Origin of the sequence: Nocardia sp. CWNU-33, assembly GCF_046764895.1 — a bacterium.
In the GTDB taxonomy this organism is placed as follows: Bacteria; Actinomycetota; Actinomycetes; order Mycobacteriales; family Mycobacteriaceae; genus Nocardia.
Window position 1 is genome coordinate 1 of record NZ_JBKOQN010000042.1, and the last position, 53,706, is coordinate 53,706.

Consider the following 53,706-nt stretch of genomic DNA (forward strand, 5'->3'; position numbering starts at 1 on the left):
CCGGTTCGACAAGCTCGCGGTTCGTTACCAGGCCACGATCCATGTCGCGGTGATCAATCAATGGTTGCGGCAGTCGTGAGGGCGAGCCGCAGGCCCGCCCTCACGACTTCGAGACAGAACCTAGGTCCGGTCGCCAGTCCGGGGCGTAGACGATGCCGGGCTCGACCAGTTCGAAGCCGTCGAAGAGCGCAGCGAACTGCGCGCGACTGCGCAGCGTGACCGGATCCGAGGTTTCGTCGTACAGCTCGGCGGCCGAGGCCATCTGCCGCTGTATCTCGGTGCCCGCGTCCTCCAGCGACACATGGGTCATGGCCGCGTAGCTGCCGGACGGCAGCCGGTCGCGCAATCGAGCCATCAACTCCAGCGGCCGTTCGGACTCCGCCACGAAGGGCCACACGCTCACGATCAGCAAGCCGACCGGCTGGTCGAAGTCGATGAGACGGCGCGTGTCCGCGTGATCGAGGATCACATCGGGGTGGCGCAGGTCGGCTTCGACGATGGCCGTCGTGTCGAGCGCGTGCTGCTGCAGCAGCAGGTCATGGGCGCGGTTCACCGCTTCCAGGTCGTTGTCGACATAGACGACACGCGCGTCGGGAGCGGACTCGCGGGCGATATCGTGGGTGTTGCCGCCGGTCGGCAGGCCGGAGCCGATGTCGAGAAACTGCCGAATACCCTGCCCGACCATGAATCGCGTAGCGCGCCCGAGAAACTCGCGATTGTGGTGCGCCCAGGTGTCGAGGTGGGAGAAGCGCGCGAAAACCCGTTCGGCGAACAGCTTGTCGGCATCGAAGACCGGTTCGCCGGTCAGGTAGTAGTGGTAGAGGCGGGCGGCCGACGGCACACGCGGGTCGATCTCGCGGGACTCGAAGTCGGTGGCCATGGGGGCTCCTGTTCGTGCGGCTACGAGCGGTTGGCTGTTCTGCGACGAAAAGAGCGGGCGACGTGTTCCATGAACTGCCGTGAATCCTCGGCGCTGAGTGCGGCGGCGCTCAGCCGCGACCACACGGTCTCGCGGCGCGCGACGGCGGGTTTTTCATCGATGTAGCGGATGTCGCCTTGCAGTTCATCGATGGCCATCTCGAGGTCTCCCGCGGCACCGGGCGAAGGCACTCGGATCAACGTGTATCGGTCCTCCATGCCCGCACCGTTGGTCGGGATCGCGAACGGCAGCACCTGGATAAGGATGTTCGGTCGTCGAGACAGCTCGTGCAGGTGCTCGAGCTGATCGAGCATGACGTTGCGGTCACCGTATTCGCGACGCAGGCAGGACTCGGACAGAATCGCGCGGAACTCGGGCGGATTGCGCTTGACCAGGACTTCCTGCCGGGCCAGTCGCGCCTGTACCGAGTCTTCGACAGTGCTGCCATCGGCCTCGCCCGCGCCGGGGATCTCGGGCTTGTGCAGAGCACGAATGTAGGACTCGCATTGCACGAGGCCGGGCATGATCTCCGACTCGGCCGTGCGTAGCAGATCGGCGTGCGCCTCCAGATCGACAAGTAGTCGTAGCTCTTCGCTGTACGCGCGTCGATGGCTGGTGCTCCAGTAGCCGCGGCGATGATTGTCACGCCTGAGCTCGAGCAGGGTGTCGACGTAGCGCGCGTCACCGAAACCCAGCCCGCCCGCCAACTTTTCGAGATCGCCGACCGAGATCGTGCCAATGCCATTGATGAGCCCATTGATTCGGCTCTGGCCTACCTCGATGATCTTCCCCGCGTCGGCCTGACTGATGCCAGCGGTCTTGATCATGTGCTCGATCTCGCGTCCCAACAACAGTTTTCGTGCGGTCCGCAGTCGCGTAGCCATGGCCCCCAACATATTCAACGGCACCGATATCGCCACTCCGCTTCCTGAAGCGTGATAATCACGGTACATTTAACACATTCACGATATCACGGAATGCCGAGGCAGCGGGTGTCATCGCTCGCAGTCCCCGCAACCCGGAGAGGGGCATCGGCTGATGACGACCAGACCGATCGCCGAAGACGAGATGCGCAGGAAAGCCCCAGCACCGCAACCCATTTCAGCCCGCAAGCCCGTCTCCGGAACCGTGCCGGCAGCCGGGAAGCGGATCGCCGCCGGTCATCACTGCTGCCGGCCGGACGGCACCGAACCGGACCTGAACGACCTCACCGCACGAGCGATCCTGGCCGCCGAACACACGCTGCCGTGTGATCGCTGGCTGGCGGCCGCCGCATTCATGTCGGCCGACCTGGACGACGATTAAGGGCATGGATCGGATCCATACACGGCGACGCCTGTTCGGAGCGGCGTCTGCGAGCGGAGCACAGATGACTATCCATGACGCACAACAGTTTCGGCAGCCACAGATGGCAACGGCGGCAGGCAGGCCTGGACTACTACCGAGCGCCGATGAACTTCTGGACGCAATCCAGGACGACCGGTCGAACAACCACCCACTCGCAGTGTCGGCGAGTCACGCGGGCAGCCTGCACCGCCGACGCATCGACGAGCCCACGCGCACAGCCGAAATCGACACCCACCGATCCATCCTGATGCGCGCGATCGACCTGTGGGTAAGCCGAAACGTGCCCACCGCGCACACCGGTCCGACCATGCACACCGAAGGACTCGGGCCCGTCGTCGACCGACTCGCGGAGCGGCTGGTACAGGCCGAACACGCCACCCGCGCGCTATCGGAGCACGATACGCGGGCGTGCCGAGCGCGCAATCGCCTCGAAGAAATCCGCCTTGGTTATGACGCACTGATCGCCGAGGTGCTCGGGGGTAAGCGTCAACTCCCCCGCACTGCGGCCCAGCGATGATCTGCAGATCGCTACGACCAGGACACCGATAGCCCCCGCGAACCCGACCAACTCGGTCGGAGGTCTTGCGGGGCCGATGGTGCGAGCCCCGGGTGCAGGTCTGCACTGGTCGAATGCCAACGGTGTCGCACCGACATGTCGCGACAGCGCTCGCGGCTGCCTCGACCGTGAGGTCCGAGTCGCGGTAGCACAACCCCTGGAACTACAACGGCCTTTTCCTGAGTCGGTGCTGGTAGATCGGGTAAGTTGACGCCAGGCGAACACGTGAACGGCGACGCGCCCGACAGGGCGAATAGCGGCACGATCGAACTCGCGGGCGAGTGGCAGCACGGCACCTTCTTCGAGGGAGCAGCGCTATGGATCTCAACACGATCACCGACATCGTTCGGCGCCCTCCGGACCGACCGGGTGCGGGTTGGCGCGAGGGTGACGCGTGGCTCGCCGGCGGAACATGGTTGTTCTCCACCGAGCAGCCGCAGCTGCGGCGTCTCGTCGATCTCACCGCACTTGGTTGGGACGGTTTGGTGCCCAGCGATGCCGGGCTCGAGATCGGCGCGACGTGCACCATCGGCGAGCTGGCGGCCTTCGTGCCGCCGAGCGACTGGCGCGCGGGCTCGCTGTTCGCCACCAGCTGCGAGGCGTTCCTGTCGTCGTTCAAGATCTGGAATGCGGCGACTGTGGGTGGCAACATCTGTATGTCGCTGCCCGCAGGCCCGATGATCACCATGACGGTCGCGCTCGAAGCCACGTACACAGTGTGGGCTGCGGACGGGTCCGAACGCACCGTCGACGCGGCCGCCTTTGTCACGGGCGACCACCGCAACGTCCTCGCCCCCGGCGAGATTTTGCGGCACATCGACATCCCGGTCAGCGCGCTTCGCAAGCGGCACACGCACCGGCGTTTCACCCTCACGCACCTGGGTCGCTCGACGCTGTTCATGATCGCCACCCAGGCGCCCGGCACCGCCGACCTGCTGCTGACCATCACGGCGGGCACCACCCGTCCGGTGCGCCTGACCTTCGACACCATGCCCGACGCCGAGGAACTGCGGCAGTGCATCGATGCGATACCCGAAGATCTGTGGTTCAGCGACCCGAACGGCACGCCCGACCATCGTCACCACCTGGCCCGGCACTTCGCGGAGGAGATCCGCGTCGAACTCGCCGAAGGATGCCGGGCATGACATACACCGTGAACGGAACCACCTTCGACGACGAGCCGAACCCTGGTCAATGCCTGCGCACATTCGTGCGCTCGCTCGGCTACCGCGGCGTCAAGAAAGGTTGTGACGCAGGCGATTGCGGTGCGTGCACGGTGTGGCTCGACAACATTCCGGTGCACAGCTGCATCACGCCCGCGTTTCGTGCGGACGGGTGTGCGGTCACGACGATCGAAGGCCTCGGTTCGCCGGATGACCTGCACCCGATGCAACGGCAGTTCCGCGACGCCCCAGGCTTCCAGTGCGGCTTTTGCACCGCGGGCATGATCATGACCGCGGTGGCGCTCACCGACGCCCAGAAGGCAGACCTGCCCCGCGCACTGAAAGGGAACCTCTGCCGTTGCACCGGCTACCGGGCGATCGAAGATGCGATGAACGGTGTCGCCGAGATCGAGGTCGCCCGGCCGGGCCGAGCAGTCGGTGTGAGCGTCGGCGCGCCGGCGGCCACCGAGGTGGTGACGGGCCGCGCCGAGTTCACGATGGACACGGCCATCGACGGCATGCTGCATCTCAAGGTGATGCGCTCACCCCACGCCCATGCCCGCATCGTATCCATCGATAAGACCGCGGCGCTCGCGGTGCCCGGTGTGAATCGGGTGTACACCTGGGCGGATGTGCCGCGCAAGAGGTTCACGACAGCGATACATACCGATCACCTCGTCGATCCAAGCGACACCTACATCCTCGACAACACGGTACGTTTCGTCGGTCAACGGGTGGTCGCGGTGCTGGCCGACACCGTCGCAGCCGCGGAAGCGGGCTGCCGCGCAGTGATTGTCCAGTACGAGGTGCTGCCTGCGGTCTTCGACCCGGAAGAGGCGATGGCCGACGACGCGCCGCCACTGCACGGCTCGAGCGATCCGTTCATGCAAGATCCCGAGCACAACATCCTGCTGGAGATCCACGGGCACATCGGTGACGTCGAGGCGGGGTTCGCCGAGGCCGATGTGATCCACGAGGGCACATACTTTTCACCGCGCGTGCAGCATGCGCATCTCGAGACGCACGGATCGATCGCATGGATGGACGACAGTCGCCTGCACGTGCGCACCAGTTCGCAGTCCCCGTCGATCGCCAAAGGCAAGCTCGCCTATCTCTTCGACCTCCGTCCCGATCAGCTGCGCGTGTTCAGCAAGCGGGTCGGCGGTGGGTTCGGCGGCAAGCAAGAGGTTATATCCGAGGATCTTGTCGCCCTCGCCGCCTTGGACACCGGGCGGCCGGTTTGTCTCGAGTTCACCCGGGAGGAGGAATTCACCACAGCGTCACCGCGACACCCGATGGCGCTCACGATCAAACTCGGCGCACGGGCCGACGGCACGCTCACCGCGTTCCAGGTCCGCAATGTGTCGAACACGGGCGCCTATGGCAACCACGGTGGCGAGACCCTGTTCGCAGGTGGGGCCGCCATGGCGATCTATCGCTGCCCCAGCAAGAAGTTCGACGCCTACTCGGTTTACACCAACACTGTGCCCAGCGGCGCACTGCGTGGCTACGGGATGACCCAGCCCGCATTCGCGGTGGAGTCGGCCATGAACGAGCTGGCGATCGCGCTCGCCATAGATCCTTTCGAGTTACGGCGGCGCAATATCGTGCGTCCCGGTGACGCCCTGATCGCGCTCGACGACGGTCCCGACGACGTCATGTTCAGCGAGGACGGCCTCTCGCAATGCATCGATCTCGTCGATACGGCCCTCCGGCGCAACGCGGACCCGCCGCCACCGGGAGACGGGTGGCTCATCGGCACGGGTGCCGCCAGCTCACTGCACGAGACCGCGCCCCCGACCGACCATCTCTCCGAGGCATGGCTGACCCTCGGCGATGACGGCGTCTACGAGCTTGCCATCGGCACCGTCGAGTTCGGTGAGGGCACCTCGACCGCCCACGTGCAAATCGCCGCCGACCAACTCGGCACCACGCCGTCGCGGATACGCATCGTGCAGTCCGACACGGACCGAACGGGTTTCGATACAGGGGCATTCGCCAGCGCCGGCCTCTTCGTCGCCGGGAACGCGGTACTGCGGGCAGCCGAAGCCCTGCGCGCTCGGATCCTGGCCTTTGCCGCGGCGCATGAGCGGGTCGATGTCGCGTCGTGCTCGATGGACGACGACGGCGTCGTCTGCGACGGCCGCCGCGTGTCCCTGTCCGAGCTGGTCGAGCTGGCGCGTCGGCGCGGCATACGATTGACGGAGGCGCGCAAGGCTTTCGGGTCGCCGCGCAGCGTGGTCTTCAACAGTCACGGCTTCCGCATCGCCGTCCACCGGGTGACAGGTGAGGTCCGCATCCTCTATAGCGTGCACGCCGCCGACGCAGGAATCGTCATCAACCCGGCGCAGGTGCGCGGCCAGATCGAGGGCGGCGTTGCCCAGGGCATCGGCTTCGCGCTGACCGAGAACTTCCACGTCGACGAAAACGGCGTCATGGTCAATCCGAACCTACGCAATTACCGCATCCCGACCTATGCCGATATTCCCCGCACCGAGGTGCTCACTGTCGACTCGACCGATTCTGTCGGGCCGATGCATTCGAAGGGCATCGCGGAATGCTGCATCAACCCGGTGGCGCCTGCACTGGCCAACGCACTCGAGGATGCGACGGGGGTCCGATATCGAGCGCTGCCGTTCACGCCGGAGCGCATCTACCGCCGGCTCGACGAAGACACCGGTTTCAGTGCGGGCTGAGCCGTGAGGAGATCGTGATGGAAGCCGGAGAAGTCACCGATAGTGCCGCGACTGTCATCATCGGCCACAAGGTACGCGCCGGTTTCGGGCAGGCCTTCAAAACCTGGCAGCAGGAGGTGAACGACGCGGCCTCCGGTTACGCCGGATTCCTCGGCGCCGAGATCGCCGCCCCGACCGCCGCGCAAACCGAATGGGTCGTGGTCTACCGCTTCGATACCGTCGCCCACCTGCAGGCCTGGATAAACAGCGCCACCCGTCAGGACTTTCTCGACAAGGGCAGGCAATACTTCGACGGCCCCGCCACCCAGCAAGTCATCAGTGGCGGCACGCGACCTACGGATCCGCTCGTCACAGTTGTCGTCACCCACCGCGTAAATCGCGACAGCGTCGCCGATTTCGTTGCGTGGCAGCAGCACCTGGCCCAGGAGGAGGCCAAATTCGAAGGCTTCCGCGGCAGCGAGCTCTTCCGTCCCATCGAAGGCATTCAGGACGAATGGACCGCGCTCTACCGTTTCGACACCTCTGCGAACCTGGCCAGGTGGCTCACCTCGAACCGGCGCCGGGAACTCCTCGCCGAGGGCGAGAAGTTCAGCGACTTCGAGTTGCGCACCATCGACAATTCGTTCGGCAGCTGGTTCGCCTTCGACGAGAACGACAACACCGCTCCGTCGGACACCAAGACGGCCATCGCGGTCTGGGTCGGTCTCTACCCGACCGTCGTGCTGCTCACCCTCGCGCTGTCGCCGTTGAAAATGCCGCTGTGGCTGGGGCTGCTCATCGGCAACCTGCTGTCCAGTTTCATCATGAGTTTCTTCACCATGCCGTACTACGTGAACCGGCTGCTCGAGCGGTGGCTGCGGCCACCTTCGGACGCGCCGGCCGTGAAGACGAACCTCCAGGGCCTCGCAGTTGTCGCCGCACTCACCCTGACCTGGGTTGCCATCTTCTATGTAGTGACCAGGCAGCTCTGGTCCCTCCCCTGACCGGGCGGGTACCCGCTATCGACCGGCGAGTGGTGCAGGCCCGGTCGGTGCAGGAATCGGGGCAAGCGTGTTCAACAGGCGCGGTGACACGTAGCACCCTCAGCAGCTCGACTCAGCCAGTACCGTCGGATCTCGCTTCATTCCCGGCGAGCCCATTGACGAGCAGATCCGCGCCGGCGGTCGTCCTAGTGGTCGCCACCTGTACCCCGGTGCCGCCGACAAAGGGGGCGAATGACGTTGTCTCTCTGAAGGAAACCGCGCCCAGGTGGTGGTTCGGGCTCTCGGTGTACATCGCAGGCTCGCCGTCGAGCCGCGATCCGCTCGACCAGACCCGCACCGTGCCGTCGCCGCCGATCATGCCCGTGATGATGCTTTTCGCCCCGCCCTCGGCGCCGGCCACCCACCCTGTCGAGAGCGTGACACCGCCACGGTAGTTCTCGTCGAAGGCCAGGAAATCCGAGGTCACCTTCGGCTCACCCGGACGACCGGAATGCGGCTCTGTCGTGCCTTTCGCCGCCGAGCACGCTGGGCTCCGTGCTGCGGCTGGCGTCGGGTGCGGGTGGCATCTCGAGCACCAGATCACCGGATTTCCCCATCGTGACCGCGATCGCGTACCGCGATGCCGGCGGGATGACCAGACGCGTGCCGTCGCCGTCGACCGGCAGGTCGACCTCGGAGAAGGGGACGCCGCCTTGGCCGACGATGGCGAACTTCGGATGGTTGCCGGTCGCCGTTTCGGTCAGCATGACGGGGATATAGGCCATGTCGCTGATGTTCGCCAGAACTCATATCTCGGTCTGACCCGGTTTCAGCTTCAGTGCGGGCTGGAACTGCCCGTTGATCGTGAACTGCACGTCGCGCTGGTTCTCCGGTAGCGCGAGATCCGCGGGGACCGAGATGGGCGGCCGCGACGTAGGACCGCTGATGAAGCTCTGCAGGTTGCTCGGCACGAACTGGTTCTGACCACGGTGGTTTGCCGGCGACAGTGGCCCGCTGTACCAGTTGGTGACATACCGGGAGCCGTTCGTCGTCTCCGCGAAGTTCACCGGGGCCAGACTCGGCCGGTATGTGCCGTCGGCAAGCTGCGATCCCTCCGGAGGCTTCAGCGTGCTCACGTACTGCGGCCGATTCGGGTCGTTCAACTGGTGGCGTAGATGTCGATCCGCAGCCGATGGCCCGGTTGCAGTACACCGTCGGTGGCGGCGAGACCGATTTCGAGGATGGTCGGCTCACCGGGCGGTGAGGCCCTTGGCCTATAGCGGGTAACTGCAGCGTCTGACATAGGTGGACGACACTGGCTTGTGCCACATCACGAGAATCCGAGCAGCTCCACCAGCCGGTCGAGCTGCAGCTCGAACAACTCGGACCGATCGGCGAACGTGTCGCGGCCGTACATGTCGAACACATCGAAGCTCACCGCACCGAACATCGCACTCCATACCGTGATCCCGCGCGAGAACAGCCAGTCCGGCGCATCCAGCTCGAACTCCACTCGAATCTGCGCGAAACTCGCTGCCAGCGCGGGAGATACGGTGACAGGCTCGGAAGGCTCGGTGAGCAGTCCGCCGCGATAGGCCTGACCGTAGATCTGCAACAGCGCGGCGATCACCCGAACTCCCGGAGAGACGGTCTGTTCGGCGGGCGCGTCGTAGCCCGGAACCGGCGTGCCGAAAAGTAGCCCATACCATGCAGGTTCGGCGAGCGCCCAGGCGCGCACGGTCCGGCCGACCACCCGCAGCCGCTGCGCCGGGTCTTCGGGGGCTGCCGCAAGCGCCGCGTCCACAGCATCGCCCAGCGCGTTGTAGCCCTCGACGACGAGCAGGGTGAGCAGCTCATCTCGGCTGCGCACATACCGGTATACCGCCGAGGACACGACACCGAGGTCGCGCGCCACCGCACGCAACGACAGCGCGGCGGCGCCGTCGGTCGCCAGATGTTCGCGGCCGATCCGGACAATATCGGCCATAGTTTGGGCGTGGGCGCGGGCGCGGGGAGTAGTCGGCACGACTCCACCGTGCATTTTCTAGAGAGCATTGTCAACAACCGTGAGCAATGCTCTTGACAATGCAGTGCGACTGCCGCATTCTTTCAGGAAATAGAGAGCATCGCTCTCTAAAGAGAGTGAGGGAGCCAATGACCGAACTGCACGTCGTCACCGGAGCTGGACCTACCGGCGCCACCATCGCCGAGCACCTGGCCGCCGCGGGTAAGCACGTGCGGTTGCTCACCCGCTCCGGCAGCGGGCCCGAGCATAACCTTATCGAACGGCGCGCAGTGAACGTGACACTGCCCGAACAGCTTTCGGGCCAATTCGACGGAGCTACCGCCATCTATCACTGCGTGGGCGCCTCGCGCTACGCCGCGAAGACATGGCAAGCCGAGCTGCCCCCCACCGAACAGGCGGTCATGGACGAGGCCGGAAAGGCCGACACCGTGGTCGTTTTCGCCGAGAATCTCTATTCCTACGGCAAGGTCGAGGGCCCCATTACCGAAACCGGGCCCCGCGATGCCGATTTCGGCAAGCCCGCGGTCCGGACCCAGCTGGTGCGGGCGCGGGCGGCCCACGCCACCCCGACGGTGAGCGTCGCGGCCTCGGACTTCCTCGGCCCTTACGTGCGCGCCTCGGTGGCGGGCGAACAACTCTTCACCCCCATCCTCGCCGGCAAGAAGGTGCAGGCGCTCGGCAAACTCGACGTCCCGCACTCCTTTACCTACGTTCCCGATCTCGCCGCCGCCATGATTCGGGCGGCCGCCGACGAATCGGTCTGGAACACCTTCCTGCATGCGCCGACCGCGCCGCCGATCACCCAGCGCCAACTCATCGACGCCATCGCCACCGCCGCCGGTGTCACCGTACCCAAGGTGTCCGCCGCGCCGATCACCGCGATCCGACTGTTGGGCCTGTTCAGCGCGCAATTGCGCGAGCTCGCGGAAGTGAGCTACCAGGTCGCGCACCCGTTCGTACTCGACTCCAGCGACAGCCAGCAGCGGCTGGGCCTGCACCCCACTCCCCTCGACAAGGCCGTCGCCGCCACCGTCGCCTGGTGGAAAACTCAGCTGTGAAATGTCACTGCCCGCTCATATCCACCCCCTGACAGCCCACAATCGGCCGTAACCTACCCAGTAGTAGTGTTAGCGGTGTCACTGGCGACACCGATCGAGGAGCACCATATGGACCAGCGAGAGACGGATTTCGACGTACTCATCGTCGGTTCAGGATTCGGCGGCAGCGTGACCGCGCTGCGGCTGATCGAGAAGGGCTACACGGTCGGCGTGCTCGAAGCCGGTCAGCGCTACGCCGATAGCGAACTGCCCGAGACCAGTTGGGACCTGCGGAAGTTCCTGTGGGCGCCCAAGCTCGGCTGCTACGGCATCCAGCGCATCCACCCGCTGCGCAATGTCCTCATCCTCGGTGGTGCGGGCGTCGGTGGCGGGTCGCTCAACTACGCCAACACGCTGTATGTGCCGCCGGAGCCCTTCTTCCAGGATGCGCAGTGGCGCGACATCACCGACTGGCGTGCCGAGCTCACGCCGTATTACGAACGCGCGCAGAAGATGCTCGGCGTAGTGCGCAATCCGCACATGACTCCGGCCGACGAGATCTTCAAGGAGGTGGCCGAGGATCTCGGCGTAGGCGACACCTTCGTGCAAACTCCGGTCGGCGTGTTCTTCGGTGAGCCGGGCAAGGCCGTGTCGGACCCGTATTTCGGCGGTGTCGGTCCTGAGCGCACCGGCTGCCTCGAATGCGGTGAATGCATGACCGGCTGCCGGCACGGAGCGAAGAACACGCTCGTCAAGAACTACCTGTATCTCGCGGAAAACGCAGGTGCGCAAGTGATTCCGATGACGACGGTCACCGAACTGCGCCCGCTGCCGGACGGCACCTGGGACGTCGCGACCGAACGCACCGGCGCGTGGGTGCGCAAGCGTCCCGCGACCTACACCGCGCGTCAGGTCGTCCTGGCCGCAGGCACCCTCGGCACCCAGAAGCTATTGCACTCGATGCGCGACAAGGGTGTGCTGCCCGACCTTTCCGATCGACTCGGCGAACTCACCAGGACGAACTCCGAATCCATCGTCGGAGCGGCGACCAAGAAGGTCACCCCTGGTGTGGATTTCACCAAGGGCGTCGCGATCACCTCATCCATCCACCCCACCCACGACACGCACATCGAGCCGGTCCGCTATGGCAAGGGCTCCAATGTGATGGGCCTGATGCAGACGCTGATGGTCGACGGTGGCGGCCGGATGCCGCGCTGGCTGCGGTTCCTCGGCGTCGTGTTGCGCAACCCGCTCACCCTGCTCACCTTCCTCAGTGTGAAGAACTGGAGTGAGCGCACCATCATCACGCTGGTGATGCAGCACCTGGACAACTCCATCACCACCTACACCAAGCGCGGCCTGTTCGGCCGCAAGCTGACCAGCAAGCAGGGCCACGGCGAACCGAACCCGACCTGGATTCCGGCGGGCAACGATGTCACCCGTCGGGTCGCCGAGAAGATCGGCGGCATCGCGGGCGGCAGCTGGGGCGAGATCTTCAATATCCCGTTGACCGCGCACTTCTTGGGCGGTGCACCGATCGGCGCCGACCGCGAAACCGGTGTCATCGACGCCTACCACCGGGTGTACGGCTATCCGACCCTGAGCGTCGTGGACGGTGCCGCGGTGTCGGCGAATCTCGGTGTCAATCCCTCGCTGACGATCACCGCGCAGGCCGAACGCGCCGCGGCCTATTGGCCGAATAACGGCGAACAGGACACCCGCCCGGCGCAAGGCCTTGCCTATCAGCAGATTTCGCCGGTGGCGCCCACGAATCCTGTCGTGCCCGCAGGCACGCCGACCGCGCTGGTGCTGCCGATCGTCGAGATCCGCGGTGGCCGCAGCGCAGCCGACGAGAGTGCGACCGCCTGAATCCGCGCTCAACCAGGGGGCGCGATCTTGGTGATGACGATCGAGCCTTCGCGGTCCGCCACGGTCACGATCTGTCGATAGGTCCGCACGGTCGAATTGGGGCGACTCTCGGTGATCACCACATCGAATCGGCCATCACTCATCGGCACGATCAGGACACAGTGCTGACTGCCGGGCGGAATCGACGCGATACCCGCGTCGATCACCTCGATCTTCGGCACCGCCGCGTCCGGTGTGGTGAGTGCCCGCGCCGCCTGCCCCGAACGCTCCACGTAGTAGGCGTGCTGGAACGCCAGAATCACTTCCGGCCCGGTCGCGCTCGAACCGATACCGTTGCCGCGCACCAGCTGTTCGGTCCGGGTCGCCTCACACCCGGGCCGACCGCCGAGTACCGGATCGATAACCGTCGCGGACTGACGCGGGTCGGTCACCGCGGCGCTGTAGACCAGCACAATCGCCGCTGTCGCCAATGACCCACCAATCGCGAAAGCGCCGAGCCACCAGAATCGCAGCGGTCCGTGGTGCGCGCGATCAGCGCGCCGCCGCGAGCGGCGTTGACGGCTGAGGCTCTGCCGTGGGTCCACACGCTGTGGCGGCTGGAGCCGCTGTGGCGGCTCCAGCCGCTGTGATATGTCGAGGCGTTGCGGCAGCTCCGAGGAGATCATGCCCGGCCACAACGGCACGGCCGATGCCCTACCCCGGCCGTGCCGCGCCGCGATATGGCCGCCGGACCCGGATGTGTTCGACGACGACATACTTTCGCCGCACCCCCTTCGCCGACGCCCGTGGGCAAGCTCGGGTTTCCTATGAATGCCGTTGTGCAATAACAAGATTGCACACCTTTGCCATTTATGCGACCGAATGACCGATAGATAGCCGAAACGTGCACCAGTTATCTTCTGGCACACAATGTTTCGGTTACTCCATGCCAACCGCACACGGCCGGAAGGGGATGCCGGGTCGCCCTCAGAGCAGGCCGCGTTGCCGCAGGTCGGAAACGTACTTGTGGATCAGCGACTGCGACAAGTGCGGAATATCGTTGTCGGGGCCGATGTTCGCGGCCTGCACCGCGGCGGCGAAGCCCTTGGCCGGAATCACCGATCCATCGATGGGCAGGCTGGGCCGGCGATAGGCGTGCAGCAACGGCAACAACGAGGCCTGCCGCTGCCACTCGGGTAGACCCCGAAGCGCAGTGTCGAAGCGGGCGAACCACTCTCGATAGTCCTCGATCCGCTGGATCGGGTGACCCGCCTCGATCAACCAGTCGACGAATACGTCGAGCGAAACACCGTCGTCGTGCGGGTTCAGGACATCGAAGGTCTGGAAGCCCGCAGTGACCTGCGCGCCGAGAGTGGCGATCGCCTCGGCGGTGAAGTCGGCAGGCAGGCCGTCGTAGTGCGCCCGCTGCCGAACGCCGTCGGCAGCTGTCTCGTAGAAAGAATACGGCGCGATGCCGGTGACAAGCAGGCTGATCAGCAAGCGCGTGAACATGTCGGGCACGTTCAGCTGACCTGCGTAGCGACTGTGGGCCAGGATCATGTCCGACCGGAAAACGGCGACCGGTAGGCCGCAGCGGTCGTGCGCTTCCCGCAGCAGCACTTCGCCCGCCCATTTGCTGTTGCCGTAGCCGTTCGCGTAGCTATCGTCGACGACGCGCACTGGACTGATCTCGCGGATGTCGCCGTCTTCCTCGAAGATCGCGGGTGGGATCTGAGCGGCCACCGCGACGGTCGAGAGATAGTTGACGGGCTTGAGCTGTGTGGTGATCGCCAGGCGAACGAGTTCCGCGGTGCCGACGACATTGGGCCCGAACAACTGGCTGTAGGGCAAGACATGATTCACCAGCGCGGCTGGATGCACGATCAGGTCGACGCTGTCCGCGAGACGATGCCACGTCGCATCGTCCAAGCCCAGATTCGGTTCTCCGATGTCGCCTGCGAGAACCTCCAGGTTCCGGCTCGCCAAATCCCGAAAATGCCCGAGCAGTCCGGCGTCGCCGCTGTCGAACGCCTCTTCGAGCCGTGCACTCGCCGCCGCCGCGTCCCGCCCCCGGACGAGACAGATCAGCGTGCCGCCGTTTCGATCCAGACGTTCCAACCATTCGAGGCAAAGAAACCGACCCAGATACCCGTTCGCCCCGGTCAGCAGAACCGTGCGGGCGGCGGCGGCGCGCGGGAGATCCCGTGCCGCAGTGAGGGTTCGGACGTCGATGAACTTGTTCAGTGTGAGGTCACGGGCTCGGGCTCGGTCGGCCCCGGAACCGTGCACAGCAGCGAACGTCGGACGTTCGGCCGCGGAGTTCTTCGCTGCCTCGATGTACACCGCCAGCTCATGGAGATCGTTGGCCGGGCTGAGGATGACGCCGACCGGCACCTCCACGCCGAGGATCTCCTGCAGCAGATTCGAAAAGGACAGTGCAGCAAGGGAATCGCCACCGAGATCGGTGAAGTGCACGTCGGGCCGCAGATCCGTGGTTGCGCAGCCGAGCAACGCTCGCGCCGCACGACCGATGGTATCGAGCACCGGCTGGTTCGCCGCCTCGCGCCGCAGCGCGAGCAATTCGTGCGCCTGTCCTTCGGCAAGGTCGGCGTACAGTTGCTGGAGCCGCCCCCCGTAGCGCTCGGTGAGCGCGAGCCGCAACAACTTACCGATGCCGGAGAGCAAGCCGTTGTCGGTGGTGAACGGCGCGGTCTCGATGAGGAAATCGCGTGGAATCTCGTAGGAGTTCAGATTGCCGTCCTTGGCGATCCGTTGCAGCGACTCGGCCAGTGGCACTTTCAGTGCATCCGGGTCGGCGGCGGCGAGTGCGTCCTCGGTAGGAACGATCACCGCAAGCAGGTAGGCGCGTTCGCTGCTGCCGTAGACGAAAATCTGGCGGATCAGCGGACTATTGGCGAAGACGGCCTCGAGACGCGAAACGGCCACGAACTCACCCTGCGACAGCTTCAGCACGCTGTTGCGACGATCGACATAGACCAGCTCATCCGGTCCGAGCTCGGCCACAATGTCACCGGTCCGGTAGAAGCCGTCGGCGTCGAAGACCTCCGCGGTGACCTCGGGCCGCTTGTAATACCCGGGAATCATGGTCGAGGTCTTCAGCAGCAATTCGCCTCGCGGATGCGGCTGATCGGTATGGAAGTAGCCGAGTTCGGGCACGTCGACGAGCTTGTAGTCGAGCACCGGTGGCCGCCGCACCTGGTTGTCGATCACGAGACCGCCGCCCGCCTCCGTCGAGCCGTAACCGTCGTGCAGATCCATGTCGAGCAGCGACTCGATGAAGACCTTCATCTCCGCGGCCAGCGGTGCGCTGCCGCACACCACCGTCATGAGGCGGCCGCCGAAGAAGTCTTGCCGCAGTTGCGCTTTGACCTCGTCGTCGAGCGCCGCGGGGTCGACGCCCGGTGCGGAGCGGCGGTCCATCTCGCTCTGGTAGCGCTGAAACACCATCTCGCACAACCGCGGAACGAGAAACAGCTCCGTCGGTCGCGCCAGCGCGATGTCGTCGAACAGCGTCGAAATATCGCTCTTGGCGGCGAAGTAGGCGGTGCCGCCGCGGGCGAGCACCCCGAATAGGGACATGCGCCCCGCGACGTGGCTCATCGGCATGTAGTTGAGATTGATCGCGGACACCGGCGGCGCGCCGCGCCACATCGCCGAGACCAGCCGGTCGGTATACACCGCGCCTTTCGGCGTGCCGGTGCTTCCGGAGGTGTAAATGAGCAAGGCCAGCGGATCGTCCTCGGCCTCGGGGACGACGAGCGGGGCCTGCGGGAGGGCGCGCCCCTGTTCGAGGACGGTCTGCAGTGTTTGGACGTGCACCGTGCTGCCCGCACTCGCGAGCCGTCGGCGTGCGGATTCGAATGCGTCTTGCTGGTCGTCGTCTTCGGGGTGGTAGTCGAAAACGATCAGTCGCTGTGGCGATGTGCTTGCCAGAATGCAGTCGACGGCGGTCTCGAGATGTTCCGGAGTCGCCGCCAGAATGCGCGGGGCCGTCTCCGCGATAATGGCAGTCAGTGGGGAGACGGCCGCGCTCGCCTGCAACGGGACGACAACCGCGCCCAGATGCACACAGGCCAGATCGATCGTGGTGTAGTCGCGGCTGGTGAACCCCAGTATCGCCACGAAATCACCGGTGCACAAAGGCTGTTCGGAATCGTGGTGCCATGCGCTCGCCACGGCGGCCGCCCGCTCCCACAGTTCGCCATAGCTGACGGTCTCGAAAACGGGCAGCAATCGCAGCGAACGACGGCCCGACGTGGCATCCACGGTGGGCTCGACGGCGCGCTGTCCGAGTGCCGGACGGTCGGCATAGGCCTTCATGATCGCTGCTATGAGCTGCGCAAGGCACATGTCGGGTTGCCGAATCGCTTCGGTGACGGTGTCGATCGGCTGCGCGTCGCGAATCTGCTGCTCGGCCGCATACAAGTCGGCGATACGTCGCATCAGCCGCTCGCGCGTGTCGGGTGCCATGGCCCGCCTCCTAGGGTCGTTGCTCAACCTTCGGTCGCTTCGTGCACTCACAACAGACACCTTTGTCCAGAAATACGTTAGCGTAGCTAAGTATTCCAGGATGGGCGCGGATCCGGCAATGGGCGAAATCGGCGCCGGTCGCGGCACCCGCGCTCAACGACGCTCTCGGTGTCGCTCCTGTGTCGATCATCGCCGGCGTCATGTTGCTCTGGTACATCGTGCTTCAGCGTCGGCAGCGCCTGTCCGAACGACACCCTGACATGCCGGTGCGTTCGGAGGCCGCGGGTGTCATCGAGTGGACGATCCTGTTCATCCTGATCGGCATCAGCATATTCTGGATCGCCACCGACTACGCGACGGCGGTCGGGCGATCACGAGCCCAGCAGGCGGCGTCCGAGATCCCCACCAGCGCAGGGATTGTCGTCTACAGCGAAAAGGACCTCCATCTCTCGGGACCCGACGTGCGGAAAATGGAATGCGGTCCCGAAAGCTCGGCCTACCGCTTCCGCTACGACGGGCTGGTGTTGCTCGCCCACATCGGTGACCAGTACGTCCTCCTGCCACGAACCTGGCCGGACCGACTGGGCGCCGCTGTCGTTCTCCCCGCATCCCCTCCGGGCGCGGTGCGATTCGAATTCCGGCCGGCAGTCGACCCGGCGTCGGACAGCTGCAGGTAATCTGCGCTCAGCCGCCGACCACTGTGTCACAGCGGCGGAAGTTCGAGATTCTCACGGAAAGTAGCGCCGAGATAGTCGCTCCCGACGATGCCTCGGCGGCGCAGTTCGGGGAGCAGTCCGTTGGTGAGGAAGTCACGGGTCCGTGGGTCCGCGAGACCGCCCAACGAGATGACGTCGAGCACTCCTGCCAGGTACCGCTCCTCGATCGCGTCGGCGAGCTGCTCCGGAGTGCCTGCAGCGGCCCAGTGTCCGGTGTCTTTCGAAGCGATGATCAACTCGCGCAGAGTCCGGCCCGAAGCCGCGAGCTTGGTGAAGATCTCAACGCGCCCACGCCGGCGGTTCACCGAGGTCACCGCGGGCAGCAGGTGCGGTGGGATGGGTTTGTCCAAGGGGAGTTCCGAGAGGTCGATGCCGCCGCCGAACATGTCGGCCAAGCGGATTCGACCCGCGTCGAGATCGGTGGCTTCGGCGTCCTCGCGGACCAATCGGCGCACCTCATCTTCGGTCGCGCCGTAGGTGGCATGGAAAGAACTCATGATCAACGGCAATGCCTCGGCGCGGCCGAGTTCGGTCGCGCGGCCGCGCACCGTTTTCGTATAGGTGATGGCATCTTCGAGCGTGGGCAGTGAGGTGAACACGACTTCGGCGAACCGAGCGCCGAGCTCGATACCGCCTGCCGACTGACCCGCCTGGAATTGCACAGGCCGCCGCTGCGGCAGCGGCGGGATGTTGAGCGGCCCTTTCACCGTGAAGTATTGTCCCGTATGGTCGATTGGCCGCACGCGCGTCGCGTCGAGGACCACGCCGCCGTGCCCGTCGGGCGTCAACGCGCCGGCGTGCCAGCTGTCGAACAGCGCGTTGACCACCTCGAGGGATTCGGTTGCCCGCGCGTACCGCTCCTCCGGTGTCGGCAGGTCCTGGTCACCGTAGTTCTCCTCGCCGACCGACGACGTGACGACATTCCACGCCGCACGACCGTTGCTCACGTGATCGAGCGTTCCGAACAGTCGCGCCAGGTTATATGGGTGATGGAAGGTGCTGGTCACGGTGGCGATCAGACCGACGTCCGTGGTCACCGAACTCAATGCGGACAGATAGATCAGCGGCTCCTGCGCGCCGATCGCGCCTTGGGCACCGAAGCTGAGCAGATCGGCGGCGAAAAGGGCATCGAACTTGTTGGCCTCCGCGATCTTCGCGATCTCGATCGAAGACACGGCAGTCGACTGCCCTGGATCTATGGCGGCCGCATACACACTCACGGCACCACTGACTCCGGTGACCGTCTTCAGCGTCCGGCGTCGGACAGCACTCATTGTCTCTCATCCCGTCACGAAATCGACAGCGACTCCCGTGCTCTGTCCGTTCACGCGAACACGGGAGCCCGGTCGCCGGCACAACCCGGCGCCCGTCCGAGTCCAGCACTCGTCGTGCTCTGCGGCGACGGTTCGGATCAGCGGAATTAATTTCGCCGTACGTAGAACACGGGTGACCGGATCTCCGAATGGGTACAAACCCATTACGACCCAACGCAAGTCGGCACCGCGACGGTCCACGACCGGCACCGGGCCGACCGGCCCCGATCCACCTGTCCAGGGTGTCCGCACCCCAACGGCGCGAGGCGGACACCCGCTCGGTGGCCATGTTGCGATCCGACTGTGAGCGGACCAGTGGCATAGCCCACACCTGGCTCTCGTAAACCCGGGCCCCCAGTCTTCGCGCAAGATTTGCCATCACTACCGGAATTGCCTGGTAGACACGCCATTCCAGCCCTGACCGTGTTGAGTCACGGATACCCCTGCGGTGGAAGGCATTTCGCATCGACTTACGCGATCACACCACCATCGGAACTTTCTCGTTGCTGCGGCCGACCCATACAACGCACTTCGAACCCTGACCGAAAGTGCACTGGTCGAACCAAACCCAGTACCGATCGACGGCACCGCATGCCGTTGCAGATCTCTCGGTCGAACCGGACCGAGAAAGCCCGAGAACAAGAAACGAGAAACTGTGAACACTGTCTCCCGAGCAGCGGCGATTGCCGTATTGGCAATCGCCGCGACGGGCGTCACTGCCGGTATGGCAGCGGCCGCACCCGCCGAGTCTCCCGCACCGGTGGCAGCGCCCTCCTTCGGCAACGAGAACACCGATGTCCTTGCCGCCGTCCACGGTACGGAGCAGGTGACACCGAATACCGGCGGTGTGGATCGGAATGCGGAAATCGACAAGGCGGTCGAGACGGTCACCGAGGCGTTCAACCACGCCAGCGCGGACGGCCGCATGGTCGGCACGGTCGCGGGCGTCGTCGTCGGCTGCCCGCTCGGCGCGGTAACCGGCGGCACGCTGACCGTGCTCACCACGGCCGGCGTGCTGACTCCGATCGGTGTGGTCGGCGGTTGCATCCTCGGCGGTCTCACCCTGGGCGGCCTCGGCGGCACCATCGGAGCCGCAATCACCGGTCTGCCCGCGCTCGCCACCACCGCGAACGAGCAGTACAACGCGCTGCATGCCAAAGGGTTCGTCGCCGCGCCGATCGACACACCGGCTCCTTAGTCCTCGGCCGGCCGCCGACGGCGGCACGGCTTCCGCACCACAGCTGGAAACGAGCATTGTCATGAAATACCCCACTCGGGCAGCCACCGTCACCGCACTGACCGCCGTCGCCGTTGCGATCGCTGCGGGCACCGCAGGCGCCGATCCGGCGCAGGCACCCGACGCCGACACGGTCTCCGTCGAGGTCATGCCCGGTGTCGAATTCACCGGAGCGGCGTCGGACAATTCTTCCGTCCTCAACACGCCGATCGGGTCGGTCACGATGCGCGACGGTCAAGTCGCGGTGCAGGATGCAGCCCAACGGCCGATCCTCGGCGCACCGTTGGACACCGCGGCAGGCAGTCCTGCCGAATCGGTGACGGTTCCGGCCGCGCCCATCGCGACCGGTCAGGGCGACCTCCTCACCGACATGAATCAGGCGTGGCACCAGGCAGGCCCGTACACCGGGCTCGCAGCCGGTATCGGCGGCACCGCAGGCGCTTTCGCGGGCATGGTCGTCGGCTGCCCGATCGGCGCGGTCACCCTCGGCAGCATGGCCACCGTCATGTCGGCGGCTGTACTGACCGTGCCGGCCATGATCGGCGGCTGCCTGGCAGGCGCCGGCACCACAGCCGCTTTCGGCGGCATGGTCGGTAGCGTCGCCATCGGTGTGCCGGTGGGCATCGCCGTGGCCGTCGACAAGTACAACCAGATCCAGGCCAAGCGCGCCAACGGAACCGACGCGGCGCCGCAGCTCTGACCACACTGACGGCGCTGGTGCGGTCATCACCGGATGACCGCACCAGCGTGCCTATCCGGATCGCTGTCTCAGCAGTGATCCTCCAGTCCTCGTCCGCATCGGTCGCGCACCACTGGGTGTGACACATCGACGCGGCACTCGACCTGCCCCACCAACACCGGTCAGCACCGGAGACCGGGACTCGCGTTGACTACGCTGTTGCGAATGCCCGAATCTGTGCCACTGACGAGGCTCCTCGACGACGCGGGTCTGCTGTCGCTCGAGCACCGGCTCCACCTCGAAGATGTGCTCGGCGCACACGTGTGGCAAGCCGATCTCGATGGACGCCGACTCGAATTCATCGGCGAGCAGCGGTCATTCGAATGCACCGACGTCCACCTGCTCGGCACCGCCGACGCCGAGACGTGGTTGTGGGGATGGGCTAATCCCTGGGGCTATCCGCCGTCACTGATCGAGGCGGCGACGACGGTGCGCGAGTTCGGCTTCCAGTACGGGGTCGCCGAATTGTGTGCGGCGGAAATGCCGATCGCCCTCGCGGGCGCGACACCGGAACCGCACCAGGTGGCCACACTCCTGGCGGACGCCGCGAAGATCGTCTGTGGGCGCTGGAGCTCCTACTGCGGCGTCACCGACGGCACATACGTCGCGTTTCTCGTCGAACATCCGGCGTTCCTGCTGCCGCCACCCACCGCGTCCGGCCTCGCGCGCGTCATGGCACACGGCGTCCGCGCACTGCCGCTGTCAGATCATCGACGCGCCGCACACAGCTACCTGACCCGACGCGGCCTGCGCACCGCATTCCTCGATGACTACGGGTTGCTCGAATTCAGCGGCCACGGTGTCGAGGGTGACATCGAATTCGATGCTTCCGGCCACATCGCAAACCTCGATGTCCGAATGGTCACCGATCGCATCGCACTGCCATCCGGGTCGAACGCACAGTCGGCCCACACGCACTAGGTCCGCGTGCTCCGAGGCGGCGAACCGACCGCAACCTCGACCCACCGGCCGTGCAATTCCGGCAGTCCGTTCTAGGCTGTGACCGTGTCGCTTCAGCCAGGTGCCCAGTTCGCGGGCTATATCGTTCGCGCGCCGCTCGGTCGGGGCGGCAGCAGCGATGTGTATCTCGTCGACGATCCGGCGCGCTCGGGTCGGGCGGTGCTGAAGATTCTCGACCACCCGACGACCGACTTATCCAGTGCGCGACGGCAATTCCGCCATGAGTTCGAGATCGCCGACACGCTGCATCACCCCAATGTCGTGGAGATGCTCGAGTTCGGGGAGTTCCGGGATCAGCCGTGGATGACCTACACCTATCGCGAGGGCGAGCCCGGTTCCGGCCTGCTCCCGCGGCGGCACGAAGAGATCGATCTGGCACGAATGCTTCCAGCACTGGCCGGCATCGCCGCAGGATTGGACTATATCCATCAGCACAACGTGGTGCACCTCGACGTCAAACCCCACAACATACTCATCGGCCCGCAGGGCACGGAGGCGGTGCTGACCGATTTCGGAATCGCGCACCGCCTCAGTGACGATTCGCCGCTCGCCGGACCCGATGGGCTGGTGCCCGTGTCACTCCCGTACGCGGCACCGGAAGTGCTACGCGGCAAGCCGGTCTCCCCCGCGACCGATCAATATTCGCTGGCATGTGCGGTGGTCGAGTTCTTCACCGGACGCCCGCCCTTCCCACTACCGACTCAGTTCGCGATCGCCGATGCGCATCTGTGGGCCATTCCCCCGGACGTGTCGTGGCGACGCCGCTGGATCCCGCACGCGGTCGACTCGATACTGAACAAAGCACTGGCGAAAGATCCGGACGCTCGGTACGACTCGTGCGCGGAGCCTATCCGCCTGATCACTCGGGTATTGCGTGGCATGGAACCGCCGAAACACCGCTGACGAACGCAGTTCCCCCTAATTCCTGCCGATGTCTCGGCGGTGACTGTCGCTGAGGCAGGGCCGGACAAACTGGAAGCCGCAGCAGCCCGACCCCTGCCTACCTCATCCGAAGCGCAGGTAATTTCCACCGCGCCGTGCCCGGACCGTCAACTCCGAGCCGAATCGTGGCCTCACCCGAATCCAACGGCCGGCGCTGTCGCCACCTCATGCCCACGGCGGCCGATGGAAACCTGGCGATGCCGCGGTGATACAGAGTGCGCCGACGCCCTGATCGGACACGGTGAACTCGTACCAATCAGGAGTACGCGCATGGCCGACGATTCCGGATTCGCCGTCGGTGGTGTGGACATTCCAGCCGCGCTTACGCCAGTCCGCTATCACCATGTCGAGGTAAGCGGCAGTCGCGTCCGCGGGCAAACCCGCGAGCCAGTAGCGCACATCGAGGCGGTCGACCTGGTAGACGTTTCCGGCATCGTCGTCGAAGGGCAGGATCAGTTCGCCGTCCATGCCGTGCTGCGGATGTAGGCTGGGCGCGCCCGGCAGAGCGTCGAGCAGGTCGGCGAGGTAGTCACGAATCTGCTCGCGCGCGGTCGACTCGTCCAGCGAGCGATTCCACACAACGGCCCGGGCCACGGGTTCCAATATCGGGAGTAGGCCATCATGAGCAGTGGTCTCGGCCGATTGCGGGAGCTTGTCCCGACTGAGCACGAACCCCTTGCTCATGAAGGTGTCGAAGGTCGAATCGAAGGGCTGCGGGCTATCGATATTCCCGCCGAGCTCGAACCCGATCGTGCCCGCAGGCAGGTCCGGCGACACGCAATAGCGGATGCCGCTGATGGCATCGGCGATGAGCATCACCCGGTTCGGCGAGATCTCGACGTCCGCATCCCAGTTGTGGACCACCGCGTGGCCGACGCCGAGCTCGGCGTAGGTAATCATGTCGCGTGGACGCAGCGGGCCGAACGATTCACCCTCCGGGGCCGTGAATCCAGCGTGGACGGTGCGCAGAAATGCGCGCAGCGGCTCCGGCAGACAGTCGAAGAACGGCGGCTCGTCTGCGCCGAATGTGCTCGGATCCCAACCGATCCGGATAACCGGTGGCTGGTATTCCCCGCGCAGAATGTAGAGCAGTACCCAATCACCGCGCAGCAGGGCTACCCGAACGTCGACGAGGAACTCGTCCAGCACGGCGACAAACCGCGGCAACACGTTGAGAAAGTCCAGATTCCATAGCGCGAGTGCGAGTTCCCGGCGATCCTGCGGCCACGTGGCCCGCGCGATCGCCTGCCACCGAGCAGGCACATGCGCGGCGGCAGGCGATCCGGGCTCGACGAGATCGGCGACCGCTGGTCGTAGTGCATCGATGATCTCGGCGAGGCCGATCTCCTCCATACGAACTCCATCCTTGGGTGCGTGAGGCAGAACCCGGCAGCATACTTCGACGTTCGCCCACGTCCGCCTCCACAGCTGGGAACTCCGCTCGTGCACTCGGCGCAGCGTGTCGGCCTGTTCGGGCAGCAGCTATCGGTTCCGAATCGAGCGCGGCAGGGTCCCGTCCGGTGTCACCAGATCGCAGGCCAGGGCGATCGCTCGTGCATATCCGCCGAAGTGGCCGAAATGAGGTGTCAGGATGGCGATTGCCCCTGCCTTGCAAGCTGTTTGGACCACCAGCGTCGTCGGCATGTAGGTGTCCGATCGGATCGTGAGGATTCCGACGAACACATAGCCCCGCTGATGAGCCAATGTGCCGATCACCTGCTCGTCCCGATGCCGGTTCGGGCCGGTGATATCGAGCTGCAACAGGCCGATTGCCCTGGGTTGCATAAGATCTCCCCTGATCGCTGTTGGTTGACACAGGCTCATCCGCCTACGGTCAGTCGTCGTTCAATACACGTTCCAGGCGTCGGTCCGGCACAACCTCACCCGCACGGACCATCACTCGGAACGCCGACCGCTTCCGGCCACACTCGTCGATCCGACACTCGCTGTGCTCGTGCGCCTCCGGCACCGTGAATGGGACCGTCGGCGATTCATGCTGGAGCCGAAACTGGATGCCGGACACCGTGATCGAGTCATGCTCGTTCGGGTGCTGCTCATCGCCGAGCGGAAGCAGCCACACCATCGCCACGATTCCGCCGCTACAAGCAAGCGCCACCAAGAGTCCACTGACCACTGCCGCATCCATAGGTCACCGCCCGGCGACGCGGTCACGACCTGCTCGGAAATTCGTTGTCACATAGGCGTTCACCGCGCCACCAGATCGCGGGTGGTTCCAACGTGATGACGTAGGCAACCGCAGATATCGTCGCGACTCCGCTGCCCAGATGATCAGCTCCAGGTGTCACAACCGCGTGCGCGCCCGCGTTGTCCCGCGCGGTCAGCAGCCGCATCAGTGGTGCCGCGTTGCGGTGCAGGTCGGCTGCCACCCATTCCACAATCCGGTATCCGCGCTCAACGCAGAACTTTTCGATGGCTGCCCGATGTCGAGCCTGGCTCGCACCGGAAATGTCGGTGCGCAGATAGGCGACCACAACCGTGATGCCATCCCCGGCCGGAAGGCTCCGCACCACTTCCATCGTGCTACTCATAGTCGGATTCGTCGCGGGCACTGACGTATGCCGTAGCTGCCACGCTCGGCAGACACGGCGCCGCGTGCCCGGTGTGATCTCCAAGAATCTCGTACGCCGTATCCTCATTGGCGATCTCAGGTGCGTCTTGATCGCACCTGTACCGCACGGCCACATGACTGGTCGTCATGGTCATCAACATGCCTTCCCCTGTCGTTGGAGGCACTCGGGCCAGGTGGGTGGCCGGCTATCGTTCAGCTGACGAAGAACGACATCGGACAGCGGCGTCCGCCGTTGCACAGATCCGCCGGTTGTGTGGGTTCCCCCTGCGATCGGCTTGGCTCCGAGTGCATGAACAGACTGGCGGGGAGCCGGTGCAAAACTGTCCCGCATCGGGACACTTGTCGCGTTGGCTAGCATTAGGTTGCAAGTTCCGGCGAGAAAGTACACACATGTACGAGGACCAGAACCACGACGACCGAGCGGTTGGCCTTCGGATGCGCGCCATTCGCCGCCAACGCGGATGGTCCCAGCAATTCGTCGGTGATCGAGCCGGCCTCAGCCGAGGTGCTATCGCAAAATATGAGGCTCTCGACCGACCCGTTGATTCGCGAACGACCTTGTACGCGCTGGCCGAAGCTCTCGGCGTGAGGGTCGGCGACTTAACCGGGGAGCATCAGGATCAACTGGACCCGTCGGTCGCGAAATTTCACGCATCGGTGGCAGACATCGAGATTGCGCTGTGGACAACCGGTAATACGACCCCAACCGGGACGGTGCGCACCTTGACCGAACTCGCCACGGTGGCACAGCACGCCGCACAGTTGCGCCGTGCCTGCGATTACGCAGCACTCGGACCCCTGCTGGCCCCATTGCTCACCGACTGCTATCGACACACTCGTGACGCAACCGGCGCCGACCGCGATATCGCATGGGACGTTCTGTCCGCGTCTGCCTACACCGCTTCTGCCGCACTGAAGGCTCGCGGTTACTCGGCTTTGGCGTGGACAGCCGCGCAAGAGATTGAGCGAGCCGCCGAAAACATCGGCGGCACAGCAGGTCCAGCAACAGCAATGTTCACGCGGAGTCAGATTCTCCTCTCCCGGCCAGGCTCCCTGCCCACCGCGCTGGACTACGCAGCGAGCGCCGCGGACCGCCTGGCCCGCGACGTTCGGACACTCGGAGAGATCGAAACCTATGGTCAGCTGCATCTGCAGGCAGGCCTCGTAAGCGCCGCACTCGGCACCGATCCCACCCCGCACCTCGACGAAGCCGACGAGCAGGTCGCCCGGCTCCAGCACGCCAAAAAAGGCTCGTCGATCCTGCGTAACCCCACATTCGGCGCATCAAACGTCACGCTCTGGCGAATGTCGGCAGCCATGGAACTGCGCGAACCCGAGCAAGTGCTGAAATTGGCACCTTGCTTGGCCCCAGAAACAATCAAGGCACCGGGTCGACGTGCCCAATACTTCGTCGAGATCGGCCGAGCTCATGCACAGCGTCGGCACTACCGGGAATCCCTGAATTCCATCCTGCGCGCAGAATATATTGCGCCACAACAAGTTCGGGGGATGAATCATGTGCGCGAGCTGGTGGGGCACATGATGCGATCTGCGCGCCGCGACCTGGCTACTGGCGATCTGGGCCGTCTGGCTCAGCGAGTGGGCGTGGTTCCGATCTAGCTGCACGGGCTGACACGATGGAGCTATGAACGATCAGGGAAACCCCATCCTGTATGTAATCGTCACCGGATCTCCAGCCGCCGCCGACGTAGGAAACCTGGTCGATCTGGCCCAAGCCGACGGTTGGGATGTGTGCGTGATCGCATCACCGGACGGCTATCGGTTCATCGACGCGGATGCCCTGGCTACAAAGACCGGGCATACCGTACGCAGCCACTACAAGGAGCCGGGCGCGCCCGACGTGCTACCGCCTGCCGATGCGATGATTGCGGCACCGATCACCGGCAATTCGCTGGCGAAATGGGCGGCAGGAATCTCCGATACCCTCGCGCTCGGTCTGCTCGTCGAAGCGGTCGGGAAGGGGCTGCCGGTGGTGGCCGTGCCGTTCTCAAATCAGGCCCACCTCGGGTTCCCTGCAATCCAGGAAGCCATCACGAAGCTGTCCGGATGGGGCGTCACGATTGTGGCCAAGGAACCCCACGAACCGGGCGCTGGCGGACGTCAAATCCCGCTGTTCCCATGGAAAGACACCTGGCAAGCCCTCGTGGAGCATCCGAACCGCTCCGGTACGAGCTGACCAGAGATAGGTACGGTCGTCCTCCGGACCCGATATTCGCCACACCATCGAGCAGGCATTGCAAACCCGAACCCCACATGCTTTCGGGTTCGGACACGTCGAATGCCTCGGTGCCGAAACGGGCGATCATCGACAGTTCTCTGGATGCGATTGGCCTCGATGGCCATACCCACCCGACTCGGGACACGACCGCCACAACTCGCGCCATCGAGGGAATTCGCGCAACCCAGCGCTAGCATGGGCGAGCTGGTAACGGTCGATTTGCCGATCCCGAGGTGGTTCGATGACAAGTACTGTTCCACAGCCTGTGGCGCTGGGTGATGATGCCGCCCGGACCCTTGCGAACGCAACCAAAACCGTCCCGCAGATGGAGTCGATCACCCCGCGGTGGCTGGTTCATCTGCTCAATTGGATTCCGGTCGAGGCCGGTATCTACCGGCGCAACCGGGTAACGCATGAGCAGACCGTCGATATTCAGTGCGACAATTTCGACGAGTCCCCGCTGCCGGAAACCTTCATCGACTACGAGAAGCAACCGCGCGAATACCGACTGAAGGCAGTGCACACGATCCTCGACGTGCACACCCGCGTCTCGGACCTGTACTCGAGCCCGCATGATCAGATAGCCCAGCAGTTGCGCTTGACGATCGAAGCGATCAAAGAGCATCAAGAGGGCGAGCTGATCAACAGTCCCGACTACGGGCTGATCGCGAATGCCGCCAAGAAACAGCGGATCCCGACGATCGCCGGACCCCCCACCCCCGACGACCTCGACAATCTGATCGCGCGCGCGTGGAAGGAACCCGGCTTCTTCCTGACGCACCCAGAAGGGATCGCGGCATTCGGGCGAGAATGCACCCGGCGCGGTGTGCCGCCACCGACGGTAAGCATGTTCGGTTCGCAGTTCCTGACCTGGCGTGGGATTCCGATCGTCCCGTCGGACAAGGTGGCGGTCGAGCGCGGCAAGACGAAATTCCTGCTCATCCGGACCGGCGAGACCCGTCAGGGCGTGGTCGGGCTGTACCAGCCGGGACTGGCAGGCGAACAGGGACCGGGGCTTTCGGTGAAGTTCATGGGTGTCGATCGCAGTGCGATCGCGTCGTATCTGGTGTCGCTGTATTGCTCGTTGGCGATCCTCACCGACGATGCCGTCGCAGTGCTAGAGGGAGCCGAGGTGGACAAGTTCCATGACTACGCCCCGTCCTACCGAAGCTGAGCCGCCGGTTCCGCCGTATTCGGCGGATACCGTTGCGGCATCGGCGAGTTCGCTGCTGCCGGACGAAGCCACGTTGAACCGTCTCGCCGCGGAGTTCTTCTCGGCGCTGCCTTCGGCGGCGCGTGGGATCGAGTTTCCCGGCATCACGTCGCCAGACATCGCCACACCCGATTTCGCGTCGCCGGGTATCGCGACGCTCGGTGTCGCGGAGCCAGGAATGACGTCGTCGAGCGCCGCCGTTCCGGCCGCACCACCTGCGGCCGGGCGCTCGGCAGCCGGTCCAGCCGCAGGTGGTACCTCGGCAGCGAGTCCATGGATGGCCAGTCCGTCGGCAGCCGATCGGCAGGCATCGGTGCCACCCAACTCGCCCACACAGGGCGTCCCACCCGGAGGACCCACCCCGGATCCGACGGTGCCTTCCTGGCAGACAGAGGTGCCCGCCAACCCGGCGGGCCGACCGCCGACCTCGGCACTGACCGGTGCAGATGTGTACACCGACCAGTTCCTCCCCGACTTGCCCACGCTGAGCAATTCCCCCAGGCTGCCACCGTCGACTGGTCCCGCACTGTCGGCCGAACCGAGCTTCTATTTCCTCGACCGGCCAGAAATCGCTGCACCACAGGCCAATTCGCAGTTCTACTTCCTCGACGAAGGTCTCAGGGCCTCGCCCGATCGACACCCGCCCTTCGACGTGTACGCGGTGCGCAACGACTTTCCGATTCTGCGTGAACGGGTGAACGGACAGCCGCTCGTCTGGTTCGACAATGCCGCCACCACGCAGAAACCACGATCGGTCATCGAGCGACTCACATATTTCTACGAGCACGAGAACTCGAACATCCATCGCGCCGCACACGAACTGGCCGCCCGCGCGACCGACGCGTATGAGCAGGCCCGCGACATCGTGGCCCGGTTTCTCGGCGCATCCTCCGCGGAGGAGATCATCTTCGTCCGCGGCGCCACCGAAGGCATCAATCTCGTCGCCCAAACCTGGGGCCGCAAGAACATTCGCGAGGGCGACGAGATCGTCATCTCGCACCTCGAGCACCACGCGAATATCGTGCCCTGGCAGATGCTCGCCGGCGAGACCGGCGCGGTGCTGAAGGTCATCCCAGTCGATGACAGCGGGCAACTGCTGCTGGACGAGTACACAAGACTGCTGTCCGATCGCACGAAACTTGTCTCGGTAGCGCATGTTTCGAATGCCCTCGGCACGATCACGCCGGTCCACGAGATCGTCGCGGCCGCGCACCGAGCCGGTGCCGTAACGCTCGTCGACGGAGCGCAATCGGTGCCGCACACCAGGATCGATGTGCGATCGATCGGCGCCGACTTCTTCGTGTTCTCCGGCCACAAGCTCTTCGGCCCCACTGGAATCGGCGTGGTGTACGGCACTTCTTCGGTGCTACAGGATGTTCCGCCATGGCAGGGCGGCGGAAACATGATCAGCGACGTCACCCTGGAACGTTCCCTCTTCCAACCGCCCCCCGGCCGCTTCGAGGCAGGCACCGGAAATATCGCCGACGCGGTCGGGCTCGGCACGGCCATCGAGTATGTCGAAGGCATCGGCATCGACAATATCGCCCGGTACGAACACGATCTTCTCGCCTATGCGACGTCCCGCGTCGCCGCGGTGCCGGGCGTTCGCCTGGTCGGGACCGCCGTCGAAAAGGCCAGTGTGCTGTCGTTCGTCATGGACGGATATCAACCACTCGAGATCGGAAAGGCATTGAACGAGAACGGCATCGCGGTGCGCGCCGGGCATCATTGCGCTCAACCCATACTTCGGCGCTTCGGACTGGAAGCGACCGTCCGTCCCTCGTTCACGTTCTACAACATCTGCGAGGAAGTCGACCGCATGGTGGCCGTCCTCGAACGGCTGGCCCGCGCACGTCGCTGAACCTCCGCGATACCACGCTGGTCGATGGCTACTGGGCTGGTTCCCGCAAAACCCGGGACGCGAGCGCCCGTTGCCGACGATGCTTGTCTCCAACTGATGACATCTGCCGGATTCGTCCACCGGGATCGGGTCGACGCCGGGACCGAGTTCAGGGTGACGTGGTCGGATCGATCTCTGGAAGGGCCTCGACCCCCATAAGGATCGAGTTTCAAAGCTAGCCGCGCAGGAGGACGGCACGAGCGGTAGCCAGGCGTTCGGTCTCGTTGCGTGGTGAGTGATTGCCCGATACCTCGTCGGCCCATTCGAGCAATTGATGCAGGTAAGGGTCGGGCACAGCCGTAGCGATGCGGGGGCTGCCGATGGTGACCGCGCCGCTGGTTCCATCGATGGTGACGAGCGTGCCTTCGGGGAGTGTGCGTTCACCACAGCGCACGGAGGCGGCGTCGACGATGAGGTCTGTGACCCCTACGACGGCTGGTTTGCTCATTGCTCGCGCGACGATCGCGGCGTGACAGGACGGCCCGCCACGGGCGGTGACAACTCCGGTGGCGGCGGCCAGGCCGTGCATGTCCAGTGGGGAGGTCTCTGGTCGGATCAGTATGACCGGACCTGCTGCGGCCATCCGGACCGCGTTGTCGGCGGTGGTCACGATTCTGCCAGCGGCGACACCTGGGCAGGCACCCATCCCTCGGGCAAGGATGTCGGCTCCGCTGTCTGTCGCTATTCGGGGTGTGCGGGCATGCTGGAGATGTTGCGGGGAGATTCTCAGTAGTGCTTCATGGCGTTCGATCACGCCCTCGGCGGCGAGGTCAACGGCGACCCGGACCGCGGCAGCGGTGGCGAGTCCGCCGATGCGTACTTGCAGGATCCACAACACGCCTGCCTCGAAGGTGAACTCGATGTGGCATGCGTCGCGGTAGTGGTTCTCGATGCGCGTCAGGGCGTGTACCAGGTCGGCCCACACTTGCGGCTCTCGGTCGGCCAGTTCGTGCAGGGGGCGGGTCGGTGATTTGCCGGAGACGACGTCGTCGCCTTGGCCGCCGAAGAGGACTTCACCGAACGGGACAGGTTCACCGGTGTTGGGGTCGCGGCTGAATGCGACCCCGGTCCCGCTGTGGCGATCGCGATTCCCGTACACCATTGCCTGCACCGTTACGGCTGTGCCGAGGTCGTCCGGGATGTTGTGCAGTGCGCGGTAGGTTGCGGCACGCGGCGTGTCCCATGACGAACACACGGCCGCGACCGCCAGCTCCAGCTGCCGAGGCGCGTCCTCGGCAGCAACGGCTTCCAGGCCGGCTGCGTCGATGTCGGTGATGGCGGATGCGAAACTCGACATGAATCGCAGCCGCGATTTCCACGCGAACGATGAATTGCCTGTCTCGGCTGTCAATCCCCTGGTGGCGTTGATAGTGAGACCGAGGTTGAGGATTGTGTTCATCATGCCGGGCATCGACACGCTGGCTCCGGAGCGGACGGACACTGTCAGCGGCCTTTCGGAGCCGCCCAGCGTGCGATGCGTAGCGGATTCGAGTTCGGTCACGGCGGTTGCGAGTTCGGTATGGAAGCCCTCCGGGAAGCGCCTGTCACGGAGAAAAGCGCGGCAGGCGTGTGTGCTGATGACGAATCCGGCGGGCACGGGCAATTCCAGGCGCCGCAGCACGATGAGCCCATGTGCCTTGCCTCCGAGGACTTCGGCCGTTTCCCCGACCTCCGAGGAGAGGGGGTAAGTCCACCTCATCGCATTGTCCCCTCGGCTCGGCGCCGCCATTCGACGTGGTGTCGGCGACGAGATGCGAACTCGCTGGACGGGTCATCGTGGTTCAGAATCGCGGAATCCCCAAAGTGGTAAGCAAGTCTTCGTGAAGTTGGAACCAGACCGTGTGATACGAGACGGTGCTGACCGCCACATAGTCCACTTGGCCGGACTTCGCCCGAGCCAGCGCGTCGGCGAGGCGCAGGCCATATCGCTGGAATCGGAGCATCGTCGCGGCCAAGTCCGCGCAGATGACCTGGGCCCGTGTGTCGAAGTCTGTGAGCCTGTCCAGAACCCGAGCATCGTAGACGGGGTCGGTGTGGTCGTTGAGCGTCATGACGCCGTCGGCGGATCGTGTCTGCCAAGCCGTGCACAGGTTGAGCAATTCCGGGTTGAGCGCGAGGAACCCGTCGTACGCTCGAGCCACATCGGTTCGAGTGCCTACTTTTTCCAACTCGTCGGCGATCCACTCGGCGACTGCAGCGCGGCCGGCTTCTGTGAGACCCCACCCACCGAAATCACCCGCCGAATGCGTGACACGTCCGGCCACAGCGAAAGCGATCAACTCGTATTCGACATCGGATTCGGAGAGTCCCGTTGCCTCTGCCACACGAGCGGCACCAGCGAAACCGATGCAGCGAAGAGCATGGAGTACGAGCATGTTGGCACCGGCCGGATGCGGATCCGTCATCACACAGCCCCCTGCGGTTGCGCGGCGTTCGACGCGCCAGTGACCGCCGCGGCAGCTCTGGCGGCGAACCGCTTCTGCGCAGCTTGCCGGGATATCCCGAAGCGCACGCCGATCTCGGCCCACGGCACACCGGCTTGCCGCGCTTGGGCCACGAAATGGCCGATCAGTCGATCGGCCAGCTCCATGAAACGCGCAGCAACGATCGCGGCCTCCGACAGCTGGGCCGGCGCGTTGCCGGGATGCGACCTCTCGATCGAGTCGATCACGCCGGCGAGCGGCAACCGATCATCCATTCGTCAACTGTAGGTTGACGAATGGATGATCGTCAACTATTAGTTGACGAGATGTGGTGATGCTCAGTACGAGCGTCGGCTGACACGCAGAAACCAAGGAGTGGCGATGGACGCTATCGAGGGTGCCGCGCAGCCTCGTGACGAGGAACAGGTCCAGCGAGCGGTCGTTGTGGGCGCCGGTATCGCTGGCCTTGCGGCCGCGCTGCGGCTTCACCAGCAGGGTTGGGACGTGCTCATGGTCGAGCGTGCCCAAGGCCGTCGCAGTAGCGGCTACCTGGTGAACCTGCACGGACCGGGATACGACGCGGCGGAGCGGCTAGGACTGCTCCCGGCGTTGGCGCCGCGCGATATCGGATTCTTCACCTCGATCCTGGTCCACGCGGACGGCCGGGAAAAACTCACGGTACCGGCTGGCGTCGCGCAAACCGCTGTCGGCGGTCGGGCGCTGACCGTCTTCCGCGGCGATCTGGAGTCGGTGCTGTACGAGGCGTTGGCCGATGCCGTCGCGATCCGTTTCGGCACCACCGTGCAAGCCGTCACCCAGAATCCCGGCGAGGTCGACATCACGCTCAGCGACGGCGACTGCGTGCAAGCCGAACTCCTCATCGGCGCCGACGGCTTGCACTCCCGAATCCGCGAGCTCGTATTCGATACTGAAGTCGATTGTCTGGTGAACCTGCGGCACTGGTGGGAGCGTTCCCGCTGGAACAGGTTCCCGAGCACGTTCCGCAAGGAGCCGGCACCACGTTCATCGGGCCCCGGCGCACGGCGGCGGTGATGAACCTGGGCCCGGGACGGTCCTCGGCGTTCTTCACCTACCGCTGCCTCGACCCGGAGGCCGAACTGACACGTGGACCGGTCTCAGCCCTCACCACGGCCTTCGGAGATCTCGACGGAGGAGTCTCCGGTGCGCTCCGCCAGCTCGAAGCCGACCCCGCGGCCGCCTATTTCGATTCCGTCACCCAGGTCGTGACCGACAGGTGGAGCCGTGGCCGAATCGTCTTGCTCGGCGATGCGGCCTGGTGCGTTACTGTATTCGCCGGGTACGGCGCAGCCCTCGCCCTTGACGGAGCCGACCGACTCGGCACCGCATTGGCAGCGCATCAGGACGACATCCCTGCAACTCTGGCCGACTGGGAAGCATCGCTTCGCCCCGAGGTGCGCAAACGACAAACACTGGCCCGCAAGGGAATGAGCCGCTTCGCCCCACCAACCAGAGCTCACGTCTGGGCCGGCGAACTGATGCTGCGAGCCATCCAGATGCCAGGCATACGCGGGCTGGTTCAGCGCTCCATCCAGCGCGCGAACAACTAGATCCACTGTCCACCGGCTCGATGATCGCCGCTGATCTTATGCCGCCCGTGAATCAGTAGATCCAAAGCCGAGTCGAGGACTGCGGCAGGCTGCTCGGCTCGCCGGAAGCCGCTAGATACCTGGTTTCGGCTCGCGGCGGTCGGCTCAGTTCTCGCTGACGCCGCTGAGTTCATTCGGGGCGGCGGCCAAGGTGATGGTCGCCGAGACGGTGCCCGTCGCAAGGTCGATGCGGTGCACCTTCTTGGTGGCCGGGTCGGAGACGTAGGCCATCCCATCGCGCGCGAACAGCACCGGGCGGGCCTGCTGCCACTTCAATGGTTCCTGCCAAGCATCGATGACCGGGATGGCGCGGGTGACGGTGCCCGCTACAGGATCGATCACATGGATGCGACCGTCGGTGCCGAGGACCAGCGCTTCGCCCTGTGGGCCGCGGGCCAGCGATCGGAAGGTGTAGCTAGTGCCGAGATCGACCAGGCGGAGTGTGCCGGTGGCCGTGTCGATGAGTGAAATCTGCTGTGGTCGTTCTAGTTCGGCGTCCTTGTCCTGCTTGTAATCGCCGAGCACGATCGAGGAGACAGCGCTGCCCACGGCATTCCCGATGCGGCCGTATGGGGTCGGGCTGGTCACCTTTGTGACAACACCGTTGCGGTAGACGAGAACACCTGTCTGGCAACCGATCACGACCGCCTCTTCCTTGGCTGTGGCTTCGCCGTGCACGCCAGGGCAGTCCTCGTTGCGCGCGATCTCCCTGCGGTCCTTGTCGAGCACCGCGATGCCGAGGCGCTTCTCCTCGGTGCCGAGAGTGATCACCATTTCACCGTTGTCCAGTTCGACAGCGACGCCGTGATGCGGCGCGGCGGAACGGTAGACAACCGTCTCCGGCTTCCCGCCGCCGAGCGTCGCGGGGTCGAAGGAGGTGACTTCGCCGGTGCCGTCGGCGAACAGAACCGTACGCCCCGCGTGCCGGACGACGTGGCCCGGCTCGGCAGCGGGGAAATCGGTGCCGGTGAACACGGCGTCGACCGCATCGAATACCCGGAAGCCATCCTTGGTCGACACCATCAGATGACGATCATCCCCCGCCGGATTCAATCGGTTGAACCCCTCGAGTTTCGCCTCACCCGTCTGCGCGAGTGTCATCGCGTCCAGGACATAGATACCGCCGTCATAGGTCACCGCGATCGGCTCGCCACCCGAGGCAGACGCCTTCTTCGAGTCGTCCGCGCCGCAGCCCCCGAGGACGACCACCGAAGCGATTAGCCCGGATATGGCCGCCGATTTCGTTGCTCGTGATCGACTATGCATGTATTACTCCAGTTCTCGTGCGGTAGGCACATTTACGGCGTGGTGAGCCCACGCGCGATCGCCTCGGTGTTGACGCGCATCATTTCCAGGTAGGTGCCGGCGCCCGCACCGGGTTCGGTGAGCGATTCGGTATGTAGCCCGATCACCTGCACGTGCAGGCCGGCCTGTTCGGCGAGGACGTGGGCGAGCCGGTCGGGTTGCGACGAGTCGATGAAGATTGCTGGGACGTCGGCGGCTCGGATCGCGACGGCAAGGTCTTTGAGGTCGGATGAACTCGGCGACGCGAGGGTCGTCCCGCTGGGAATCACCGCGCCGACGACCCGGAAGTCGAAACGGTGTGCCAGATAACCGAATACGTGGTGATTGGTGACCAGTTGGCGTCGCTCGACCGGAATCGTGGCGAACCGCTCGGTCATCCAATGGTCGAGCTGATCGATCTCGGCCAGGTAGCGATCGGTCCTGGTCCGGAGGGCTGCGGCATCGATGCCGCCGACATGCTCGATGATCTCGGCGCTGATCACCTCGACGGCCTTGCGCATCCGCTCCGGATCGGTCCAGAAGTGCGGATCGGAACTACCCGCGGATTCGTCGAAGACGTAGCTGAGCGGGTCGAGGTGATCGGCAACGGCGACCGTTGGGACGCCGGCGTTCTCGGCCGCCGCGACATTGCGGGCAACCCCTTCCTCCAAACCGAGGCCGTTGTGCACAACCAGGTCGGCACGGTCGAGCAGTGCCGCCTGTTTGGCGGATATCGCGAAAGAGTGCGGGTCGGCGTCGGCCGGCATCAACACCGTGACTTCGGCGGCGTCGCCGACGATGGCCTGAGTCAGATCACCGAGAATATTGGTGGTGACCACGATTCCGGCGCGCTCGCCGCCACCTGTCGTGCAGGCGGCGACTACCGGCAGCAGCATCGTCAAGGCCGCAGCGATCCGCGTCACGGTTCTCATTCGCCGGTCTCCACCATCAGTGTCGGATCGATCCCGACGGTGAATGTGCGCGCCAGGCGCAGGTTGTCGTTGTAGGCGATCTCGTAGACCTTCCGTCGAGCCGCGTCGTTGACATAGGCGCGATTCGAATCGACCTGGATCACCGGCGGTGTGGCACTTTCGGCCAACGGCTCCAGCAGCGCAATTTGTGCTGTCTCCCTGCCACTTTCGGGATCAAGGCCGCGCAGCACACCATCTCGCGTCAACACCAGCAGCGCGGATCCCTCCCCGGCCGTGTTCACGGCCCATACCAGGCCGACCGACACGAACGTCCACAACCTCTTGCGGACATCCAGCGTCCAGATCCCCTGCTCCCCGGCCTTGGCGGTAAGCGTCGCACTGCCAGGACGGTGGGTGAACTCCACCGCACGATCGGCGTCGACCACTTCTCGCGGATAACGAATCTTCGTGCCGGTGAACACTCCGTCTCGGTGGGACACCACCAAAGCGCCATCAGCACAACCGAAGACCACGCCGCGACGGGTCACCGCCCGACCGCGCGGGTTGGCGCAGGGCTCGGCGACGGCAGTCACCGGCGCGCCGTCGCGGACGCGAACCTCGATTCGCCCACTCGGGACCGCGACCAGCAGATGTTCGGCGTAGGGCACCACACTGCCTTCGGCGATCCGGCCCCGTTCGGAGACCGTCCCGTTCTCCAGGGCAAGCCGGTCGAGCAGGAGCGTGGTGCCGCTCTCGAAGGCCACCGCGACCACGGCGGCGTCGCTCAGCACACCCGCCACCCGGCCGCCCACGATGGCGCCGATCCCGCGGGCCGTTGTGCGGTAGTAGTGGACGTGATCACCGTGATCGACCGTCCATCCGCCGCTGTCTACGATCCGTGCCGAATCCGCCGCGCCGATAAACGCGAACCGACCGTCGCCCGCAATCCCACGCACGCCTGCGGCCCGACCGGCCTCGACGACCTGCTCGGTGATCAGGTCGAGCACCTCGATGGCGCCGGTTCGCTTATCGGCCAGGACCAGACGCGACTGCGCATCCGAAGTCTCCTCGGCTCCCGCCACGTAACCATGCGGCGTTGCTGCCGGCTGCCGACTGTCGGCACCGACGCCACACCCCGCCAGTGGCACCACCGCGACAGCACCTGCCGCCAAAGCGGCATAACGAACACCCCTGCCGCGCAGCCGATCACGCAGTCCAGCGGCGATTGCCGAGAGAAAGAACAACCCCACAGCGACCGCCGCGATCGTTGCGCCGCCCGCGGTTCCGGCATGCCAGGAAATGATCAGCCCGACAACGGTGGACAACGCGCCGAGCAGTGCCGCGACGAACATGACGGCCGGAATACGATCCGCCCAATATGTCGCGGCCGCGGGCGGGGCGATGAGCAGCCCGAAAACCAGCAGAGTGCCGACGATGTGGAACGACGCGACGATCGCCAGCGTCACCAGACCAACCAGCGCAACCTGCGCGAGTCGCGGGCGCAGACCGAGCGTGTGCGCCTTGCGCGGGTCGAAAGCAAGCGCCACGAAACCGCGATGGCCGAGCACCGCAACCGTCACCGCGACGATCAGCGCGACAGCCAGATACCAGAGGTCTCGCTCGCGCACGGCCAGCACGTCACCGAACAAGAACCCGGTGAGATCTACGGCGAACGACTGCGAGCGGGAAACAATGATCACCCCCAGGGCGAGCATGCCCACGAACAGCAGCCCGATCCCGGTGTCGGCGGACAGCCGCCGGTTACGTCCGAGTGCCGAGACGCCGAATGCCATTGCCGCACAACTGATCGCGGCACCGAGGAGTAGATTGCCGCCCAGCAGCGACGCCACGGCGACTCCGGGCAGCATGCCGTGCGCCATCGCGTCACCGAGAAAGGCCATGCCGCGCACTACAACCCAGGTCCCGGCCAGTGCGCATACACAGGAGACGAGCAGGCCGCCCCACAACGCCCGTTGCACGAAAGCCACCTCGAACGGGGCGAATAGCCACTCCATGGTCGGCTACGATAGAATGAAAATGATTATCATTACAAATGAGGTGACATGTCCCACACTTCCGTCCCGGACGCGCTGCGCATCAGCGGACTATCCGCCGGCTATTCCGGCAGGTCCGTCCTGCACGACCTGACCACCGCCATCCCGTGCGGCCGCGTCACCGCGGTGGTCGGGCCCAACGGGTCGGGAAAATCCACGCTGCTCAGCGTTATCGCGGGGGTCATCACGCCGCGAGCAGGCACCGTGTGGCGACGATCCACGGAGCGGCCCGCATTCGTCGTCCAGCACACCGCCGTTTCCGCGACACTGCCGCTCACCGTCCGGGAGACCGTCGCCATGGGGCGCTGGGCACATCGCGGCCCATGGCGGTGGCTGTCCCGGCAGGACCGCAACACCGTGCGCGCCTGCATGGAACGACTCGACATCACCGACCTGGCGACCCGACGCCTCGACACCCTCTCCGGCGGCCAACGCCAGCGAACCCTGATCGCTCAAGCACTCGCTCAGGAAGCGCCGCTTCTCCTGCTCGACGAACCCGCCGCCGGGCTGGATTCGGCCGCACAGCAAGAGATCTCCCACACACTGGGCGAGGTCAGCAGCCACGGCGTCACCGTAGTGCAGGCCACCCATGACATGGACGAGGCGATGCGCGCCGACCATTGTCTGCTCCTGCGGGACGGCATGTTGATCGCCGAGGGGAAACCGCACGCCGTACTGTCCGACCGCTGAACCGACCACCTCTCACCAGACTTTCACGGCCGGGACATCGCCGACAATGCACGACCACACCCGGTCTCGCGCCTGTCCCATCCTGCGCCCCTGGTCTTGCTATCCGAACGCGCCAGTCGAACGAATGACCCACAGCACCAGGAAGGTGAGCATGCTCGCGAAGCACAGGACATGATCCTGAAAGATGGACCGGGACAGGCGCGTCTGTTCCGAGGATGTATCGGAGCGCCCGCCGAGCCGCATCGCATTGGGCACAACTCGGGTGAGCGCCAAGAGGATCGGGCCGCCCGCGAGTGGGGCCGACACGATCAGCAGCCACCCCGGATCGTCGCCGCAAAAGGCTTGAATACCCAATGCGCACAACAGAATAAGCATGACCACTGCGATCAGCAGACTCATCGGTTTTGAGGTCGTTGTCGCCCGGCGATAGTAATCAGCGATGGACGCGAGCACAGGTTCGGGTAGTTCGCCCCGACGCCCCCGCACCTGAATATCGAAGATCAGGTCCATCCATAAGGTCGACAGCAGAAACCCACTACAAGCGGTGAGCAGCGCGGGCGCGACATTCATTGCGAGAGTATGCGGCCGACCGGTGCGGCGGACGATGGCGGGTGGTCGACGAATAGGAATACGCGGCTGTCGCGTCCGGCCGATCTTGGTTCAGGCACATATTTCGTGATCATTTACCCGGCCGAGTCGCTACCCACGTGACTGCGTCCGGCCTCGTTCGCTCGCGTCTACTCGCAGTGGCGCCGGCTCGGTGCGATGGTTGACCGTTGCCGCACTCGCACCGAGCCACTATCAGCGACTATGCCCGTCAGATCTCAGCAGATGACGGGCGCAGGCTCGCCGCGAACTCGGCCCTCGAGCCACCCCAGCACCGTGGGGGCACCCTCTGCCGCCGCAGACAAATGCTCGGGCGCGGACACCAGCATCGTCTGCAACTGCACCCCGGCCCCGCACCAGCGGCGGTCGGTGTTGTTGATGGCGTCGACCGGAATCAGCGGGTCGCTCGGCGAATGCCATTCGAACATCGGTATTTGCGGCACCCCGGCGTAGAGTTCCATACTGTTCTCCTCCACCACCGACCGGGCCGAGGGACTGTCGAAAATCGAGGTGCTGGTGAGGTAGTCGCGAGCGCTGCTGTTGGCACCCATGGCGAGGATACTGTTGGTGCAGCTGTTGGCAAGGGCGTCACGGATCTCGTAGCCACGCGAGTTGAGATACGCGCTGATCGGCACCCGGTCCGGGTACTCCCGCTCCAGGCCGACTGCCGTTGCCATGGCCAGCCCGAAAGCGGGGTGCGGCGCGAAGCCCAGCGCCTCCGCCATCGTCACCAGGTTCGCCGGGTAGCCGCCGATGGCCGCGCCCGCGAGTTGCAACTCGGTTGCGTACGACGGCTGCAGCGCTGCCGCCCATGCGGTGGCCAGGCCGCCACCGGAGTAGCCGGCCATCACCACTGGACTGTGCTGTACGGCGAGCTCGGGCAGCCGTTTCACCGCCCGGATGCCGTCCAAAACGATTTGGCCACCCAAACGGCCGGCTCCAAAGGCAAACTGCGGTCCGAGATGATCCGGCAGCGCGACACTCCAACCCTGCTGCAGCACCACGTTCAACATCGGCGTCGTCGCCATCAGATTCAGATCGCTGTTGTACAGCGTGTGCGATACCGCGCAGGCGGTGCCGAGCGAATTAATGAAATGCTGATACGACAGCAACGGCCCGTCGGGCCGATGACCGAAGGGGGTAAGGATCGTCGTGGTCGCCGCGATCGGCGCACCGTGCGAGTCGGTGGACCGGAACTTGACCAGTGACACAGTGGCGCCGGGGAATAGGGGCAGCGGCGGCATTCCCCGCACCTCGAGCACGTCACCGGGTCCGTGCGCTGCCAGATCCGCCGGGGCGGCATAGAACGGGTCCGGATCGGGCCGCGGATACGTCGGTCCCGCGGTTGCCGTCGTCGCCAGCAGCAGCGTGAGTGCTACACCGCCGAATACACCGAAGACATGGGCCCAACCGCTGCGCATACTGCCGAAGGAAAGAAGCGGACGAGTCAAGACCTTGACCTCCCAGGGTTATGCGTGGCATTCGTCGACCAGCCAGGCTGAATTCAAGGACTACCGTTGGCAAACTTACAGCGACACATCGAAGGGTGAGCCGAATATGTCGAAAAATGGCGCTGCGCATCCGATGTGGCCCAGCCCGGTGGCACTGTCGTCGAGCCTTTCAAGGCAACACTGCGGATACGCCGCGCCTAGACGACCTGGAACTATAAGTAAGCGCAGCATCGAAATCCGGCGGGGGTTTCGGCTTCGCGGGACATCACTTCGTCGCGGGCCGGTTCGAATTAATGCGGTCCGCCGCGGATGGTAGGTCGCGTCCCAGCGCCGATCAGCTAACGACGCCGCCGGCATCGGTCCAAGCGACAGCGCGCAGCGGAAACGAGCCCATCCCGTGCATTGGCGCCGGCAGTGCGACCAGCCTGGCACCGGTGTCGGGGACCGCGTCCAGGTTTGTCATGTGCTCGATGATCGGGATTCCGGCACCGAGCAGAGTGTGGTGGCACGGCCGCGTCGGCAGGGACGTGTCGTCGATGTCGAGCGAGTCGATTCCAACCAGCGCCACGTTGGCGGCGACCAGCGCATCCGCGACCTCGCCGACCAGGAACGGATGCCCGGGACTCCGGTATGCGGACGAACCCCACCGGGCCGACCATCCCGTGTGCACGAGCACAGCCTTGCCCCATAGCCGCGCCGGGTCGCCGAGCACATCCGGTCCCACCACGCGGATCCCCGCCACGCGGATCATCACGATCAGCACGTTGAACAGCCGTTCCAGCGGCAGTTCGGCGATATCGGCGCCATCGGCGTGGAAATGGAAGGGCGCGTCGATAGAGGTCCCGGTGTTGCCGAGCATATCCACGCGCGCGATGTCGTAGGTCATGTCGATCAGCGGCGACTGCTCGCGCGAGATTTCTGTGGTGATTCGCGGTCCAGGCAGGCTCGGATAGGTGAGCATGCCGTCCGAGATCGGATGGGACAGCTCCCACATCGCCTTGCTCATGCAAGAGACCGTACCGGCCGATTCCGCTGTAAGCGGCGAGCTTTACTTCGGATTACGAGCGGACCGCGTGATCGGTTGATACGGGTCTACGGGAGGTCGTCACCGCGACGAAACCGGCCGCGGCTTCGGAACGCGAATCAGACCCGACCGCCACGAGACGATCGTCGACATCACCATGATCGCCGTTTGGTCCGGACGTGCCCGGGTATACCGCGCTTTCATCGGTCCGAACGACCGGGAGTAAGGCAACCACGCCCCGACGGCGTCACGCTCGCCACGCCATCGGCGTACAGGCCGCCATCCAGCGCTGGCGGCGGGCCAGGTCATGCAAATCCGACACGCTTCAGACGCCGGACCGCTCAACACAACGTAGTGGTCGCGACTGCATCGGTGCTCGATGTTCCCGAGCCCCGGACAGCCGGGGAACCCTCGGGATCAATGTCAGGGGCTGCGCGACGGCTGTTCAGGATCAGCCCCCTGCTGCGTCTCACCCGACTTCGAGTCCGGATCGACCTTATCCGCGCGCTTCCACTCCTTGTCCAGCTCGGATCGCGAGTCCGCCGCCTCGTTGCGATGCACGTGCGCCTGCTGGGCAAGCTGCTCGGCCTGTGCCGCCTTGACCTCGCTTTCCGCCTTTGCCGCCCGGCTTCGGGCAGCAGTCTCCTGCGCCCGCGCCTCCCGCTGACCGACCTCGAATTCCTGTTCCGCCGCGCGGTCACGGATACCCTGGGCTTCGACCCGCTGGTGTTCGCGCCGTTTGCCTATCAACACCCAGGCCACAAGCAAAATGACCACAACCGCGACGACGATGATCACGATCACAATGGTGGTGCTCATCTTTCGACTCCTCGCACCCTCCCCCTTCCACCCTAACGCCACCCGACCACCCCCGAACTGGGAAAACGAGCGATCAGACGCCCAGGCCGAGCCGGCCCGTATCTACCGCCAGCAGGCACGGTGGGGCTGCGCGGACAACGCGGCAAGGCCACACACTGTGATCACCGATATCGGGTGAGTTCCCGAGACGACGGACCCGGCCGTCGGGACCGCGTTCCCCCCTGCATACGGCCGTCGCACACCAGCGGAGCTTTCATAACCACTACCGGCACCATGCCTGACCAACCCGTCCCCGACGTCCTATATACCGAACGGCCACAAGTGATCTCAGTGGCGGCTCGAACGACAGGCATTCTCTAGGTCACTGTGGCGGCGGCGTGAAGCCTGCGGGCCAAATTGTCGTGCCGTCGTAGATGATGCCGGCGAGGTCGTGCATGCCGGGTCATGTTTGCTCGGGTCATCCTTGCGCCCCGATGTCCAAGCCTTCGCCCATCGCGTCAGGTCAGAGCCACAATCGACATCGGGACTCGGCCGCCGATCTCCACGCTGGCTAACTGTACTGCGCATGACGGCCCGGCTAACGCCATACGTCCAGGGCCGATCGAGCTACGTCGTCGCCTGCTCAGAGTTCTGCGCCGCGACAGTTGCGGGGATGCGCTCGTCACGATCGCTGTTCAGCACCCATGCAGTCAGCATCGCAGTAAGCCAGATCACTCCGCCATATGCGGGGCATTAGCCTTGTCGCATGGCACGCGATGAGCGCGGTGTGACCGCCCAGAGTGAGGATTTCGCTTCCTGGTACAACGAGCTGGTTCTGAAGGCCGGCCTCGTCGACCGGGGTCCAGCCAAAGGCACGATGGTCATCCGACCGTATGGCTATCGCGTGTGGGAGTTACTGCAAGCCGAACTGGATGCGCGGATCAAGGCGAGCGGGCACGAGAACGCATACTTTCCGATGCTGATTCCGCAGAGCTACCTCGAGCGTGAGGCCGATCACGTCGACGGGTTCGCCCCCGAACTGGCAGTGGTGACCCACGCGGGAGGCAAAGAGCTCGAGGAATCTCTGGTCGTGCGGCCGACATCGGAAACCATCATCGGGGAGATGATGGCCAAGTGGATTTCTTCGCATCGGGATCTGCCCATGCTGCTGAACCAGTGGGCCAACGTCGTCCGGTGGGAGATGAGGCCGCGAATGTTCTTGCGCACCACCGAGTTCCTGTGGCAGGAAGGACACACCGCGCACGCCGATGAGCAGCAAGCGCGCGAGGAAATGCTGCTCGCGCTGGGCATCTACCAAGAGGTGGCGCGCGACTATGCGGCGATGCCGGTAGTGCCTGGCGAGAAGACACCAGGTGAGCGGTTCGCGGGCGCGGTCTCGACGATGACGATCGAGTCGATGATGCGCGACGGTAAAGCCTTGCAGGCCGGTACATCGCATTACATGGGCACGAATTTCGCGACAGCGTTCGGCATCCGCTATGCCAGCGTGGACGGACGAGAAGAGTTGTGCCACACCACGTCCTGGGGCATGAGCACCCGAATGCTCGGCGGGATCGTGATGACTCACGGCGATGATCGCGGCCTGGTGCTGCCGCCGCGGCTGGCGCCCTATCAGGTGGTGATCGTGCCGATCACCCGCGGCGACAGCGCGGACGTGGTGGCTGCTGCACAGACGCTGGCCGAGGGGCTGCGCAGTGCCGGGGTGCGGGTGCACGTCGATGACCGCGACCAGCTCAGTCCGGGATTCAAATTCAACGACTGGGAACTCAGGGGTGTCCCGGTCCGGGTCGAGTTGGGGCCGCGTGATCTTGCGGCCGGGACTGCGATGCTGGTGCGCCGTTTGGGCGATCAGGGTAAGCAGTCGGTGCCGTTGGATATGTTGCCGCAGCTCATGCCAGGCATTCTCGAAGAGTTCCAGGCGTTCCTGCTGGCTCGGGCAGCCGAGTTCCGCGATACGCACACCTCCGATGTCGAGGACTGGGCGTCCTTCGAATCCGGTGTCGCATCGGGATGGGTGCGGGCGCTGCATTGCGGGCAGCCGGGTTGTGAGGACGACATCAAGACGTTGACCTCGGCGACGCCGCGATGTGTGCCGCTGGACGGGCCGCCGCAGACGGGACGTTGCGTGCGCTGTGACGCACCAGCCGCCTACGGCAAGCGGGTGATCTTCTCCCGCGCTTACTGAACCGACCGTGGATCACCCGCATCGCCAAGCTGTCCAACGATTGCTTCAAGCCCTAACCTAGGCTCCGTTGACGTGCGGAAACCCGCGATCCGACGAGCCGCCGTCGCTGGGCGTCAAAGCCCCGCGCGGCGGGCACCGCGGCGTCGTGGACGCAGCTGGTACAGGCGATACCAGGCCAGCGCGAGGAAGACAGCCCCTAGCCCGGCGACGACTCCCATGTCGACCAGCCACGTGCCGAGGCTGTGTTTCCACATCGGGTCGGGTCCGCCCGTGTGCGGTGTGAGGGTGTCGAGGTCGAGGGTGGCGGCTCCCGCGCCGAACCCCCAACGGGACGGCGATATGTAGGCCAGTTGCTCCAGGCCGAGTGTGCCGGGGAGCCGCACCAGCCCGCCCGTGAGCACCAGTTGTGCCATCGACAGCACAATCAGCAGCGGCAATGTCTTCTCCGAGGTGTCAACCGACACCGACACCAGCAAGCCCAATGCCAACGATGCGATGCCGAGCAGCGCCATCGCCAGGATCAGCTCCAGCTCGACTGACGTGAAAAGCCCCTTGGGCGGCATATCCACATTGATGGTGCCGACCAAAACCAACACCGCCGCCTGAAGGGTGGTGATCACGCTCAGGACCAGCAGTTTCGACATCAGATAGACCCCTGCTGACAGCCCTGCCGCACGTTCTCTGCGGTAGATCGTCTGTTCCTTGACGATCTCGCGAATCGAGTTGCCGGTGCCGACGAAGCATGCCGCGAACGCCAAAACCATGAGCTTGGTCGGGGCATCGGTGTTGGATCCCGGCGGCCCGGCGAACCCCTCGCCCGACGGCACTGCAGCGATCAAGCCACCGAGAAGCAGGGGCATCACGCCGAGGAGCGCCAGATAACTTCGGTCCGAGGCAATCACCGCCAGATATCGCCGGCACAAGGTACTGAGCTGGGCAAGCTTGGACTGCTGCGCGGGCGGCGGCGCCGGTGGGCGCACTTCCGCTGGGCCGACATCGTCGGTCAGTCCGACCGCCACGTAGTTCTCGAAGCGTGACGACGCCTGGAACTCACCGGCCCAGTCGCGCTCGTCCTCGCGATCGAATGCCTGGAACACCTCAGCCCAGGTGCGCTGTGCGAACTGCTGCAGCCCCTCCTCGGGCGGCCCGTAATAGGCCAGCCGACCGCCGGGCACCAGGACCAGCAGGCGGTCGCAGGAATCAAGATTCGCCACGCTGTGCGTAACGACGATGACGGTCCGCCCGTCGTGCGCCAGTTCGGACAGCATTTCCATGACCGTCTTGTCCAGGCCCGGGTCGAGGCCGGAGGTCGGTTCGTCGAGAAACAACAGAGATGGTTTGGTCAGCAACTCCACTGCGACGCTCACGCGTTTGCGCTGCCCGCCCGAGAGTTTATCGATGCGGGTATCGGCGTGCCGCGTCAAGCCGAGCTCGTCGAGGACCTCGTCGACCCGCTGCTCCCGCTCCTCGCTGCGCGTGTCACCGGGAAAGCGCAGCTCGGCCGCGTAGAGCAACGCACGCCGCGTCGGAAGCTGGTTGTGCAGGATGTCCTCCTGCGGGACCAGCCCGATCCGGTGCCTGAGCTCGTCGTAATTGGTGTACAGGTCGCGTCCGTCGTAGCGGACCGTCCCCTCCGTCGCCGGCCGCAACCCGGTGACTGCGCCGAGCAGCGTCGACTTGCCCGCTCCGCTGGGCCCGATGACCCCGACGAGCGAGCGCTGCGAGATGGGGAAGCCCACCCCGTCGAGGAGCACCTTGCCCTCAGGTGTACGCACGGTGAGGTTCTGCACCGAGACCGACACGTCACCGGTGTCGACGAACTCCCGCAGCTCGTCGCCGACCAGCCGGAACGTGGTGTGCCCCATGCCGATCAAGTCGGATTCGGATAGGTCCGCGGCGTCCACCCGGGAGCCGTTGATGTAGATGCCGTTGTGGCTGTCGAGGTCGACGATCCGGTACTTGCCGTCGCCGACCATGTGCAGCTCGGCGTGATGGCGGGAGACCATGAGATCGGGCACAACAACGTCGTTGTCGGCCGCGCGTCCGATCCGAAGCGTGGACGATGTTATCCGGACGACCGCGCTGGGGTGTGCCGCCGGAGCTGACGACCGCGAAACTCGCCGGGGCCGGCCCGGGTCGAACTGGACCGTTGCTTCATCGTCGAGGTTGTAGCCGGGATCGGGGACGACCATCGTGTCTCCCCCGAAATCCGTGTCTCCCCCGACATCGCCACCGGTCTCGTGGCCGGGTGGTACTTCCACCGAGCAGACCAACTGCTCGCCGTCCACGGCGTGCCCGAGCTGGAACGTCTCGTCCTGGTCGATCGCCATCCGTTCGACGCGACGGCCCTCGAAAAAGGTGCCGTTGAGGCTACCGGCGTCCTCGATTTCCCAACCGTCCGCACCACGCTCCAGAACGGCGTGCAACGAAGATGCGCGCGGATCGGTCACAACAATGTCGGCTGTCGGATCGCGACCGACATTGTATGCGCCCCCGGCGCGTAGCCGATAGACGCGTTCCCTGGTCTGCACCACAAGAACTGGCGCCTCGGGGAATTCGGTGGAGGACGATTCATCCGCCATATCGCGAGTATACGACTGTCGCCGCAAATGATCGGCAAACCCGCGATCCTGGCCCGGTGTCCACCCGCCTCGAGCCTCGTAGAGGTGAGGGTGGTCAACTGGGCGAGCCGGTCAAGCAATGGGAAGCCGTAGCCGGGTTGCCAGGCGCCGGGGTGCTGAGGCTGATGCTGCGCGAGTTGGCGGCCAACAACGCAGCAGCCCGAGGCCGACGTGATCCGGGGCGCGGCAACGGTATTGGTGCCCGCGCCGGCGGTCACCCGACCAAGGGATGCGTGGAGAAGTTCGACCGAACTTGTTGGTTAGCCCGTGGCCGGTGGCTCGACACGGCGGTGTGGGGGCTCGAGGCAGCCGCACCGTGCGCTTGTGTGCCGGTGCGGCTGCCCTGATTCAGCAATGCGCGGATTGTTCGGGGTGCGTTATCAGGTGTGGGAGGTGATTTCGTTCACCAGCCATGCGCCCAGTTCCTCGGTCATGGTGGTGTGCCCCTCGTTGTTGCTCGCGCAGGCGAAGGCGTCGAGCTCGCTGTCGCCGGAGATGATCGGGCTGTACAGGGTGTCACGGTCGCTGATGTCACCGGCGGCGACGGCACTGACGGTGGGGATGAAGCAGGAGCTGTTGACCTGGAGATCGGTCTCGGATCCGAGCAGTCCCATGAGCATCGCGGCCATGCCGAAACTGCCCGGATTGCCCGGCAGCATCGGGTTCTCGGGGAACAGGCCGCCAGGTGCGCCGTCGATGTCGGGCAGCCCGTCGACGTGGACCTCGAGGGGGGATTCATCGGCTTTGTGCAGGGTTGCCACGACCTGGTCACCGAGTGCTTGGGTGCGCAGGGTGGCCTCCATCAGCTCACCCCGACCGCTCGTCGCGGTCTGCGCGGGGTCGATACCGTTTCCTGCGCCGGTGGCGACGCCGTTGGCGACGCCGATCTTGCGCATGCCCTTGGGCCATCCGCCGACCGCCTCGAGTTGTTTGAGGAAGGTGATGCGTTCCGCAGCCTGATCAACCTCGTCGCCGATCTTGCCGATGTGCCAGCGCGCCATCTGCCGGGCCGCCGAGCTGTTGATCAGGTCGGAGAACTGGCCGAAGATCGGGTGGTTCGCCCCCCAATTGTCCTTGAGGAAATGGGCGAACGCTTGCATCGAGATCGGCAGCCACGCACCGCGATGCGGCGTGTCGTAGGACAGATAGATGGCGGTTTCGGGGTCGGGCAGATTTCGATCGCGCTGCATCTTGGCCAGCGCGTAGCGGGTGACCATGCCGCCCATACTGAAACCACCCACGGCCAGCCGCGCATTACCCGCGCGCTCGGATATGGCCCTGCGGATGCATTCGATGGCGGTATCTGCGTTGTCCATGATCGAGGCCGTCCGATCGTCATAACCCAGCACGATCACATCCCGGCCCGCAGCGTGTAGTTCGGAGACGAAACGGTATCTGCCGTTTTCCTCCAGCCCGGCCCACAGCTCACCGAGATCACTCGCCCCCAAGGAGAACCCATCGGCGAGGATAACCGGCCGGACGAGCTGGCGCCGGTTCAGCGGGCTGTAGTAGACCCATGCCGTACCGCCGGTCAGCGGCCATTCATCGTGTGGCTCGGGCGGCGCAGGAAACGCCGATCGTGCCACGGGACTGAGCGAACCCCAAACGTTTACAACAGTCATTTACCTGCTCCTCGAGTGGTCGACTGATACGTGGATTCACAACAAGCCCTGGCGCCGCCACCGAGGCGATCACCGGGCCGATTTCATAGCTTATTGCCATTCCAGCGTAGGATGTTGGCGATTTCGGTCTCGTTGTCGCATTGCCATAGGACGTGCAGTTTCGGCCAGTGGTTCAGATGAATATTCGCTGTGAGGATATTGCTGCTCCCGATCGAACCGACACAACTACCACGCCTGGACGAAGTTCAGGCCGACATCACCAAACGCATCGACACCGTCCGCACCCAACAATGGCTGGGAGACATCGACCAGCTGCCGACAACACTGATCCACATCGAGGCCAAACGAGACGGCCTGCTCGAACTCCGCACCAACCCGACCCAGCCTTGGTCATCCCTATACCGGACTCCTGAGAACTGAACGCACCCAACACATCTGGCTGGTTTCGACATCGGTTGGTGAGGGCCGCCCGATGGTCAATTCGATTCGCCGTCGTCAGAACCATCCGTTTCCACCGACAGTGTCAGCGCTACCTCCGATGTTTTCGGGATCATTTCCGGGACTGCCGCCAGCTGCTCCCGGATCTCGGCCAATTCTGCTGTCACGCACTCTCTCAGCCGTGACAGTTCCTCAATCGTCAGATCGACGTTGCGCCACTGAACGGCATCGCGCCACCACGGATTATCGGTCGACCACGCCCATACAACATCGCGCACCAGGCTGCGGTCGGAGGTATGCACGTGAAAATGTTCATCCTCTGAACCCGCGCGATATTCCAGTTCGTAGACACCGTCGGAGTCCAGGCAGGTTTGGACGTAGTACTGCTCGTCGCGTTCTATGACGAGAAACGGATTGTTCGGATCGGGAGGATCGGCGAGCAGGTCCTCGACCAGTTCCTTGGTCAGATACGGCAAGGTTGTTCCGTCACCAACCGTAACGAGTACGTCGGCACGCCCGCGTGGGTCGTAGAGTCGTCGGGCCTGAGGGTCCACAACTGCCAGGCCACGTTCTTTGGTTAGTTCCAGTACTGCCCGCAGATTGCGGGTGAAACTTGGCCACCAGGTGCACACGACGGCCCCGCGAGTGTCCGCCGTGGTCTCCACTGATAGGAAACCGTCCTTTCGCCGCCATATCGACGATTGATTTCGTCAACGAAGTCGCACACGGCCGACGATGGTGCAGCCTGATCGGGAGCAGCGCACATCGCAAGGTGGAGTTCAATGGCCTGTTCGACCGAACCGACATCGGCGGCTGGTATCACGGCGAAGTCATAACTCATGGCGACACCCACCACTGCCTGGATTCTCCACTGAGAGCATTCACCCAGGCTATCGACGACGCCATCGGTATTGAACCGTCCCGTCCTCCCAGGGGTGACTCGCGCACTATTCGCTGGCCGGTCGAAGCGGTAGTCGATCGGCCCTCAGGGCAGCAGACCGAAGTGGAGTCCACGCCGAGGAACCCGGCCGCTCCGACCGGGCCACACCACGGCCCTGCTGGGCAGGTCCCAGATCGACTGCCACTCAACCAGCCGCGCCGCCACCCCGATTACCTCCGGATCGACGTCCAACGCGATCAACTGATCCCGCTCGAGCCACGACTCGCGACGCATCTGGTTCGGCACCGCTATCCCCGAGTGCGGTAGCCGCCGACGCCGAGTTCGAACCAAGCTGGCAGAACGCCCATCGGCACTGTCGCGCGTTCGAACCGGCAGAAGCAAATTACGTTCTCGGACAACAGGTCCAGGGCTGGCACATGCGGGCCCGAACGCCCGATGTGCGACATGAGCGGTGGCCTGAATGTGGCTGCGCGTACGACCGTTGCCATCATGAGGCCATGTCGATTGATCGCGCGATCCTGTTTCGCCTTGCCACCAATACCCGCTTGGAGCGGATCGTCAAGACCGTGCCGTGGGGGCAGGACATGGCGTGGCGAGCAGCGTCACCCTACGTCGCGGGCACCGCGGCCGAGGACGCGATCCGGGCAGCCCAGGAACTCTCCGCACGCAACGTGGCCAGCAGTATCGACCAGTTCGGCGAACTGGTCGACGACCCAACCGTCGCACGACGGGTTACCGATGACTACCTACGATTGGCCGGTCAACTCACCGATTCGGATGACACCTGGCTGGCGATCGACCTGTCCCACCTCGGCCTCGATACCGACCCGCGCGGCTGTGCCGACCGCATCACAGCGATCGCGCGGTCACTACCGGAGGGTCGCCGCATCCAGGTCGGAGCCGAGGACCACGCGCGCTCGGACGCCGTGCTGACATGTGTGCTCAACGTCGCCGGCAGAGGGCTGGCCGACCGGCTCGGTGCCACCGTACAGGCCAACCTCCGTCGCACCCCCGACGATGTGGAACGCCTCCTGAATGCCGGTATCCACATCCGGCTGGTCAAAGGTGCCTACGTCGAGCAATCCGATCGTGCCCTCCCCTACGGCGAGCCTACCGACATCGCCTATCTGCGCTTGGCGCACCGGCTCGCTACGACGAAAGCACCATTCGCCCTTGCCACCCACGATGGAGTCCTCCGCGAAGCAGTCCTCGCCTCGGTCGGCCCCGTACCCGTCGAACAGCTACTCGGCGTGCGACCAGAGGTGATAGACGACCTCACTGCCCGCGGAATCCCCGTTCGCGTGTACATACCCTTTGGCCACAACTGGTTCCGCTACTGGATGCGCCGCCTCGCCGAATCACGCGGCGCTTGAACACCTTCCGACCAACATTCCGGGGTAAGGAAGACCCGGCGGGCGACGTTGCGTTCGCCGGTCGAGAAGCCAGGACGCAACGCTTCATACGGCTCGTTGTGAGCCAACACGTCATACCGCGCACTCAACACCACCCCAGGCAACGGATCCAGATGATCCAAAATCACCTGAAGCTCCTCCGGCAGAGCGGTACCCGCATGCGCCGTCGGCACCGTCAGTCGGTGGGTCGGCCCCGGGCAGAGGCGCGCACCCCGTCTCTGTCAGTCGGTGAGTTGGTACGCCGCGAAGATGCCTTTGTGGTCGCTGCCCCAGTGCGCTGGCGAGGCGAGGAAATTGTCCTGGGTTGGTTCTTGCGGTCGGGTACCGCGCACGATGGACCCGCGCGGGCCGATCATGCCGACGGCAGACAGACACAGCGCGGCACCATGAGCGAAGATGTAGTCGACGCGGTCGCGTTCGTCGGCCTCAGGAGCCCAGGCGAGCTCGGAGACGTCCACATCGACGTTGTCCGAGGGCCAGGTGAGCCCGGGATGGGTGGCCGGATCCGGGTACATCGATCGGTAGGCATCGATGAAACCGGCTTGTTGCAGGCGTCGAGTGGTCTCCCACGCCAACACCACACCGTTGTGGTCGAACAAGTTCGCTGTGGCCGGCGTCCAATCCAGCAGGGACGGCTCGTTCAGGTCACCACCCATGATGACCGAAGACCCGTCGGCGATCTCAGCTTTCGCGTCGGCGAGAAAGTTGCTGATGACCTCGGGGCGGCCCGAGGCCGCGTTGAT

General features: G+C 64.9%; 50 protein-coding genes and 1 pseudogene. 22 read left to right on the forward strand and 29 right to left on the reverse strand.

Features of this window, described 5'->3' with window-relative positions:
- Positions 1-100: 100 nt before the first annotated feature.
- Positions 101-880: an SAM-dependent methyltransferase gene (locus tag ACLMAL_RS34355; RefSeq protein WP_412002871.1), complete on the reverse strand. Its 780-nt coding sequence runs from the start codon at positions 878-880 to the stop codon at positions 101-103.
- Positions 881-900: 20 nt separating this feature from the next.
- Positions 901-1,803: a helix-turn-helix domain-containing protein gene (locus ACLMAL_RS34360; RefSeq protein ID WP_406230278.1), complete on the reverse strand. Its 903-nt coding sequence runs from the start codon at positions 1,801-1,803 to the stop codon at positions 901-903.
- Between the two features lie 154 nt (positions 1,804-1,957).
- Here ACLMAL_RS34360 and ACLMAL_RS34365 point away from each other — a divergent pair, with 154 nt between their 5' ends.
- From ACLMAL_RS34365 to ACLMAL_RS34385, 5 genes are all read left to right on the forward strand, one after another.
- Positions 1,958-2,224 (forward strand): hypothetical protein, encoded by a 267-nt coding sequence (locus ACLMAL_RS34365; protein WP_412002872.1) that lies wholly within the window; start codon positions 1,958-1,960, stop codon positions 2,222-2,224.
- A gap of 64 nt (positions 2,225-2,288) precedes the next feature.
- Complete coding sequence (locus ACLMAL_RS34370) at positions 2,289-2,783, forward strand: DUF4254 domain-containing protein (RefSeq protein WP_412002873.1); 495 nt, start codon at positions 2,289-2,291, stop codon at positions 2,781-2,783.
- Positions 2,784-3,139: 356 nt separating this feature from the next.
- Entirely contained in the window at positions 3,140-3,967 is an 828-nt protein-coding gene (locus ACLMAL_RS34375; protein WP_412002874.1) for an FAD binding domain-containing protein, read from the forward strand.
- Positions 3,964-6,681, forward strand: coding sequence for a molybdopterin-dependent oxidoreductase (locus ACLMAL_RS34380; protein ID WP_412002875.1), 2,718 nt, complete (start codon positions 3,964-3,966; stop codon positions 6,679-6,681). Before ACLMAL_RS34375 ends, ACLMAL_RS34380 begins: the two co-directional genes overlap by 4 nt.
- Positions 6,682-6,698: 17 nt before the next feature.
- Positions 6,699-7,664, forward strand: coding sequence for an antibiotic biosynthesis monooxygenase (locus ACLMAL_RS34385; RefSeq protein WP_412002876.1), 966 nt, complete (start codon positions 6,699-6,701; stop codon positions 7,662-7,664).
- A 112-nt stretch (positions 7,665-7,776) separates the two neighbouring features.
- Here the strand turns inward: ACLMAL_RS34385 and ACLMAL_RS34390 are convergent, their stop codons facing one another.
- The 4 genes and pseudogenes from ACLMAL_RS34390 to ACLMAL_RS34405 all read right to left on the reverse strand — a co-directional run bounded on the left by ACLMAL_RS34390 (position 7,777) and on the right by ACLMAL_RS34405 (position 9,669).
- Entirely contained in the window at positions 7,777-8,130 is a 354-nt protein-coding gene (locus ACLMAL_RS34390; protein ID WP_412002877.1) for a hypothetical protein, read from the reverse strand.
- 52 nt (positions 8,131-8,182) lie between these two features.
- Positions 8,183-8,812 (reverse strand): annotated as a pseudogene (locus ACLMAL_RS34395) (copper oxidase); the annotation flags it as partial.
- A complete protein-coding gene (locus ACLMAL_RS34400) occupies positions 8,803-8,946 on the reverse strand; it encodes a CocE/NonD family hydrolase C-terminal non-catalytic domain-containing protein (RefSeq protein ID WP_412002878.1) in 144 nt (47 codons plus the stop codon). The gene ACLMAL_RS34400 and the pseudogene ACLMAL_RS34395, both read right to left, overlap by 10 nt.
- A 27-nt stretch (positions 8,947-8,973) precedes the next feature.
- Positions 8,974-9,669 (reverse strand): TetR/AcrR family transcriptional regulator, encoded by a 696-nt coding sequence (locus tag ACLMAL_RS34405; protein ID WP_412002879.1) that lies wholly within the window; start codon positions 9,667-9,669, stop codon positions 8,974-8,976.
- Between the two features lie 128 nt (positions 9,670-9,797).
- Between ACLMAL_RS34405 and ACLMAL_RS34410 the strand changes: the two genes are divergently transcribed.
- Entirely contained in the window at positions 9,798-10,727 is a 930-nt protein-coding gene (locus ACLMAL_RS34410) for an NAD-dependent epimerase/dehydratase family protein (protein ID WP_412002880.1), read from the forward strand.
- A gap of 108 nt (positions 10,728-10,835) precedes the next feature.
- Positions 10,836-12,575, forward strand: coding sequence for a GMC oxidoreductase (locus ACLMAL_RS34415; RefSeq protein WP_412002881.1), 1,740 nt, complete (start codon positions 10,836-10,838; stop codon positions 12,573-12,575).
- Between the two features lie 8 nt (positions 12,576-12,583).
- Here the strand turns inward: ACLMAL_RS34415 and ACLMAL_RS34420 are convergent, their stop codons facing one another.
- Both ACLMAL_RS34420 and car read right to left on the reverse strand, forming a co-directional pair.
- Positions 12,584-13,258 carry a hypothetical protein gene (locus ACLMAL_RS34420; RefSeq protein WP_412002882.1) on the reverse strand — a complete coding sequence of 225 codons (675 nt, stop codon included), beginning with the start codon at positions 13,256-13,258 and terminating at the stop codon, positions 12,584-12,586.
- 283 nt (positions 13,259-13,541) lie between these two features.
- A complete protein-coding gene (gene car, locus ACLMAL_RS34425) occupies positions 13,542-17,045 on the reverse strand; it encodes a carboxylic acid reductase (protein WP_412002883.1) in 3,504 nt (1,167 codons plus the stop codon).
- Between the two features lie 179 nt (positions 17,046-17,224).
- Here car and ACLMAL_RS34430 point away from each other — a divergent pair, with 179 nt between their 5' ends.
- On the forward strand, positions 17,225-17,722 hold the full coding sequence (locus tag ACLMAL_RS34430; protein WP_412002884.1) for a hypothetical protein: 498 nt from the start codon (positions 17,225-17,227) through the stop codon (positions 17,720-17,722).
- A gap of 26 nt (positions 17,723-17,748) precedes the next feature.
- Here ACLMAL_RS34430 and ACLMAL_RS34435 read toward each other — a convergent pair whose 3' ends face one another.
- Entirely contained in the window at positions 17,749-19,035 is a 1,287-nt protein-coding gene (locus ACLMAL_RS34435) for an NtaA/DmoA family FMN-dependent monooxygenase (RefSeq protein ID WP_412002885.1), read from the reverse strand.
- Between the two features lie 694 nt (positions 19,036-19,729).
- Between ACLMAL_RS34435 and ACLMAL_RS34440 the strand changes: the two genes are divergently transcribed.
- The 4 genes from ACLMAL_RS34440 (at position 19,730) to ACLMAL_RS34455 (ending at position 22,913) form a co-directional block, all read left to right on the forward strand.
- Positions 19,730-20,272, forward strand: coding sequence for a hypothetical protein (locus ACLMAL_RS34440; protein ID WP_412002886.1), 543 nt, complete (start codon positions 19,730-19,732; stop codon positions 20,270-20,272).
- A 61-nt stretch (positions 20,273-20,333) separates the two neighbouring features.
- Complete coding sequence (locus ACLMAL_RS34445) at positions 20,334-21,011, forward strand: hypothetical protein (RefSeq protein ID WP_412002887.1); 678 nt, start codon at positions 20,334-20,336, stop codon at positions 21,009-21,011.
- A 204-nt stretch (positions 21,012-21,215) separates the two neighbouring features.
- A complete protein-coding gene (locus ACLMAL_RS34450; protein WP_412002888.1) occupies positions 21,216-21,971 on the forward strand; it encodes a DUF6882 domain-containing protein in 756 nt (251 codons plus the stop codon).
- Positions 21,972-22,055: 84 nt separating this feature from the next.
- A complete protein-coding gene (locus ACLMAL_RS34455) occupies positions 22,056-22,913 on the forward strand; it encodes a serine/threonine-protein kinase (protein ID WP_412002889.1) in 858 nt (285 codons plus the stop codon).
- A 204-nt stretch (positions 22,914-23,117) separates the two neighbouring features.
- On the opposite strand, the gene ACLMAL_RS34460 is transcribed toward ACLMAL_RS34455, so the two are convergent.
- The 4 genes from ACLMAL_RS34460 to ACLMAL_RS34475 form a co-directional block, all read right to left on the reverse strand.
- Positions 23,118-24,305, reverse strand: coding sequence for a hypothetical protein (locus ACLMAL_RS34460; RefSeq protein ID WP_412002890.1), 1,188 nt, complete (start codon positions 24,303-24,305; stop codon positions 23,118-23,120).
- Between the two features lie 129 nt (positions 24,306-24,434).
- Positions 24,435-24,737, reverse strand: a complete 303-nt coding sequence (locus ACLMAL_RS34465) for a hypothetical protein (RefSeq protein WP_412002891.1) — start codon at positions 24,735-24,737, stop codon at positions 24,435-24,437.
- A 49-nt stretch (positions 24,738-24,786) separates the two neighbouring features.
- A complete protein-coding gene (locus ACLMAL_RS34470) occupies positions 24,787-25,086 on the reverse strand; it encodes a hypothetical protein (RefSeq protein ID WP_412002892.1) in 300 nt (99 codons plus the stop codon).
- Between the two features lie 34 nt (positions 25,087-25,120).
- Positions 25,121-25,501 (reverse strand): hypothetical protein, encoded by a 381-nt coding sequence (locus ACLMAL_RS34475; protein WP_412002893.1) that lies wholly within the window; start codon positions 25,499-25,501, stop codon positions 25,121-25,123.
- A 476-nt stretch (positions 25,502-25,977) separates the two neighbouring features.
- Here ACLMAL_RS34475 and ACLMAL_RS34480 point away from each other — a divergent pair, with 476 nt between their 5' ends.
- The 4 genes from ACLMAL_RS34480 (at position 25,978) to ACLMAL_RS34495 (ending at position 30,855) form a co-directional block, all read left to right on the forward strand.
- A complete protein-coding gene (locus ACLMAL_RS34480) occupies positions 25,978-27,162 on the forward strand; it encodes a helix-turn-helix domain-containing protein (RefSeq protein WP_412002917.1) in 1,185 nt (394 codons plus the stop codon).
- Between the two features lie 25 nt (positions 27,163-27,187).
- Positions 27,188-27,739 (forward strand): flavoprotein, encoded by a 552-nt coding sequence (locus ACLMAL_RS34485; RefSeq protein ID WP_412002894.1) that lies wholly within the window; start codon positions 27,188-27,190, stop codon positions 27,737-27,739.
- Positions 27,740-28,022: 283 nt separating this feature from the next.
- Positions 28,023-28,955, forward strand: a complete 933-nt coding sequence (locus ACLMAL_RS34490) for a family 2A encapsulin nanocompartment shell protein (RefSeq protein WP_406230300.1) — start codon at positions 28,023-28,025, stop codon at positions 28,953-28,955.
- Positions 28,927-30,855, forward strand: a complete 1,929-nt coding sequence (locus tag ACLMAL_RS34495) for a family 2A encapsulin nanocompartment cargo protein cysteine desulfurase (RefSeq protein ID WP_412002895.1) — start codon at positions 28,927-28,929, stop codon at positions 30,853-30,855. Before ACLMAL_RS34490 ends, ACLMAL_RS34495 begins: the two co-directional genes overlap by 29 nt.
- A gap of 214 nt (positions 30,856-31,069) precedes the next feature.
- Here the strand turns inward: ACLMAL_RS34495 and ACLMAL_RS34500 are convergent, their stop codons facing one another.
- The 3 genes from ACLMAL_RS34500 to ACLMAL_RS34510 all read right to left on the reverse strand — a co-directional run bounded on the left by ACLMAL_RS34500 (position 31,070) and on the right by ACLMAL_RS34510 (position 33,592).
- Entirely contained in the window at positions 31,070-32,593 is a 1,524-nt protein-coding gene (locus tag ACLMAL_RS34500; RefSeq protein ID WP_412002896.1) for a pyruvate, phosphate dikinase, read from the reverse strand.
- Between the two features lie 82 nt (positions 32,594-32,675).
- Complete coding sequence (locus ACLMAL_RS34505; protein ID WP_412002897.1) at positions 32,676-33,218, reverse strand: hypothetical protein; 543 nt, start codon at positions 33,216-33,218, stop codon at positions 32,676-32,678.
- An 80-nt stretch (positions 33,219-33,298) separates the two neighbouring features.
- On the reverse strand, positions 33,299-33,592 hold the full coding sequence (locus ACLMAL_RS34510) for a hypothetical protein (RefSeq protein WP_412002898.1): 294 nt from the start codon (positions 33,590-33,592) through the stop codon (positions 33,299-33,301).
- A 106-nt stretch (positions 33,593-33,698) separates the two neighbouring features.
- On the opposite strand from ACLMAL_RS34510, the gene ACLMAL_RS34515 reads away from it, so the two are divergent.
- Positions 33,699-34,370: an FAD-dependent oxidoreductase gene (locus tag ACLMAL_RS34515; RefSeq protein WP_412002899.1), complete on the forward strand. Its 672-nt coding sequence runs from the start codon at positions 33,699-33,701 to the stop codon at positions 34,368-34,370.
- Entirely contained in the window at positions 34,370-34,906 is a 537-nt protein-coding gene (locus tag ACLMAL_RS34520) for an FAD-dependent monooxygenase (RefSeq protein WP_412002900.1), read from the forward strand. The genes ACLMAL_RS34515 and ACLMAL_RS34520 overlap by 1 nt, the downstream gene beginning before the upstream one ends.
- A gap of 144 nt (positions 34,907-35,050) precedes the next feature.
- Here the strand turns inward: ACLMAL_RS34520 and aztD are convergent, their stop codons facing one another.
- From aztD to aztB, 3 genes are read right to left on the reverse strand one after another with little or no spacing between them, the layout of a single operon-like run.
- Positions 35,051-36,211 carry a zinc metallochaperone AztD gene (gene aztD / locus ACLMAL_RS34525; RefSeq protein WP_412002901.1) on the reverse strand — a complete coding sequence of 387 codons (1,161 nt, stop codon included), beginning with the start codon at positions 36,209-36,211 and terminating at the stop codon, positions 35,051-35,053.
- Between the two features lie 32 nt (positions 36,212-36,243).
- Entirely contained in the window at positions 36,244-37,161 is a 918-nt protein-coding gene (gene aztC, locus ACLMAL_RS34530; RefSeq protein ID WP_412002902.1) for a zinc ABC transporter substrate-binding protein AztC, read from the reverse strand.
- Positions 37,158-39,155 (reverse strand): zinc ABC transporter permease AztB, encoded by a 1,998-nt coding sequence (gene aztB, locus ACLMAL_RS34535; RefSeq protein ID WP_412002903.1) that lies wholly within the window; start codon positions 39,153-39,155, stop codon positions 37,158-37,160. The genes aztC and aztB overlap by 4 nt, the downstream gene beginning before the upstream one ends.
- A 48-nt stretch (positions 39,156-39,203) precedes the next feature.
- Here aztB and aztA point away from each other — a divergent pair, with 48 nt between their 5' ends.
- Positions 39,204-39,884, forward strand: coding sequence for a zinc ABC transporter ATP-binding protein AztA (aztA, locus tag ACLMAL_RS34540; protein WP_412002904.1), 681 nt, complete (start codon positions 39,204-39,206; stop codon positions 39,882-39,884).
- 99 nt (positions 39,885-39,983) lie between these two features.
- Here aztA and ACLMAL_RS34545 read toward each other — a convergent pair whose 3' ends face one another.
- The 4 genes from ACLMAL_RS34545 to ACLMAL_RS34560 form a co-directional block, all read right to left on the reverse strand.
- The gene (locus ACLMAL_RS34545; protein ID WP_412002905.1) at positions 39,984-40,454 is read right to left on the reverse strand and encodes a hypothetical protein; all 471 of its coding nucleotides are present in this window, start codon (positions 40,452-40,454) and stop codon (positions 39,984-39,986) included.
- 254 nt (positions 40,455-40,708) lie between these two features.
- Positions 40,709-41,911, reverse strand: a complete 1,203-nt coding sequence (locus ACLMAL_RS34550; RefSeq protein WP_412002918.1) for a lipase family protein — start codon at positions 41,909-41,911, stop codon at positions 40,709-40,711.
- A gap of 364 nt (positions 41,912-42,275) precedes the next feature.
- Positions 42,276-42,947: a cyclase family protein gene (locus tag ACLMAL_RS34555; protein ID WP_412002906.1), complete on the reverse strand. Its 672-nt coding sequence runs from the start codon at positions 42,945-42,947 to the stop codon at positions 42,276-42,278.
- A 441-nt stretch (positions 42,948-43,388) separates the two neighbouring features.
- Positions 43,389-43,784, reverse strand: a complete 396-nt coding sequence (locus ACLMAL_RS34560) for a hypothetical protein (protein ID WP_412002907.1) — start codon at positions 43,782-43,784, stop codon at positions 43,389-43,391.
- Positions 43,785-44,529: 745 nt separating this feature from the next.
- On the opposite strand from ACLMAL_RS34560, the gene proS reads away from it, so the two are divergent.
- Positions 44,530-45,969: a proline--tRNA ligase gene (gene proS, locus ACLMAL_RS34565; RefSeq protein WP_412002908.1), complete on the forward strand. Its 1,440-nt coding sequence runs from the start codon at positions 44,530-44,532 to the stop codon at positions 45,967-45,969.
- Between the two features lie 113 nt (positions 45,970-46,082).
- Here the strand turns inward: proS and ACLMAL_RS34570 are convergent, their stop codons facing one another.
- Both ACLMAL_RS34570 and ACLMAL_RS34575 read right to left on the reverse strand, forming a co-directional pair.
- Positions 46,083-48,551: an FHA domain-containing protein gene (locus ACLMAL_RS34570; RefSeq protein ID WP_412002909.1), complete on the reverse strand. Its 2,469-nt coding sequence runs from the start codon at positions 48,549-48,551 to the stop codon at positions 46,083-46,085.
- 419 nt (positions 48,552-48,970) lie between these two features.
- Positions 48,971-50,212: an esterase/lipase family protein gene (locus tag ACLMAL_RS34575; RefSeq protein ID WP_412002910.1), complete on the reverse strand. Its 1,242-nt coding sequence runs from the start codon at positions 50,210-50,212 to the stop codon at positions 48,971-48,973.
- 189 nt (positions 50,213-50,401) lie between these two features.
- On the opposite strand from ACLMAL_RS34575, the gene ACLMAL_RS34580 reads away from it, so the two are divergent.
- The gene (locus ACLMAL_RS34580) at positions 50,402-50,632 is read left to right on the forward strand and encodes a hypothetical protein (protein WP_412002911.1); all 231 of its coding nucleotides are present in this window, start codon (positions 50,402-50,404) and stop codon (positions 50,630-50,632) included.
- Positions 50,633-50,688: 56 nt separating this feature from the next.
- Here the strand turns inward: ACLMAL_RS34580 and ACLMAL_RS34585 are convergent, their stop codons facing one another.
- Positions 50,689-51,315 carry a hypothetical protein gene (locus ACLMAL_RS34585; RefSeq protein ID WP_412002912.1) on the reverse strand — a complete coding sequence of 209 codons (627 nt, stop codon included), beginning with the start codon at positions 51,313-51,315 and terminating at the stop codon, positions 50,689-50,691.
- 320 nt (positions 51,316-51,635) lie between these two features.
- A complete protein-coding gene (locus ACLMAL_RS34590) occupies positions 51,636-51,836 on the reverse strand; it encodes a hypothetical protein (RefSeq protein ID WP_412002913.1) in 201 nt (66 codons plus the stop codon).
- 212 nt (positions 51,837-52,048) lie between these two features.
- Between ACLMAL_RS34590 and ACLMAL_RS34595 the strand changes: the two genes are divergently transcribed.
- Positions 52,049-52,924, forward strand: coding sequence for a proline dehydrogenase family protein (locus tag ACLMAL_RS34595; protein WP_412002914.1), 876 nt, complete (start codon positions 52,049-52,051; stop codon positions 52,922-52,924).
- Here the strand turns inward: ACLMAL_RS34595 and ACLMAL_RS34600 are convergent.
- On the reverse strand, positions 52,885-53,136 hold the full coding sequence (locus ACLMAL_RS34600; protein WP_412002915.1) for a hypothetical protein: 252 nt from the start codon (positions 53,134-53,136) through the stop codon (positions 52,885-52,887). The two genes, ACLMAL_RS34595 and ACLMAL_RS34600, sit on opposite strands and share 40 nt — an antisense overlap.
- 48 nt (positions 53,137-53,184) lie before the next feature.
- A partial coding sequence (locus tag ACLMAL_RS34605) for an endonuclease/exonuclease/phosphatase family protein (protein WP_412002916.1) occupies positions 53,185-53,706 on the reverse strand: 522 nt, incomplete at its 5' end.

Excerpts from the sequence above, each read along its gene's own strand:
- ACLMAL_RS34355 (WP_412002871.1), bottom strand. The coding sequence starts at position 880 with ATGGCCACCGACTTCGAGTCCCGCGAGATCGACCCGCGTGTGCCGTCG.
- ACLMAL_RS34360 (WP_406230278.1), bottom strand. The coding sequence starts at position 1,803 with ATGGCTACGCGACTGCGGACCGCACGAAAACTGTTGTTGGGACGCGAG.
- ACLMAL_RS34365 (WP_412002872.1), top strand. The coding sequence starts at position 1,958 with ATGACGACCAGACCGATCGCCGAAGACGAGATGCGCAGGAAAGCCCCA.
- ACLMAL_RS34370 (WP_412002873.1), top strand. The coding sequence starts at position 2,289 with ATGACTATCCATGACGCACAACAGTTTCGGCAGCCACAGATGGCAACG.
- ACLMAL_RS34375 (WP_412002874.1), top strand. The coding sequence starts at position 3,140 with ATGGATCTCAACACGATCACCGACATCGTTCGGCGCCCTCCGGACCGA.
- ACLMAL_RS34380 (WP_412002875.1), top strand. The coding sequence starts at position 3,964 with ATGACATACACCGTGAACGGAACCACCTTCGACGACGAGCCGAACCCT.
- ACLMAL_RS34385 (WP_412002876.1), top strand. The coding sequence starts at position 6,699 with ATGGAAGCCGGAGAAGTCACCGATAGTGCCGCGACTGTCATCATCGGC.
- ACLMAL_RS34400 (WP_412002878.1), bottom strand. The coding sequence starts at position 8,946 with ATGTCAGACGCTGCAGTTACCCGCTATAGGCCAAGGGCCTCACCGCCC.
- ACLMAL_RS34410 (WP_412002880.1), top strand. The coding sequence starts at position 9,798 with ATGACCGAACTGCACGTCGTCACCGGAGCTGGACCTACCGGCGCCACC.
- ACLMAL_RS34415 (WP_412002881.1), top strand. The coding sequence starts at position 10,836 with ATGGACCAGCGAGAGACGGATTTCGACGTACTCATCGTCGGTTCAGGA.
- car (WP_412002883.1), bottom strand. The coding sequence starts at position 17,045 with ATGGCACCCGACACGCGCGAGCGGCTGATGCGACGTATCGCCGACTTG.
- ACLMAL_RS34435 (WP_412002885.1), bottom strand. The coding sequence starts at position 19,035 with ATGAGTGCTGTCCGACGCCGGACGCTGAAGACGGTCACCGGAGTCAGT.
- ACLMAL_RS34445 (WP_412002887.1), top strand. The coding sequence starts at position 20,334 with ATGAAATACCCCACTCGGGCAGCCACCGTCACCGCACTGACCGCCGTC.
- ACLMAL_RS34450 (WP_412002888.1), top strand. The coding sequence starts at position 21,216 with ATGCCCGAATCTGTGCCACTGACGAGGCTCCTCGACGACGCGGGTCTG.
- ACLMAL_RS34460 (WP_412002890.1), bottom strand. The coding sequence starts at position 24,305 with ATGGAGGAGATCGGCCTCGCCGAGATCATCGATGCACTACGACCAGCG.
- ACLMAL_RS34465 (WP_412002891.1), bottom strand. The coding sequence starts at position 24,737 with ATGCAACCCAGGGCAATCGGCCTGTTGCAGCTCGATATCACCGGCCCG.
- ACLMAL_RS34475 (WP_412002893.1), bottom strand. The coding sequence starts at position 25,501 with ATGAGTAGCACGATGGAAGTGGTGCGGAGCCTTCCGGCCGGGGATGGC.
- ACLMAL_RS34480 (WP_412002917.1), top strand. The coding sequence starts at position 25,978 with ATGCGCGCCATTCGCCGCCAACGCGGATGGTCCCAGCAATTCGTCGGT.
- ACLMAL_RS34485 (WP_412002894.1), top strand. The coding sequence starts at position 27,188 with ATGAACGATCAGGGAAACCCCATCCTGTATGTAATCGTCACCGGATCT.
- ACLMAL_RS34490 (WP_406230300.1), top strand. The coding sequence starts at position 28,023 with ATGACAAGTACTGTTCCACAGCCTGTGGCGCTGGGTGATGATGCCGCC.
- ACLMAL_RS34495 (WP_412002895.1), top strand. The coding sequence starts at position 28,927 with ATGACTACGCCCCGTCCTACCGAAGCTGAGCCGCCGGTTCCGCCGTAT.
- ACLMAL_RS34500 (WP_412002896.1), bottom strand. The coding sequence starts at position 32,593 with ATGAGGTGGACTTACCCCCTCTCCTCGGAGGTCGGGGAAACGGCCGAA.
- ACLMAL_RS34510 (WP_412002898.1), bottom strand. The coding sequence starts at position 33,592 with ATGGATGATCGGTTGCCGCTCGCCGGCGTGATCGACTCGATCGAGAGG.
- ACLMAL_RS34515 (WP_412002899.1), top strand. The coding sequence starts at position 33,699 with ATGGACGCTATCGAGGGTGCCGCGCAGCCTCGTGACGAGGAACAGGTC.
- ACLMAL_RS34520 (WP_412002900.1), top strand. The coding sequence starts at position 34,370 with ATGAACCTGGGCCCGGGACGGTCCTCGGCGTTCTTCACCTACCGCTGC.
- aztD (WP_412002901.1), bottom strand. The coding sequence starts at position 36,211 with ATGCATAGTCGATCACGAGCAACGAAATCGGCGGCCATATCCGGGCTA.
- aztC (WP_412002902.1), bottom strand. The coding sequence starts at position 37,161 with ATGAGAACCGTGACGCGGATCGCTGCGGCCTTGACGATGCTGCTGCCG.
- aztB (WP_412002903.1), bottom strand. The coding sequence starts at position 39,155 with ATGGAGTGGCTATTCGCCCCGTTCGAGGTGGCTTTCGTGCAACGGGCG.
- aztA (WP_412002904.1), top strand. The coding sequence starts at position 39,204 with ATGTCCCACACTTCCGTCCCGGACGCGCTGCGCATCAGCGGACTATCC.
- ACLMAL_RS34545 (WP_412002905.1), bottom strand. The coding sequence starts at position 40,454 with ATGAATGTCGCGCCCGCGCTGCTCACCGCTTGTAGTGGGTTTCTGCTG.
- ACLMAL_RS34550 (WP_412002918.1), bottom strand. The coding sequence starts at position 41,911 with ATGCGCAGCGGTTGGGCCCATGTCTTCGGTGTATTCGGCGGTGTAGCA.
- ACLMAL_RS34555 (WP_412002906.1), bottom strand. The coding sequence starts at position 42,947 with ATGAGCAAGGCGATGTGGGAGCTGTCCCATCCGATCTCGGACGGCATG.
- ACLMAL_RS34560 (WP_412002907.1), bottom strand. The coding sequence starts at position 43,784 with ATGAGCACCACCATTGTGATCGTGATCATCGTCGTCGCGGTTGTGGTC.
- proS (WP_412002908.1), top strand. The coding sequence starts at position 44,530 with ATGGCACGCGATGAGCGCGGTGTGACCGCCCAGAGTGAGGATTTCGCT.
- ACLMAL_RS34570 (WP_412002909.1), bottom strand. The coding sequence starts at position 48,551 with ATGGCGGATGAATCGTCCTCCACCGAATTCCCCGAGGCGCCAGTTCTT.
- ACLMAL_RS34575 (WP_412002910.1), bottom strand. The coding sequence starts at position 50,212 with ATGACTGTTGTAAACGTTTGGGGTTCGCTCAGTCCCGTGGCACGATCG.
- ACLMAL_RS34595 (WP_412002914.1), top strand. The coding sequence starts at position 52,049 with ATGTCGATTGATCGCGCGATCCTGTTTCGCCTTGCCACCAATACCCGC.